This is a genomic window from Enterococcus sp. AMC1623 (assembly GCF_058216495.1).
The window spans coordinates 822,402-880,072 of sequence record NZ_CM177096.1 but is presented as its reverse complement, the minus strand read 5'-3'; the positions used below and the strand labels follow the sequence as shown (position 1 = coordinate 880,072).

59 protein-coding genes and 1 other annotated feature (2 of these 60 cut by a window edge) are annotated in these 57,671 nt (G+C 35.1%); of the genes, 49 read left to right on the top strand and 10 right to left on the bottom strand.

Annotated elements, in window-relative coordinates; all coding sequences use genetic code 11:
- The 13 genes from yfcC to AC4BC7_RS04360 form a co-directional block, all read left to right on the top strand.
- Positions 1–235, top strand: partial view of a putative basic amino acid antiporter YfcC gene (gene yfcC, locus AC4BC7_RS04420; RefSeq protein ID WP_490503961.1) — the 3' end only. It extends 1,487 nt beyond the left edge of the window; only the last 235 of its 1,722 coding nucleotides appear in the window; its start codon lies beyond the left edge, outside the window; it ends in the stop codon at positions 233–235.
- Between the two features lie 16 nt (positions 236–251).
- Positions 252–1,439 carry a beta-aspartyl-peptidase gene (gene iadA / locus AC4BC7_RS04415; protein WP_490504411.1) on the top strand — a complete coding sequence of 396 codons (1,188 nt, stop codon included), beginning with the start codon at positions 252–254 and terminating at the stop codon, positions 1,437–1,439.
- Positions 1,440–2,211: 772 nt separating this feature from the next.
- A complete protein-coding gene (locus AC4BC7_RS04410; RefSeq protein ID WP_490503960.1) occupies positions 2,212–3,642 on the top strand; it encodes a glycoside hydrolase family 1 protein in 1,431 nt (476 codons plus the stop codon).
- Between the two features lie 204 nt (positions 3,643–3,846).
- Positions 3,847–4,584 carry a MurR/RpiR family transcriptional regulator gene (locus AC4BC7_RS04405; protein ID WP_490503959.1) on the top strand — a complete coding sequence of 246 codons (738 nt, stop codon included), beginning with the start codon at positions 3,847–3,849 and terminating at the stop codon, positions 4,582–4,584.
- Positions 4,585–4,765: 181 nt separating this feature from the next.
- Positions 4,766–6,205 carry a 6-phospho-beta-glucosidase gene (locus AC4BC7_RS04400; RefSeq protein ID WP_490503958.1) on the top strand — a complete coding sequence of 480 codons (1,440 nt, stop codon included), beginning with the start codon at positions 4,766–4,768 and terminating at the stop codon, positions 6,203–6,205.
- A 3-nt stretch (positions 6,206–6,208) separates the two neighbouring features.
- Positions 6,209–8,383, top strand: coding sequence for a glycoside hydrolase family 3 N-terminal domain-containing protein (locus AC4BC7_RS04395; protein WP_490503957.1), 2,175 nt, complete (start codon positions 6,209–6,211; stop codon positions 8,381–8,383).
- Between the two features lie 192 nt (positions 8,384–8,575).
- The gene (locus AC4BC7_RS04390; protein ID WP_490503956.1) at positions 8,576–9,505 is read left to right on the top strand and encodes an ROK family protein; all 930 of its coding nucleotides are present in this window, start codon (positions 8,576–8,578) and stop codon (positions 9,503–9,505) included.
- A gap of 101 nt (positions 9,506–9,606) precedes the next feature.
- The gene (locus AC4BC7_RS04385) at positions 9,607–10,470 is read left to right on the top strand and encodes an ABC transporter permease (RefSeq protein ID WP_490504410.1); all 864 of its coding nucleotides are present in this window, start codon (positions 9,607–9,609) and stop codon (positions 10,468–10,470) included.
- Positions 10,471–10,485: 15 nt separating this feature from the next.
- A complete protein-coding gene (locus tag AC4BC7_RS04380; RefSeq protein WP_490503954.1) occupies positions 10,486–11,370 on the top strand; it encodes a carbohydrate ABC transporter permease in 885 nt (294 codons plus the stop codon).
- Positions 11,371–11,395: 25 nt separating this feature from the next.
- Positions 11,396–13,021 (top strand): type 2 periplasmic-binding domain-containing protein, encoded by a 1,626-nt coding sequence (locus AC4BC7_RS04375; RefSeq protein WP_490503953.1) that lies wholly within the window; start codon positions 11,396–11,398, stop codon positions 13,019–13,021.
- Between the two features lie 19 nt (positions 13,022–13,040).
- Positions 13,041–13,658 carry a DUF624 domain-containing protein gene (locus AC4BC7_RS04370; protein WP_490503952.1) on the top strand — a complete coding sequence of 206 codons (618 nt, stop codon included), beginning with the start codon at positions 13,041–13,043 and terminating at the stop codon, positions 13,656–13,658.
- Positions 13,658–14,980, top strand: coding sequence for a glycoside hydrolase family 30 protein (locus tag AC4BC7_RS04365; RefSeq protein WP_490503951.1), 1,323 nt, complete (start codon positions 13,658–13,660; stop codon positions 14,978–14,980). Before AC4BC7_RS04370 ends, AC4BC7_RS04365 begins: the two co-directional genes overlap by 1 nt.
- 295 nt (positions 14,981–15,275) lie before the next feature.
- A complete protein-coding gene (locus AC4BC7_RS04360) occupies positions 15,276–15,473 on the top strand; it encodes a hypothetical protein (RefSeq protein ID WP_490503950.1) in 198 nt (65 codons plus the stop codon).
- A gap of 45 nt (positions 15,474–15,518) precedes the next feature.
- Here AC4BC7_RS04360 and AC4BC7_RS04355 read toward each other — a convergent pair whose 3' ends face one another.
- Positions 15,519–16,352: an SDR family NAD(P)-dependent oxidoreductase gene (locus tag AC4BC7_RS04355; protein ID WP_490503949.1), complete on the bottom strand. Its 834-nt coding sequence runs from the start codon at positions 16,350–16,352 to the stop codon at positions 15,519–15,521.
- A 157-nt stretch (positions 16,353–16,509) separates the two neighbouring features.
- On the opposite strand from AC4BC7_RS04355, the gene AC4BC7_RS04350 reads away from it, so the two are divergent.
- The 12 genes from AC4BC7_RS04350 to tkt all read left to right on the top strand — a co-directional run bounded on the left by AC4BC7_RS04350 (position 16,510) and on the right by tkt (position 29,051).
- On the top strand, positions 16,510–17,322 hold the full coding sequence (locus AC4BC7_RS04350; RefSeq protein ID WP_490503948.1) for an SDR family oxidoreductase: 813 nt from the start codon (positions 16,510–16,512) through the stop codon (positions 17,320–17,322).
- A gap of 60 nt (positions 17,323–17,382) precedes the next feature.
- Positions 17,383–18,270 (top strand): MurR/RpiR family transcriptional regulator, encoded by an 888-nt coding sequence (locus AC4BC7_RS04345; protein WP_490503947.1) that lies wholly within the window; start codon positions 17,383–17,385, stop codon positions 18,268–18,270.
- Between the two features lie 207 nt (positions 18,271–18,477).
- Positions 18,478–20,346, top strand: a complete 1,869-nt coding sequence (locus AC4BC7_RS04340; RefSeq protein ID WP_490503945.1) for a beta-glucoside-specific PTS transporter subunit IIABC — start codon at positions 18,478–18,480, stop codon at positions 20,344–20,346.
- A 117-nt stretch (positions 20,347–20,463) separates the two neighbouring features.
- A complete protein-coding gene (locus AC4BC7_RS04335; protein ID WP_490503944.1) occupies positions 20,464–21,897 on the top strand; it encodes a 6-phospho-beta-glucosidase in 1,434 nt (477 codons plus the stop codon).
- Between the two features lie 220 nt (positions 21,898–22,117).
- A complete protein-coding gene (locus AC4BC7_RS04330; protein ID WP_207940669.1) occupies positions 22,118–23,608 on the top strand; it encodes a PRD domain-containing protein in 1,491 nt (496 codons plus the stop codon).
- The gene (locus AC4BC7_RS04325) at positions 23,598–24,029 is read left to right on the top strand and encodes a PTS sugar transporter subunit IIA (RefSeq protein ID WP_207940668.1); all 432 of its coding nucleotides are present in this window, start codon (positions 23,598–23,600) and stop codon (positions 24,027–24,029) included. Before AC4BC7_RS04330 ends, AC4BC7_RS04325 begins: the two co-directional genes overlap by 11 nt.
- An 11-nt stretch (positions 24,030–24,040) precedes the next feature.
- Positions 24,041–24,355 (top strand): PTS fructose transporter subunit IIB, encoded by a 315-nt coding sequence (locus AC4BC7_RS04320; RefSeq protein ID WP_207940667.1) that lies wholly within the window; start codon positions 24,041–24,043, stop codon positions 24,353–24,355.
- A 20-nt stretch (positions 24,356–24,375) separates the two neighbouring features.
- Positions 24,376–24,828 carry a PTS sugar transporter subunit IIA gene (locus tag AC4BC7_RS04315; protein ID WP_207940666.1) on the top strand — a complete coding sequence of 151 codons (453 nt, stop codon included), beginning with the start codon at positions 24,376–24,378 and terminating at the stop codon, positions 24,826–24,828.
- Positions 24,829–24,847: 19 nt separating this feature from the next.
- The gene (locus tag AC4BC7_RS04310; RefSeq protein WP_207940665.1) at positions 24,848–25,165 is read left to right on the top strand and encodes a PTS fructose transporter subunit IIB; all 318 of its coding nucleotides are present in this window, start codon (positions 24,848–24,850) and stop codon (positions 25,163–25,165) included.
- An 11-nt stretch (positions 25,166–25,176) separates the two neighbouring features.
- Positions 25,177–26,277 carry a PTS fructose transporter subunit IIC gene (locus AC4BC7_RS04305; RefSeq protein WP_490503943.1) on the top strand — a complete coding sequence of 367 codons (1,101 nt, stop codon included), beginning with the start codon at positions 25,177–25,179 and terminating at the stop codon, positions 26,275–26,277.
- A gap of 30 nt (positions 26,278–26,307) precedes the next feature.
- The gene (gene alsE / locus AC4BC7_RS04300; protein ID WP_207940663.1) at positions 26,308–26,997 is read left to right on the top strand and encodes a D-allulose 6-phosphate 3-epimerase; all 690 of its coding nucleotides are present in this window, start codon (positions 26,308–26,310) and stop codon (positions 26,995–26,997) included.
- Positions 26,998–27,056: 59 nt separating this feature from the next.
- Positions 27,057–29,051 carry a transketolase gene (gene tkt, locus AC4BC7_RS04295; RefSeq protein WP_490503942.1) on the top strand — a complete coding sequence of 665 codons (1,995 nt, stop codon included), beginning with the start codon at positions 27,057–27,059 and terminating at the stop codon, positions 29,049–29,051.
- Between the two features lie 47 nt (positions 29,052–29,098).
- Here tkt and AC4BC7_RS04290 read toward each other — a convergent pair whose 3' ends face one another.
- Positions 29,099–29,818 carry a ferredoxin reductase domain-containing protein gene (locus tag AC4BC7_RS04290; protein WP_207942606.1) on the bottom strand — a complete coding sequence of 240 codons (720 nt, stop codon included), beginning with the start codon at positions 29,816–29,818 and terminating at the stop codon, positions 29,099–29,101.
- Positions 29,818–30,609 (bottom strand): alpha/beta hydrolase, encoded by a 792-nt coding sequence (locus AC4BC7_RS04285; RefSeq protein WP_490503940.1) that lies wholly within the window; start codon positions 30,607–30,609, stop codon positions 29,818–29,820. Before AC4BC7_RS04285 ends, AC4BC7_RS04290 begins: the two co-directional genes overlap by 1 nt.
- 174 nt (positions 30,610–30,783) lie before the next feature.
- Between AC4BC7_RS04285 and AC4BC7_RS04280 the strand changes: the two genes are divergently transcribed.
- Genes AC4BC7_RS04280 through AC4BC7_RS04270 form a run of 3 tightly spaced genes read left to right on the top strand, consistent with a single transcriptional unit; the run spans position 30,784 to position 33,654 of the window.
- Positions 30,784–31,818 carry a FecCD family ABC transporter permease gene (locus AC4BC7_RS04280; protein WP_490503939.1) on the top strand — a complete coding sequence of 345 codons (1,035 nt, stop codon included), beginning with the start codon at positions 30,784–30,786 and terminating at the stop codon, positions 31,816–31,818.
- An 11-nt stretch (positions 31,819–31,829) separates the two neighbouring features.
- Positions 31,830–32,594, top strand: coding sequence for an ABC transporter ATP-binding protein (locus AC4BC7_RS04275; protein WP_207942603.1), 765 nt, complete (start codon positions 31,830–31,832; stop codon positions 32,592–32,594).
- A 16-nt stretch (positions 32,595–32,610) separates the two neighbouring features.
- Positions 32,611–33,654: an ABC transporter substrate-binding protein gene (locus tag AC4BC7_RS04270; protein ID WP_207942602.1), complete on the top strand. Its 1,044-nt coding sequence runs from the start codon at positions 32,611–32,613 to the stop codon at positions 33,652–33,654.
- A gap of 275 nt (positions 33,655–33,929) precedes the next feature.
- Here the strand turns inward: AC4BC7_RS04270 and AC4BC7_RS04265 are convergent, their stop codons facing one another.
- On the bottom strand, positions 33,930–34,190 hold the full coding sequence (locus tag AC4BC7_RS04265) for a metal-sensitive transcriptional regulator (protein WP_207942601.1): 261 nt from the start codon (positions 34,188–34,190) through the stop codon (positions 33,930–33,932).
- A gap of 150 nt (positions 34,191–34,340) precedes the next feature.
- Here AC4BC7_RS04265 and AC4BC7_RS04260 point away from each other — a divergent pair, with 150 nt between their 5' ends.
- Genes AC4BC7_RS04260 through AC4BC7_RS04250 form a run of 3 tightly spaced genes read left to right on the top strand, consistent with a single transcriptional unit; the run spans position 34,341 to position 36,610 of the window.
- Positions 34,341–34,655: a rhodanese-like domain-containing protein gene (locus AC4BC7_RS04260; protein ID WP_490503938.1), complete on the top strand. Its 315-nt coding sequence runs from the start codon at positions 34,341–34,343 to the stop codon at positions 34,653–34,655.
- Between the two features lies 1 nt (position 34,656).
- Complete coding sequence (locus tag AC4BC7_RS04255) at positions 34,657–36,312, top strand: FAD-dependent oxidoreductase (protein ID WP_490503937.1); 1,656 nt, start codon at positions 34,657–34,659, stop codon at positions 36,310–36,312.
- Positions 36,305–36,610 (top strand): rhodanese-like domain-containing protein, encoded by a 306-nt coding sequence (locus tag AC4BC7_RS04250; protein WP_207942598.1) that lies wholly within the window; start codon positions 36,305–36,307, stop codon positions 36,608–36,610. Before AC4BC7_RS04255 ends, AC4BC7_RS04250 begins: the two co-directional genes overlap by 8 nt.
- Positions 36,611–36,656: 46 nt before the next feature.
- Here AC4BC7_RS04250 and AC4BC7_RS04245 read toward each other — a convergent pair whose 3' ends face one another.
- The 3 genes from AC4BC7_RS04245 to AC4BC7_RS04235 form a co-directional block, all read right to left on the bottom strand.
- Positions 36,657–37,547: a zf-HC2 domain-containing protein gene (locus AC4BC7_RS04245; RefSeq protein WP_490503935.1), complete on the bottom strand. Its 891-nt coding sequence runs from the start codon at positions 37,545–37,547 to the stop codon at positions 36,657–36,659.
- Positions 37,547–38,029, bottom strand: a complete 483-nt coding sequence (locus AC4BC7_RS04240) for a sigma-70 family RNA polymerase sigma factor (protein ID WP_207942596.1) — start codon at positions 38,027–38,029, stop codon at positions 37,547–37,549. Before AC4BC7_RS04240 ends, AC4BC7_RS04245 begins: the two co-directional genes overlap by 1 nt.
- Positions 38,030–38,167: 138 nt before the next feature.
- Positions 38,168–38,611: a YbaK/EbsC family protein gene (locus AC4BC7_RS04235; protein ID WP_207942595.1), complete on the bottom strand. Its 444-nt coding sequence runs from the start codon at positions 38,609–38,611 to the stop codon at positions 38,168–38,170.
- 281 nt (positions 38,612–38,892) lie between these two features.
- On the opposite strand from AC4BC7_RS04235, the gene AC4BC7_RS04230 reads away from it, so the two are divergent.
- Positions 38,893–39,021 (top strand): hypothetical protein, encoded by a 129-nt coding sequence (locus AC4BC7_RS04230; protein ID WP_279381677.1) that lies wholly within the window; start codon positions 38,893–38,895, stop codon positions 39,019–39,021.
- A 170-nt stretch (positions 39,022–39,191) separates the two neighbouring features.
- On the top strand, positions 39,192–40,040 hold the full coding sequence (locus AC4BC7_RS04225) for an HAD family hydrolase (protein ID WP_490503934.1): 849 nt from the start codon (positions 39,192–39,194) through the stop codon (positions 40,038–40,040).
- A 54-nt stretch (positions 40,041–40,094) separates the two neighbouring features.
- Here the strand turns inward: AC4BC7_RS04225 and AC4BC7_RS04220 are convergent, their stop codons facing one another.
- Positions 40,095–40,673: a PTS sugar transporter subunit IIA gene (locus AC4BC7_RS04220; protein WP_490503933.1), complete on the bottom strand. Its 579-nt coding sequence runs from the start codon at positions 40,671–40,673 to the stop codon at positions 40,095–40,097.
- 214 nt (positions 40,674–40,887) lie between these two features.
- On the opposite strand from AC4BC7_RS04220, the gene AC4BC7_RS04215 reads away from it, so the two are divergent.
- The 16 genes from AC4BC7_RS04215 (at position 40,888) to AC4BC7_RS04140 (ending at position 56,554) form a co-directional block, all read left to right on the top strand.
- Complete coding sequence (locus AC4BC7_RS04215; protein WP_207942592.1) at positions 40,888–41,631, top strand: DeoR/GlpR family DNA-binding transcription regulator; 744 nt, start codon at positions 40,888–40,890, stop codon at positions 41,629–41,631.
- Between the two features lie 83 nt (positions 41,632–41,714).
- Entirely contained in the window at positions 41,715–42,671 is a 957-nt protein-coding gene (locus AC4BC7_RS04210) for a glutathione S-transferase family protein (RefSeq protein WP_490503932.1), read from the top strand.
- Between the two features lie 68 nt (positions 42,672–42,739).
- Positions 42,740–44,080, top strand: a complete 1,341-nt coding sequence (locus tag AC4BC7_RS04205; protein ID WP_490503931.1) for a right-handed parallel beta-helix repeat-containing protein — start codon at positions 42,740–42,742, stop codon at positions 44,078–44,080.
- 68 nt (positions 44,081–44,148) lie between these two features.
- Entirely contained in the window at positions 44,149–44,895 is a 747-nt protein-coding gene (locus tag AC4BC7_RS04200) for an NADPH-dependent oxidoreductase (RefSeq protein ID WP_490503930.1), read from the top strand.
- Positions 44,896–45,053: 158 nt separating this feature from the next.
- Positions 45,054–46,409, top strand: coding sequence for an MFS transporter (locus AC4BC7_RS04195; protein ID WP_207942589.1), 1,356 nt, complete (start codon positions 45,054–45,056; stop codon positions 46,407–46,409).
- Between the two features lie 147 nt (positions 46,410–46,556).
- Positions 46,557–47,333, top strand: coding sequence for a class I SAM-dependent methyltransferase (locus AC4BC7_RS04190; RefSeq protein ID WP_490503929.1), 777 nt, complete (start codon positions 46,557–46,559; stop codon positions 47,331–47,333).
- Entirely contained in the window at positions 47,326–47,610 is a 285-nt protein-coding gene (locus AC4BC7_RS04185; RefSeq protein ID WP_207942587.1) for a cupin domain-containing protein, read from the top strand. Before AC4BC7_RS04190 ends, AC4BC7_RS04185 begins: the two co-directional genes overlap by 8 nt.
- Before the next feature lie 147 nt (positions 47,611–47,757).
- A complete protein-coding gene (locus AC4BC7_RS04180) occupies positions 47,758–48,189 on the top strand; it encodes a GNAT family N-acetyltransferase (RefSeq protein WP_490503928.1) in 432 nt (143 codons plus the stop codon).
- A 241-nt stretch (positions 48,190–48,430) separates the two neighbouring features.
- Positions 48,431–48,673: a binding site (T-box leader), on the top strand.
- Positions 48,674–48,720: 47 nt separating this feature from the next.
- Positions 48,721–50,028 carry an MmgE/PrpD family protein gene (locus AC4BC7_RS04175; RefSeq protein ID WP_207942586.1) on the top strand — a complete coding sequence of 436 codons (1,308 nt, stop codon included), beginning with the start codon at positions 48,721–48,723 and terminating at the stop codon, positions 50,026–50,028.
- 18 nt (positions 50,029–50,046) lie between these two features.
- Positions 50,047–51,411: an adenylosuccinate lyase gene (gene purB / locus AC4BC7_RS04170; RefSeq protein WP_207942585.1), complete on the top strand. Its 1,365-nt coding sequence runs from the start codon at positions 50,047–50,049 to the stop codon at positions 51,409–51,411.
- Positions 51,411–51,890 (top strand): GNAT family N-acetyltransferase, encoded by a 480-nt coding sequence (locus AC4BC7_RS04165; RefSeq protein WP_207942584.1) that lies wholly within the window; start codon positions 51,411–51,413, stop codon positions 51,888–51,890. The genes purB and AC4BC7_RS04165 overlap by 1 nt, the downstream gene beginning before the upstream one ends.
- Positions 51,891–51,904: 14 nt before the next feature.
- The gene (locus tag AC4BC7_RS04160) at positions 51,905–52,714 is read left to right on the top strand and encodes an amino acid ABC transporter substrate-binding protein (RefSeq protein WP_490503927.1); all 810 of its coding nucleotides are present in this window, start codon (positions 51,905–51,907) and stop codon (positions 52,712–52,714) included.
- A gap of 11 nt (positions 52,715–52,725) precedes the next feature.
- Positions 52,726–53,397, top strand: coding sequence for an amino acid ABC transporter permease (locus tag AC4BC7_RS04155; RefSeq protein ID WP_207942582.1), 672 nt, complete (start codon positions 52,726–52,728; stop codon positions 53,395–53,397).
- A 5-nt stretch (positions 53,398–53,402) separates the two neighbouring features.
- Positions 53,403–54,134 carry an amino acid ABC transporter ATP-binding protein gene (locus tag AC4BC7_RS04150; RefSeq protein ID WP_207942581.1) on the top strand — a complete coding sequence of 244 codons (732 nt, stop codon included), beginning with the start codon at positions 53,403–53,405 and terminating at the stop codon, positions 54,132–54,134.
- Positions 54,135–54,146: 12 nt separating this feature from the next.
- The gene (locus tag AC4BC7_RS04145) at positions 54,147–55,280 is read left to right on the top strand and encodes an amidohydrolase (RefSeq protein WP_207942580.1); all 1,134 of its coding nucleotides are present in this window, start codon (positions 54,147–54,149) and stop codon (positions 55,278–55,280) included.
- A 152-nt stretch (positions 55,281–55,432) separates the two neighbouring features.
- Positions 55,433–56,554, top strand: coding sequence for an aspartate-alanine antiporter-like transporter (locus AC4BC7_RS04140; RefSeq protein ID WP_207942579.1), 1,122 nt, complete (start codon positions 55,433–55,435; stop codon positions 56,552–56,554).
- Positions 56,555–56,661: 107 nt separating this feature from the next.
- Here the strand turns inward: AC4BC7_RS04140 and AC4BC7_RS04135 are convergent, their stop codons facing one another.
- Positions 56,662–57,300: a L,D-transpeptidase gene (locus tag AC4BC7_RS04135; protein ID WP_207942578.1), complete on the bottom strand. Its 639-nt coding sequence runs from the start codon at positions 57,298–57,300 to the stop codon at positions 56,662–56,664.
- 41 nt (positions 57,301–57,341) lie between these two features.
- Positions 57,342–57,671, bottom strand: partial view of an NAD(P)/FAD-dependent oxidoreductase gene (locus AC4BC7_RS04130; protein WP_207942577.1) — the 3' portion only. Its footprint extends 576 nt past the window's final position; only the last 330 of its 906 coding nucleotides appear in the window; the start codon falls outside the window, past its right edge — the gene reads right to left on this strand; it ends in the stop codon at positions 57,342–57,344.

The window sequence follows — 57,671 nt, the reverse complement described above, 5'->3', positions numbered from 1 at the left end:
GGCACCTTTAGCGGATTTATTAGGAATTTCTCGACAAATTGCTGTATTAGCGTATCAATTAGGTTCAGGATTTATGGATGCTTTTACTCCTGTTTCTGCAAGTTTAATTGGTGTGTTAGGAGTTGCACGTATTGATTGGATTAAATGGGCAAAATTCCAAATCAAGATGCAAGGATTTTTATTTATCTTAGGTTCAATTTTCATTGTGATTGCTGTTATGATTGGTTTACAGTAAGGAGGATTTTTGTATGTTGAAAATTATACGTCAAGCGCACGTATATGCACCCGATGATTTAGGAATCAAAGACGTGCTTTATACAGAAAATAAAATTTTAGCAATAGATAATCAGATTGATTTGCAAGTCACTGGTTGCAAAGTAGAAGAAATCGATGGTCGTAACAAGATCTTGACTCCAGGTTTTATTGACGGACATTTTCACATTTTAGGTGGCGGTGGTGAAGGTGGGTTTCAAAACCGGACACCAGAAGTCACTTTAACACAATTGACGACAGCCGGAGTCACTTCAGTTGTTGGGTGTCTAGGAACCGATGGTGAAGGACGCGACATGACCGCTTTAATCAGCAAAGCACGCGGTTTGGAAGCAGAAGGGATTTCGACTTACGTTTATGTCGGTTCTTATCGTTTGCCTGTTAAAACCGTGACGGGCTCAATTATTAAAGACTTTTTAACAATTGACAAAATTATTGGGATTGGCGAAATTGCTATTTCTGATCATCGCTCTTCACAGCCTTCTTTTGAAGAATTTACTCGTGCCGCAGCCGACGCTCGTGTTGGTGGCATGCTTTCAGGAAAAGCAGGGATTATTAATGTTCATTTAGGTGATGGAAAAGATCGATTGAAGCTTATTGAAGAAACCGTGAATCATACAGAAATTCCAATGAGCCAGTTTTGGCCAACTCATGCCAATCGGACACCGGAAGTATTTGAGACTTGTGTAGCTTATGCCAAACGTGGAGGCTACATTGATTTTACTGGTAGTGAAGATCCTGATTTTTGGGAAGAAACCGATGGCGAAGTTCGCTTTAGTAAAGGCTTAAAACGTCTATTAGACGAAGGTGTTTCTCACGAATGTTTTACGATGACCTCGGATGGTCAAGGAAGCTTACCTTATTTTAATGAAAAACGTGAATTCATTGGTCTAGGAGTGGGTAGTTCCAAATCACTTCTAATTAATATTCAAGAAGCAGTTTTGAAAGAAAATATTCCATTAGAAATCGCAATTCGTGCCATTACAAAAAATCCAGCCGACATTTTAAAACTCGACAATAAAGGATACATTGCCGTTGGAAAAGACGCTGATTTTTGCTTGTTAAATCAAGACTCTTTAACTATTGATACCGTGATTGCGAAAGGACAAACAATGGTTAAAAATAACGAAGTAGTAGTTTATGGTACCTTTGAAAGAAGACTTAATTAAATAAAACCATCCTCGGCGTAGCTAATACTGCACCGAGGATGGTTTTATTTCAAATGACACATCACTTGGTTTACCATTTCTAATGGTAGTGAGTACCTACATACTTCAAATAAAAAAGTAGCTATATTAGCTGAATCATTAGAAAATACAACGAAATTATCAGAAGAAAAAGAGTTGATTTTCTATAAAAAAGGTCTTAAATTTTTAGACTATTTATTAGTAGACATATTAAAAGACTAAAGTCGCTATAAATTATCCAAAATAGTTGAAGAGAAGCATTGGATATATGCTCTTTTTCATCTGCTAGTGAGCGTGTTTTTTACTACGATTTTTTGAGAATTAGATAAAATTATTTGAAATAAATTTTTTGCATTGTTGAATGCAATTGGGGTAAAACTGTGTAATAAGTGTATTGACATCGCTTACTAAAAATAGTATCTTTCTTTTAGGATAGTTATTATTTAGTTAAGCTAAACCTAAACGACAATTTTTCATTGTGTTGTCGTTTAGGTTTTTTTGTCCCTTTAAGTGCAACTAAATAAAAAAGCAGGGAAAAAATGAATGATTTTGTTGAAGTGGTTACGAACAAAATCCAACTATTTCTGAAGTAAATACCCAGATTATTTTACTATCATTGTGTCTGGATATGTGTAAGTAATGAGAGCTAGACTTTTATAAAGAGAGGAGCATTGGAAATCTGCCTAATGGAAACGGCTAGGGTCGTTACATTTAAGAATAACTAAAATAAAAAAAAGTAAAGGAGCAAGAATTTATGAGTTTTCCAAAGAATTTTTTATGGGGTAGCGCAACAGCTGCCAACCAATGTGAAGGAGCATGGGATGTTGATGGAAAGGGTGATTCAATCAGTGATCATAGTCGTGCAGGTAGTCGTGAAACAGCCGCTGCCCGTCCATTTGACTTAGTCCTTGATACGGATAAATACTACTATCCAAGTCATACGGGAATTGACTCTTATCATCGCTACAAAGAAGACATTGCTTTATTTGCCGAAATGGGTTTTAAAGTGTACCGTCTATCAATCGCATGGACAAGAATTTTTCCAAATGGAGATGAAGAAACTCCGAATGAAGCAGGACTTCAATATTATGATGATTTATTTGATGAATTGCACAAATATGGCATTGAACCATTAGTAACAATCTCACACTTTGAGTTACCATTTCAGTTAGGAATCAATTATGATGGTTTCTTGGATAAACGACTAATTGATTTTTATGAACGTTATGCAACCACTTTGTTTGAACGTTATAAAGATAAAGTAAAATATTGGTTGACTTTCAATGAAATTAATTTTGGTGTAATGGAGCATGGAAAACGAATTAATGGCTTGTTCTCACGTGATTACACAGAAGCTGAACAATATCAAGCGTTGCATAATGTCTTTTTAGCTTCTGCTAAAGCAGTCATTGCTGGACATAAAATTAATCCAGATTTTAAAATTGGTTGTATGCTAGCGTATATTACAATGTATCCCAAAACTTGTCGTCCGGCAGATGTGTTAAAAACACAACAAATGAACGATCAGTTAAATTATTTTTGTGGCGATGTACAAGTTAAAGGTGCGTATCCATACTATATAAAAAACTATTTTGAAAAGAACAACATTCAAGTTGATATCACCAAAGAAGATGAAGCATTATTAAAAGAAGGAACAGTAGACTATTATACATTTAGTTACTATATGAGTATTTGTGTAGCAGAAGATATTGCTGAGCGTGATGATACATCAGGTGGGAATTTATTTGGTGGCGTTTCAAATGAATATCTGGAAACAAGTGACTGGGGCTGGCAAATTGACCCAGTAGGTTTGCGTTATACTTTAAATCAATTGTATTCGCGTTATGAAGTGCCTTTGATGGTTGTAGAAAACGGATTAGGTGCCTTTGATGAAGTAGAAGCTGATGGAACAATTAACGATGATTATCGAATTGAGTATTTCAGACAACATATTGTTGAAATGGGTAAAGCAATTGATGATGGTGTGGATTTAATTGGCTATACACCATGGGGCTGTATTGATTTAATTAGTGCAGGTACAGGTGAAATGAGTAAACGTTACGGATTCATTTACGTTGATCGTGATGATGAAGGGAACGGAACTTTAGATAGAAGTCGTAAAAAATCATTCTATTGGTATAAAAAAGTGATTGAGACAAACGGTGAAAATTTAGAGAATAACTAAATCATTTAGTTTAAAAAAATCAATCGAATCAAAACGGTTTGGGACAAACAAGTTTGTTTATCCCAAATTGTTTTTTGTTTATTCGTTCTCTTTAAGGTATTATAATGAATAAAGTGAAAGTTATTTAGCAAAAACTATCTGCTATAATAGTTTTTAGAATGAAACAAGCACGAAATAGAACAAATAGAGAAATGGAGAATGAACATGTCTTTTTTTGGAAAGATAGATTTTAATGAGTTGTCTGAAACCGACCGTGCTATTTACCATTACATGTCGAGTGAGATAGATAAAATTCCATATATGAGAGTGAGAGAAATTGCTAACGAATCACATACATCAGCTTCTTCTGTGATGCGTTTCATTCGAAAAATAGGTTATGAAAGCTTTAGTGAATTTCGAACACAATTTAAAGCGCCACAAGTAGAAAGCTCACAGCTGATGAGTGGTAGATCATCATTAAGTGAAGAAAATTTTCCTAAAAATATTGAAGCGAAGATTTGGCAAATAGCTGAAAAAATTACTGATTGTGAGAATATTATTTTTTTCGGTATTGGTGCATCCGGCTCTATTTGTGAATATGCGGCACGAAGATTTGCAACAATTGGTTTTAATAGTTATCCATTAACGGATTCAACCTACCCAATTTTTGCTAAGCTAAGAAATACATCAGATAATATGTTAATCGCATTATCTATCACAGGTACAACCGTGGAGATTGTCGAAGTTGTTAATGGATTTAGAAATCAACCGGATTGTACGACCGTTGCGATCACAAGTGATGTGAACAGTACCTTAGCAAAAATGACTGATTTTGTCTTGGACTACCATATAGACATTTACCGATTGAATAAGTATGAAGACTTAACCAGTCAAATTCCGTGTCTATTTTTGATTGAGACCTTAACCAAAGCAGTTACACATTTATTAGAAAGCAAGTCATAGACATTTGTTTTTCATACAAGTTGAAAAAATAATAAGCAAACATCATTTTGGTACGTTGTGTACCATCATGATGTTTTTTTCTATTTGATGAAACAGTCACCAAGAAGTGAAAGGTATATAGTTTTTGAAAACGATTTTAACTATACTGGACATATCTTAAATTGATAAAGGAGAAAAGTATATGACTAAAACTTTACCAAATAATTTTTTGTGGGGTGGAGCAGTTGCTGCCCATCAAATCGAAGGGGCATGGAATGTCGAAGGCAAAGGGGTTAGTATTGCTGATGTGATGACTGCGGGAGCAAATGGTGTTTCGCGTCGAATTACAGACGGTGTATTAGAAGGCGAAAATTATCCGAACCACGAAGCGATTGATTTTTACCATCATTATAAAGAAGATATTCAATTATTTAAAGAAATGGGTCTAAAAGTATTACGTACGTCAATTAACTGGACAAGAATTTTTCCAAATGGCGATGAAAAAGAACCAAATGAAGCCGGATTAGCTTTTTACGATGATTTGTTTGATGAATTGAAAAAAAATGGGATTGAACCAGTAATTACGTTGTCTCATTTTGAGATTCCGTTTCATTTATATAAAGAATATGGTGGTTTTCGTAATAAAAAATTGATTGACTTTTTTGTTCATTATGCAAAAACAGTCATGACAAGATATAAAGATAAAGTAAAATATTGGATGACATTCAATGAAATTAACAATCAAGCGGATGGTCAACATGAGTTACACACCTGGACTAATTCAGCCATTTTATTTAAAGAAGGCGAACCTAGAGAAGAGATTGTTTTTCAAGCAGCGATTAATGAATTGATTGCTAGTGCAAAGGTCGTTGCTTTGGGACATAGAATTAATCCTGAGTTTCAAATTGGTTGTATGATGGCATATGTGCCTATTTATCCAGCATCTAGCAAACCAGAAGATCAAATGGCAGCATTAAAAGTAATGGAACGTCGCTTCTTCTACAGTGATGTCCATGCTCGTGGAACGATTCCTACGTATACTAAAAAATATTGGGAAAATAAAGGTTACCAAATCGATATCAGTCCAGAAGAAGAAGAAGCGTTGAAAGCTGGTACAGTAGATTATATTGGGTTCAGTTATTATATGTCTGGTGCAGTGACAACCGTTGCCGAAAAAGAAGGTTATGAGATAGCTGATTTCGACCAAGCTAAAATGGTTACTAATAACTATGTGAAAGCAAGTGATTGGGGCTGGCAAATTGATCCAGTTGGCTTGCGTTATATCTTGAATGTTGTTTACGAACGCTATCAATTACCAATGTTCATTGTAGAAAATGGATTTGGTGCGTATGACCAACTGACAGAAGATGGTAAAATTCATGATCCTTATCGTGTTGCTTATATTAAAGCGCATGTCGAACAAATGAAACTTGCAGTGGTAGAAGATGGTGTTAATTTAATTGGTTATACACCATGGGGCATTATTGACATCGTTAGCTTTGGAACAGGAGAAATGGAAAAGCGTTATGGCTTTATCTATGTTGATAAAGATAATCAAGGAAAAGGCACACTTGAGCGTAAGAAAAAAGATTCTTTTGATTGGTACCAACAAGTGATTGCTACAAATGGAGAGGTATTATAAAAAATGGAACAAACAGCCTTAGTAGAGCTATTACAGAAAATGACAGTAAGTGAGAAGATTAGCCAATTAGTGCAACTGACATCTGATTTCTTTTCGGTAGAAGGAGAAGGCGAAATTACTGGACCTATGCAAGAATGGAATCTACCAGCTGAAAAACTTTTTCAAATTGGTTCGGTTTTAGGAACACATACTGCGGAACAAGTCAAAAAACTTCAAATGACTTATTTAGAGAAGAGTCGTCTAAAAATTCCATTACTCTTTATGGCGGATGTCATTCATGGTTATGAAACCATTTATCCTATTCCGCTAGCGCTAGCTGCTTCTTTCGATGAGGTTCTCATCGAAGAAGTAGCTCGTTTATCTGCAAAAGAAGCGACAGCAGCAGGAATTCAAGTAACCTTTTCGCCAATGGCAGACCATGTGAAGGATGCTCGTTGGGGAAGAGTAATGGAAAGCAATGGCGAAGATCCGACATTATCAGCAGTTTTGACCAAAGCGTATGTTAAAGGGTATCAAGGAAATGATTTAGCAAACGACAAGCAACGCTTAGCAGCATGTGTCAAGCACTTTATTGGATATGGCGCAGCAGAAGGCGGTCGTGACTATCACACAGTAGATTTTTCTGATATTGAAATGTATCAAAATTATCTTCCGTCATTCAAGGCTGCTATTAAAGCAGGTGCCGAATTAGTCATGACTGCTTTTAACACCGTTCATGGAATTCCAGCTAGTGGAAATCAGCAATTATTACAAGATGTTTTGCGAAAAGAGTTAGACTTTGATGGCGTCGTAATTTCTGACTGGGCAGCTGTTGCTGAATTAATGGCACATCGCGTAGCTGCTGACAAAGCAGAAGCTGCTCGTTTCGCCTTTGAAGCAGGTGTTGAGATGGATATGATGAGTGACTGTTATTTGTTAAACTTGGAAGATTCTATTCAAACACCGACACAACATCAACAATTAGACGAAGCTGTGTTGCGTATCTTAACTCTGAAAAACAAATTGGGGTTATTTGAAGATCCGTATCGTGGATTAATGGACTCAACGATGGAAACAAAAGAAACAACTAACCAATTCCGAGATTTGGCACGAAAAAGTGTACATCAAACAACTGTGTTATTAAAAAACGAGCAACTATTACCCATAAAACAACAACAGAAAGTCGCTTTAATTGGTCCTAAAGCAACCTCTCAAGATATTTTAGGGGCATGGTCTTGGATGGGCAAAACAGAACAAGCTATTTCATTGGCAGAGGGATTAGCAGCAAAAAATCTTAATTTGTCGACTTTATCAATGCCAGATGGTGCTGTTGTATCAGAAGAGATGATTCAAGAAGCTATTGCTTTAGCAAAACAAAATGAAATCGTTGTATTAGCTTTAGGTGAAACGAGTGAAGAATCTGGTGAAGCAGCAAGCCTAGCTTATCTTGAACTTTCTCGCAATCAAGAACGCCTCATTCATGAAGTCGCTAAGGTGAATACCAATATTATACTTGTTCTATTTAATGGTCGTCCGTTAGTCTTAAAAAATGTTGTCAATCAAGCCAAAGCAATCGTGGAAGCTTGGTTTCCTGGTTCAGAAGGCGGTCATGGATTAGCAGATATTTTGATGGGAGAAGTCGATCCGCAAGGCAGGTTACCAATGAGTTTTCCGGCAGCTGTGGGGCAAGTCCCAATCACCTATGCTCAATTATCAACAGGACGTCCAATGAATGAACAAAACAAAAATCAAAAATATATTTCGCGTTATATGGATGAAACCAATGAAGCACTATTTCCATTTGGCCATGGTCTATCTTATAGTCAATTTGAATTAAAGCAAGTATCGAACACAGATGTTTTCAATGGAGAGGGAACAGTTGAAATCACTTGTAAGCTTAAAAATAACAGTGCACAGGCAGGGAACACAATTGTTCAATTATATCTTCAAGATTGTGTTGCGCAAGTGGCACGTCCAATGAAAGAATTAAAAAAATGGCAAGCACTTTCGTTGGAAGCTTATGAAGAAAAGACTGTGCGCTTTCAGTTGACGATGGACGATTTCGCGTATATTGGTCCGAAGTTAGTATCGCAAGTAGACGAAGGTGAATTTAAAGTATATATTGGGTTAGATAGTCATGATTGCCCAATTGAACAGACAATATTTTATCAAAAATTGGTACGTAGTGTACCAACATGATTCTAGTATCAAAGTAACGGTACACGAACCGAAACACCAGAAATCTATTGAATGAGAAAGCGCTTTTAATTATGATGGATTTGTTATAACAGTAGTAAATAACGAACTGTTTAAAAATTGAAACATTTAGTAAAGCGACAAGCTTTACTAAAAAGTTTCAGTCACAGAATTTGGTAGAAATGAGTGAAGAAGATGTATATTGGTATCGATATAGGTGGTACAACAATTAAGTATGGTTTGGTTGATGAATCTGGGAAGGTATCGAATCGAGATTCGATTTCTACAAGTAGTGATAAAAAAACTATTATTCAAGAAATAATTCAAATTATTCGAAATTTTCAATCAGAAATCCCATCTATTAAAGGTGTAGGTATCAGTGCTCCTGGAATTGTCAAAAAAAATGGGTTGATGACTACAGCAGGTGCCATTAAATCACTATATGGAACGAATTTAAAAACAGAGATTGAGGCAGTTGTTCAATTACCAGTCACTGTAGAAAATGATGCCAATGCTGCTGCTATTGCAGAAAAGTGGATTGGCAATGCACAAGGTGTTGAAAATTACTTATGCTTGGTATTAGGAACCGGAATCGGTGGCGGAATCGTGATTAATGGTGATGTTTATCGTGGTGGACATGGTATGGCAGGCGAATTTGGCTGGATGTTAATTGATGAATTACCTCAAGAAAATCTTGAGACAGTTTCCTTAAACCAAAGAGCAGCTGTTGTTGGAGGTTTATGTCTGCAATATAATCATCAAATGAAAAAAGAATTTCTGGGCTTTGAAGAGATATATGATGCAAAACAAATTTTTGCAGAAGAGAAAACAAATCCAATTGCTAAAAAAGTCATTAGTCATTTTTTTAAAGATTTATCGGTAGGATTAATGAACTTACTTAGTTGTTTTGATCCAGAGGTTATTTTGATTGGAGGTGCTATAAGCGCAAATGAGGGATTTTTTAGCCGTTTGCAAGAGGAATTAAATCGTTTGGAAGAACAACATTATAGCATTGCTTATTTAAAAGATTCAATTATTGCACCAATTAAGCAGGCAAAATTAAAAAATGATGCAGGGCTGATTGGGGCTGTTTACCAAGTACATCAAATAATTGAAAGAACATAGCATTATACGGGGGGATTACTTTGGAAGTAAAAACTAGCAAAAAAAAGAACAAATTAACTAAATGGATACAAAGCTTCTTCGATCAATGGGAGCTGCAAACAATGGTTTGGCCAGGCGTTATTTTTATGATTATCTTTAACTTTATACCTATTTATGGATTGACGATGGCATTCAAACGTTACACAGTGATTGATACGATGGATACTGCTCCTTGGGTCGGTTGGGAAAATTTTCAGATTATCATGAAAGACCAATTCTTTTGGGAATCAGTGGTTAATACGTTAGGGATTAGCTTCTTAAAATTAGCAATAGGCTTTGTGTTACCAATTATATTAGCAATCTTAATTTTTGAATTACGACAAGGTCCATTTAAAAAGATTGTCCAAACTATTTCTTATATGCCTTATTTTTTATCTTGGATTGTATTAGGTGGGATGATTATTAACTGGTTGTCTACTACAGGATTATTAAATTCGATTTTAGCTGGTTTAGGATTTGCAGTTAAAAATGAAAATTATCTATTATCAGCGAATAAATACTGGTGGATTGCCGTATTATCTGATATTTGGAAGAATACTGGTTGGGGAACAATTCTTTACCTAGCAACTTTAGCTAAGATTGACCCATCATATTATGAAGCTGCTAAAATTGATGGTGCTTCTCGCATGCAACAAATGATGAAAATCACGCTACCAATGTTAAAAGGAATTATTAGCTTGAACTTAATTCTAACAATTAGTGGATTGCTAGGGTCAAACCTAGATCAAACGATGGTCTTAATGAATAATCAGAACCAAGCGAAAGCAGAAGTTATCAATTCTTATGTGTTCAGAATGGGGATTGCTCAAGGAGATTTCTCTTACGCTACAGCAGTAGGGTTAGGTGTTTCAGTTGTTTCAGTTATTTTACTCGTTCTTTCAAATCAATTTACCAAAAGAATGAACGATAACCAATCTGTGTTATAGAAAAGAGGATAAAAAATGGAAAGAAAAATTATGAAAAAAGACGTAGATAGTCGATTGTTTGACATCTTTAATGTTGTCATCTTATCTATCTTCACTTTATTGATTGTTATTCCTCTTTGGAACGTAATCGTCTCTTCTTTTGCATCTGGTCAAGTATTAGCTAAAGGAGATTTTGTCTTTTGGCCATCTGAATTGTCATTAGAAAATTATCGAGCTGTTTTTCGTGATAGTAGTATTTGGCGTGCTTTTGTCATCTCTATCTTAAAAACGGTCATTGGTGTGGTAACACATGTTTTTTTCTGTGCAATGATGGCATATGCAATGAGTAAGGCTAATTTGAAAGGTCGTAAGTTATATTCAGCAATGGGTATTACCACGATGTTCTTTTCAGGTGGGATGATTCCTACATACCTATTATTACGTGAATTAGGTATGTTGAATAGTTTTTGGGTTTATATTATTCCTGCATTGTTAAGCTACTATGATGTTATTATTTTAATGAACTTCTTTCGTAGCGTACCAGATTCATTGGAAGAATCTGCAATGATTGATGGTGCTGGTCACTGGCGAATTTTCTTACAGATTTTCCTACCATTATCAAAACCAGCATTAGCAACAATTGCTTTGTTTAATGGTGTCAATCAGTGGAATGACTTTATGACAGCCCGCCTATATATTACCGATAAAACATTGTATCCTTTACAAATGAAGCTATACGAGATTATCGTACAGTCACAAACACAAGGGATGCAAAACATCGGAACAGCAGTAGCCGAAAGTACGACAAAAGGAGTGCAACTTGCAACAATTGTTGTCACTACAATTCCAATTTTGGTTATCTACCCTCTACTTCAAAAGCATTTTATTGCAGGTATGATGGTTGGAGCGGTAAAAGAATAAATTATTTATGAAAAGGGGAAAAATAATGAACAAAAAATTACTAGGTAGTTTAACAATTGCTAGTTCAGTCTTATTGTTAGCAGCATGTGGCGGTGGTGACAAAAATGGGCAAAAGGAAGCAGCTGATGTAGATATTTCTGATCGTTACGAATTGGATGCAGAAACACCTGCTTGGAAATTAGACTCAAAAGAAGAGCCAACAGAATTAACTTGGTATGTTAATGCCGATTGGTGGAATGATGAGTGGGGCAATGACCTTGTTACAAAACAAATGGAAAAAGATTTAAACGTTAAAATTAAATTTATTAAAGGTGACGATACCAACTTAAATACGATGTTTTCTAGTAATGATATGGCGGATATCGTAACAATTTTCGACTCAAATTCGCAAGTAGCGCAAAAAGCTGATACTTGGGCATATTCATTAAACGATTTATCTGAAAAATATGACCCTTATTGGAATGAAGTAGCTGCTGAAGATACGATGAATTGGTTCCAATTAAATGATGGAAAAACATATGGTTATCCAGATTACTCAAATACTGCGGCAGATTATGAAAGCAACTTAATTCCTGCCAATACAAACTTCTTGATTCGCAAGGACGTCTATGAAGCAATTGGCTCACCTAGCCTTAGCACACCAGAAGAATTCCAAGAAGGAATGAAAGAAATCAAGGAAAAATATCCTGAGTTAATTCCATTTGGCTTCAACGCGTTTGGTGATGGGGCAGGTTCATTGGGGGATGTTTTCCAAGACTATTTAGGTGTTGATTTAGAAACAGAAGACGGCGAATTTTATAACCGTAACTTAGATGATGAATATGTTAGTTGGTTACGTACATTACGCGGCGTGCATGCAGATGGTAATATTTCCGATGATAGTTTTTCTGATGATGGTACCGCTTTTGAAGAAAAAGTGAAATCTGGACAATATGCAACAATTATGGCAAGTGGTACTGCGCAAATGAGTGGCTTTTTACAAGGCTGGTTAACTGAAAACCCAGACGGTCAATATATTGCAATTGATGGTCCGAAAAGCAGTGAAGGGAAAGAACCTAAGTTAAATCAAAGTGGAATTACTGGTTGGATGATTAACTACATCAGCAAATCAGCAAAAGATCCTGCGAAAGCTATGCAAATCTTTACTTACTTACAAAGTGAAGAAGGAAATATTTTAACAACGTTTGGTATTGAAGGAGAAACATTTGAATACGATGCAGATGGAAAAATTGCGTTATTACCTGAAGTTCAAGAAATGAAAGACAATGATGCCGATCGTTACAAAAAAGAATATCGTTTGAGTGAATTTATCTTCTTTGGTCATGATAAATATCAAACATTAGCAAGTGATAGCACCCAAACGCCAGCATTGATTCAACCACGTGAATGGGGTGAAGGCAAGCTTTACCCACACTTTATTTTAGAAAATATTAACCCTGATTCAGGATCACCAGAAGCACGTAGTTTATCAGGAATTGATACAAACTGGTATACAACATTAGTAAGTTTAATTAGAGCATCATCAGATGAAGAATTTGATAAAATATTAGAAGACCATAAAGCATTCTTAGACCAAAATGGCTGGGAAGATATTGTAAAAATCCGTAACGAAAAAATACAAAAAAATAAAGAAAAATTGAATTTAAACTAATAGAAATGAGGCAATACTAATGAAAAAAATATTTCACATAGATGGAGAGGTCTACTACTTTTTAACAAAAATATACAATCTATTAGTGATTAATCTATTAGTGATTATTTTTAGTTTGCCGATTGTCACGATAGGGAGTGCTATGAGTGCTGCCTATCGTGTATTAATAGATGATGAAGAGCAAAAAAGTGGCGTTGTCATTAAAAAATATGTAACTTACTTTAAATCATATGTCTATCAAGGTTCATTGCTGATTTTAGGTAGTGCCATTGTGTTAGTACTTGTTGTTTTTAGCATATCGCAGACCATAAATACACCCTTTCAATTTTTGTGTTTAGTCATAGGGGCGTTTGTCAGTATTGTAATCATGAATCTGTTCATAACAGTTGCTTATCGTTCCATGAGCTTCAAAGAAATTTTAGCAATGGCTCTAGGAATAAGTATGAAATATACAGGTTATTTTTGTTTAACAATTAGCAGCTTTGCGGTGAGTTTATTGATTCCTATTTTTTTACCAAAATTAGCATTTATTTGGTTTTTTTATGGCATTAGTCTACCTATGTTTTTTCAAACGAAAATCTACTTATATTGCGTTGAACGCTTTAAAGCACGAATCGTAACCAACGGAGGGAAATAATGACCATTCGATTTTTTAGAACGACAAATGAAAAGCATTTATTTGAAGAAATACCAATTGTTTCTTCAGAAGAAATATCTGAAACAATAGCAATCTCTCAACGTGTTTATAGTCAAACAATTGATGGATTTGGTGCATCTTTTACCGATTCGTCAGCCTTTTTAGTTGATAAAATTTTAGATGATCAACAAAAAGAGGAAGCGATGACACAACTGTTTGATCCAGAAAAAGGCATTGGTTTATCTTTAATTAGAAATCCAATGGGGGCTTCAGATTATGCTCGTTCAATTTACAGCTATGATGATCAATTCGAACGACATCAAGATTTGACTCTAAATGATTTTTCCATAGACCATGATAAAGAGAGTATTCTTCCTTTAACAAAATGGGCTAAAAAATTAAATCCTGAACTAAAATTATTCGCTAGTCCATGGAGTGCACCAGGTTGGATGAAGGACACTGACAAAATGGTAACAGGCAAGTTATTAAAAGAAAATTACAGTGTTTATGCGGATTATTTTGTACGTTTTCTAGAAGCATATCGTGAAGAAGACATGGAAGTTTATGCTGTCACACCACAAAATGAACCATTGTATGAGCCAGTGAACTATCCAGGGATGTTTTTCCCAGCAGATGAACAAGCAGTATTTGTGCGTGATTATTTGAAACCAGCATTGGAAGAAGCTAATTTAACGACAAAAATTTTTGGTTATGACCATAATTGGGATCGTATAGATTATGCTTTTGATTTATTGGATAACGCAGAAGAAGCTTTTGATGGCATTGCTTGGCATTGGTATGGAGGAAATCCCATCAGTCAATCACGAGTAGTTCAAGCCTTTGGAGAAAAAGAAGTTCACTTTACAGAAGGTTCAGGTGGAGAGTGGATTCCAGCTTTTGAACCAGCTTTCAGTAATTTAATGCGCACAGGAATAGAAGTATTACGGAATTACTCAAAATCATTTATTTTATGGAATATTGCGTTAGATGAGTACAATGGGCCAACCGTACCTGGTTTTGGTCGTAGCACATGTCGGGGGTTATTACGTATTAATCAAGAAACCCAAGCAATGGAATATACACTTGATTATTATGGATTAGCACACTTCAGTAAGTATATTCGTCCTAACGCGAAACGAATTGTTACTACTCAAACAGAAGCTGTATATAATGTTGCCTTTGAAAATTCAGATGGTACAGTTGTTTGGGTACTATTTAATGATTCAGAAGAAGAGAAGACAATTCGCTTAGTTGAAGGAAAGCAAGTTGTTGCAACGGTTCAATTGCCTAGTAAAGCAGCAGGTACAGTTATCCAAAAATAGAGAGCAGCAACTTTAGAAAAAATAGGATAATCAAATGAACCATCAGAAAAATTTCATTCTTTTGATGGTTCATTTTTTATTAAAAAATTGTATGGAATGTAGAGGATATAATTTATCTTATCCTTTTCTTTTTTATGAGGCGTAGAGTGTCCAAATAATACAGTGAATCATCACTACAAAAATCATTACAGCAAAAGTTACTGTTCCAGAAGCTGTTTATACTGAAACAACCGAGGAAATTTGAAGAGATATTAGTAGCTGTGGAAACTGTAATAGAAAATGAACAAGGCTTGAAATGAAGGCTTTAGATGATTTAATAACTGCTCAAGCTGCATTGGAAACAGTTGAATTTCTTGAAGAAATTACAGAAACAGCAAAAATAGAAGCAGATAAAATACAATTAGCACAACGTATCTCTGAAACAAGCAATAAAAAAGCAGCTGTAGAACAACTACAACTTGCTTCAGAAAGTCTACATGAAATAACTGATTAATAAAAAACAGATGTTTTTTATAGACTATCTGTTTTTTGCAATAAATTATGCTGTTGGCGAAATAGTATGCAGAAAATCAGTAAATAGAGCCAAATCTGCTGGATGATAATATTTTTTTATCTGACGAATCTGTGGCGGCCCATATAATTCCATCATATATTTAGGTCCAATGTAAGTGCCTGATGGAAAATCTTGGGTGCTAGCTAAAATAGCAGATTGTGCACCTTGTGCGGGTGATTGGGCAAGTATATCAGTGACACGCCGGATGACTTGCTTTTGCCAGCCAGCTATTCGTCCATTAAAGATATCTGTATTTGTATATCCCGGATGAGTTGCAAGTACTTGCCAATTTGCATATTCTCTGGCAAATAATTCAGTAAGTAATAAATCTGCATATTTACTCTGTCCATAAGCTTCTGAGGAGAGTTCTCCTGTGAGAGTTTGTATGTTTAATCGCTTATGATGTCCAACGACACTACTGGTAAAGACACATTTAGGATGATTGGCTTTTTCTAATAAAGGCGCTAATTTTTTTGTTAGCAGGTAGGGTCCTAGTGTATTAGTTACCCACACATTGCTAAAAGATTGTTTGAGAAAAGGAATTTGATGCCCAACATTATCAAATATTCCAGCATTATTCATCAAGACGTCAATTTGTTGATGGTCCTGTTTGACTGTTTCTACAAATAAATCAATCGATTGTTCTGAGCATAAATCTAGAGCAAGCACCTCGTAGCTACCTGAAAGTTTTTTGGCTACCTGTTTCCCTTGAGTGACATCTCGACAAGTAATAATCAGATGTGTGTTACGTGTAGATAAAGCTTGAGCAATTTCGTAGCCCAATCCACGATTGCCACCAGTCACAATAATCGTTTGCATAATTTCCCTCTTTTCATTTTCAAGCGACGACCTTTCGTATATCTCTATCATAAACAAGTCTATTCGTGAATTCAATGAAACAAAAAAATTAATCAAAATGCTTGACTTCAAGTCCACTCTAACGATTATAGTAAAATAAAAAAGGTGTGGATGATTGATGTGTGAGGTAGTGATTTTAACAGGAGCTGGTCAAATTGGGATGGCGATTGCTAGAAGAATTGGTTATGGAAAGAAAATTCTAGTGGCAGATAAACATCTATCTAATGCTAATGTAATTGTCAAGACAATGTATGAAGCAGGGTTTGACGTTGAAGCTTGGGAAACCGATATTTCGTCAAGAAAATCTATTCAAGAATTAATAAAAAAAGCGCAAAGCTACGGCGAAATTTCTACATTGATTAATGCTGCAGGCGTTTCGCCTAGTCAAGCGTCGATTGAAACTATTTTGACTGTTGATTTATATGGAACAGCTATTTTATTAGAAGAAATAGGTAAAGTCATCAAAAAAAATGGTGTTGGTGTGACCATCTCAAGTCAATCCGGTCATCGACTGCCAGAATTAGGTGAAGTAAAAAATCACCAATTAGCAGTCACACCTACTGAAGAACTCTTACAATTAGAGTTTCTACAACCAACGATGATTCGTGATTCACTGCATGCTTATCAGTTAGCGAAACGTTGCAATGTCAAACGGGTGATGGCTGAAGCAATCAAATGGGGAGCAAAAGGCGCACGAATTAATTCAATCTCACCAGGAATTATTATAACTCCTTTGGCAATGGATGAACTGAACGGTGAAAGAGGAGACTTTTACAAAGAAATGTTTGCCAATAGCCCTGCACGTAGACCTGGGACAGCTGATGAAGTAGCGAATGTAGCGGAATTGTTAATGAGTGACAAAGGTGTATTTATTACAGGAGCTGACTTTTTAATTGACGGTGGAGCAACAGCAACGTATTTTTATGGATAGCTTTTTATGAACAAAGGGTGATAATAAAAAGAAATTTACGATTAATTAAAGGGGAACATAATGTATTTATTTCAACAAATTGAAGAAACTATTTTTAATTATAATGATAGTCGAAAAATAATTGGTGAATTTATCTTGGAAAGTGCGGAAAAAATCAGTGAGATACCTATGGAAAAAATTGCGCAAGAAACGTATACGTCTAAAGCTAGTCTGGTTCGCTTTGCCAAGAAATTAGGTTATTCGGGTTGGAGAGAATTTGTTTTAGCTTTTAGAGAAGAAGTTATTTATGAACAAAAATATACTGGTGAAATCAATCCGAATATTCCATTTAACAAAGAAGACGACTATATGCAAATTGCGCGTAATATTAAAACCTTACAAACCGAAGCATTAGAAGACACCTTTAATCAATTAGATAAGAGTACACTTTTTAAAGCAACACAAATTCTTCTTCAAGCGGATACAATCATGTTTTTTTGTATTAGTCCGTATATTTATTTAGCAGATATTTTTAGAAGGAAGATGCTGACAATTGGCAAACACATTATTGTTACCAATCCGTTAGAAGCATCGATTGCTACTCAATCATTAACAGAAAAAGATTGCGCTATTATTATCTCTTATTCAGGAACGAATGACACAATTGATCCATTATCACATATTAAAGATTTGAAAGAAAATAATGTTTCTCTGATTGGACTAACGAGTGGAGGAGAAAATACGTTAAGAAAGAATGCTAATGTGACATTTACGATTTCCTCAAGAGAAAAGCTATATAGTAAAATTGCTAATTTTTCTACAGAAGAATCGATTAATTATATTCTGAATACATTGTTTTCTTGCTATTTTAATCAAAATTATGAAGAGAACTTAAAAAATAAAATTGCTACAACCATTAAGATTGAATCAAAAAAACGATTTACTCATTTAAAAAATATTCAAGAATAAAACAATGATTATTTCACATTGTTTTATTTTTTTTGCCAAATTTCAGTGTTTTGATGAAATAGTGTTTCGTCTTTACTTTTTTACTTTAAAATAAATTGAATGCGCTTTATTTTTTTGGTATTTTCTGTTTGTTGATATCAATGTTTTACTGATTTTTTTAGAACAAGTAGTTGTTAGTTGAATGAACTTATAGAGAGGAAAAAGCACATGAGTAAAAAATATGAAAATTTGGCAAAAGAAATTGTCGAATTAGTCGGTGGAAAAGACAATGTTAGCAATGCTGTTCATTGCCAAACCAGATTGCGTTTTACATTAAGAGAGGACACTAAAGCAAAGCGTCAAGCGCTGAAAAATACAGATGGCGTATTAGATATTGTCGAAAAAGGAGGACAATTTCAAGTCGTTATTGGGATGCATGTTGCAGAAGTGTATGAAGAAGTAGAAAAAATTGTTGGTATTCCTACAGAGTCTGCAGGTGGAGAAACTGGAAAGAAGCCCAATCCTTTAAATCTATTTGTTGAATTTATTACATCTATTTTTCAACCTATTTTACCAGTAATTGCTGGTTCAGGAATGATCAAAGCTGTATTGGCTATTTTAAGCGTGACGAAATTAGTAGCAGCTGATTCGCAAACGTATGTCATTATCAATATGATGGCTGATGCCATGTTTTATTTCTTACCATTCCTACTAGCCAGTACCACTGCTAGAAGATTAAAAGCTAATCCAGCCATCGCGATGGGCTTAGCTGGCGTATTGTTGCATCCAACATTAATTGCTTTAGTGACAGCAGGCGAACCAGTTCATATTTTTGGTGCACCCATGACCTTAGTTAGTTACGGAACATCGATGTTTCCAATTGTATTAATTGTTTTGTGTCAATCTTATATTGAACGATTTATGAACAAGATTACTCCAAATTCAATTAAATTAATCATCGTTCCCATGGTCACAATATTAGTGACAGGTTTCTTAGGTTTAACTGTACTTGGTCCAGTGGGTTCATTTATTGGACAAATTTTCTTAACCTTCTTTAATTTTATCAGTCAATATGGTCCATGGGTCTTACCATTTATTTTAGCAACATTTTGGCCGATTTTTGTGATGTTTGGCATTCATCCAACGATTGCAACGATTTCACCCATTCAATTTGCATCGGTTGGCTATGAAACCAATATTGGACCAGGTGCAATGGTAAGTAATATTTCTCAAGGAACTGCTGCATTAGTTGCTGGTTTCCGAATGAATAAAGGGAAAGATAGACAACTAGCTTTATCAACGGGTTTTACAGCACTAATGGGAATCACAGAACCAGTTATTTATGGTGTGAACTTACCTAAAAAATATCCATTGATTGGAGGAATGATTGGTTCAGCTGCGGGTGGTTTATATGCTGGACTCAATCATGTTGCTCGTTATGGTGTAGGTCACTCAGGAATCCCTGCAATTCCATTATATTTGGGAGAAGATATTCGTAATCTCTACAATATTTTAATTGCAATTGTGATTACTATGATTGTTTCAGCTACGGCAACATTCATTTTAAGTACACGCTTTGAGAAAAAAGGTGCAAATCTAGAAGAAAAAGTGCTGGTTGTTGAAGAAAAAGAAGTTGTTTTGGAAGATACATTTGTAGGTAGTCCACTTAATGGAGAGATTTTGCCTTTAAGCGCTGTGAAAGATGAAGCTTTCTCGTCTGAAGCGTTAGGTAAAGGATTTGCAATTCAACCAAGTAATGGACGCGTAGTTGCCCCTTTTGATGGTGAAGTAGTAACAATATTCCCTTCAAAACATGCGATTGGTTTAGTTTCAAATGCAGGTGTTGAAGTCTTAATTCATGTTGGTTTAGATACCGTGCAATTAAATGGTGAACACTTTGAAGCTTATGTTCAGACAGGCGATAAAGTGAAAAAAGGCCAATTATTAGTTGATTTTGAATTAGATAAATTAGAAGAAAAAGGATTTGTCACACAAGTTCCCGTTGTTGTGACGAATACACATCAATACGCATCAGTTGAAGTCATTAAACAAGGGAAAGTAACAGAAGATACAGATGTCTTAAGAGTTCAAGTATAACGTATAGAGTGATTGAGAATAGGACGTATTCTTTATTTCTCAATCATTCTATTTAGAACACAAAAAGTTTTTGACTATAAATGTTGCAACAAACTATATAAATTTGGAGTGAATGAAATGACTGGATTAAGCAAAGATTTCCTTTGGGGAGGAGCCACAGCTGCGAATCAAGCGGAAGGTGGTGCTCTCGAAGATGGCAGAAAATTAGCAAATATTGACATGCTGCCAACGGGACCAGATCGTAAAAAAATTGCGGCTGGTGATATGGAAATGTTGGAATGGAAAGAGGGCTATTTCTATCCGGCCAAAGAAGCCATTGATATGTACCATCGTTATATGGAAGATATCAAATTATTTGCAGAAATGGGCTTCAAAGTTTATCGTATGTCACTATCGTGGTCAAGGATTTTTCCAGATGGAGATAATGATGAACCAAATGAGGAAGGGCTACAATTTTACGAAGATATTTTTAAAGAGTTAAAGAAATATGATATTGAACCGTTAGTAACGATTGCTCATTTTGATGTGCCATTAAATTTAATTAAAACATATGGCTCATGGCGTAATCGAAAAATGATTGATTTTTACACGCGTTATGCAGAAACAGTCTTGAAACGTTATAAAGGATTAGTAAACTATTGGTTAACTATTAATGAAATTAATATTTTGCTACACTCGCCATTTGTTGGTGGAGGGATTATTTTTCAAGAAGATGAGAATCGTGAACAAGTAAAGTATCAAGCAGCACATCATCAGCTCGTTGCTAGTGCGTTAGCAACTAAAATTGCCCATGAAGTTGATCCAAAAAATCAAGTCGGTTGTATGCTAGCTGGAGGGAATCATTATCCATATACCTGTCGTCCAGAAGATTATTTTGAAGCAATTACTCGTGATCGTGAAGGCTATTTCTTTATTGATGTGCAAGCACGCGGGAAATACCCTAACTATGCGTTGAAACGATTTGAACGCGAAGGAATGGTGATTGAAATGCAATCAGAGGACAAAGACATCTTAGCTGCAGCACCAGTCGATTTTGTTTCGTTCTCATATTATTCCTCACGTACTGTTAGTGCTTATGCAGAAGATTATGAGCAAACAACAGGGAATATATTTGCAACAATTAAAAATCCTAACTTAAAATCATCTGAATGGGGCTGGCAAATTGATCCTCTAGGACTAAGAAATGCCTTGAATCAAATGTATGATCGTTATCAAAAGCCATTATTTATCGTAGAAAACGGCTTAGGAGCGGTAGACATTCCAGATGAAAATGGGTATGTTGATGATGAATATCGAATTGATTATTTACGTCAACATATTGAAGCCTTTAAAGATGCTGTAGAAATTGATGGTGTTGAACTATTAGGATATACCACTTGGGGCTGTGTCGATTTAGTCGCTGCAAGCACCGGTCAAATGAGTAAACGTTACGGATTTATTTACGTTGATCGAGATGACGAAGGAAAAGGTACTTTAAATCGTACCAAGAAAAAATCCTTTGAATGGTATAAAAAGGTAATTGCTACGAATGGTGAAGATTTAACTAGTTAATAAAAAAGGTTGTCACTAATCAATTAAAATGATTGGAGCAACCTTTTTTGTGTCTGATAAAAATGTAATAATGATTCAAGATAACAAAAGGTTTGTTGCAGTTATAATGTATAGTAAATTTTTAACACCTCAGCAAAAATTTGACCGTTGCAACGGTCAATAAATGGTGAAGCGTTTTCTAAAAAATAAGTTATGATGATTATAACAAGGAGGGGTGGCTGTGAGTTCAAAAAATAATCGTGAACAACAACTGTTGCTGTTTCTTTCAAAAAAACAAGAGTATGTTACAGCTGATAGTCTTGCAAGAGTTCTTGATCTTTCACAAAAAACGATTTATCGCTTGATAAAAAAGATTAATGAAACCTATCAAGAAGGACCATTAATTGTATCTGAAAAAGGAAAGGGGTATAGGCTAGACTACGAAAAATATATCAATTACCAAAGAAGAAGCAGAAATACACTAGACAACTTTTCACCGAATGAACGACGGAAACATGTGATGGAACAATTGTTACTTTCATCACCAACACCAATTAATATTCGCCAACTATTCGAAAAATACTTTGTAGGAGATTCCGTTATTTTTAGAGATGAACAAATAATGAGCGAAGAACTTAAAAAGTATGATTTGATTTTAGAAAGAAAAAATAGAACATTAACTATTTTAGGAAAAGAAGTAAATATTCGTAAGGCAATTAAAGATAGCATTGAAATTCTTAATATTATTGATTTAGATGATTTAAAACATAATCAAGAGTTGAATTTTAACAAATATGACGTTTTGTTTGTTTTAGATCAAATACGAGGCATTGAGAAAAAATTGGATATTACAATTCCCTATCCATACAACATCAATATTTTTTCACATCTCTATATTTTGTTAAATCGGGCAAGAAAAGGCTCTTCTCAACTAGCTAATGATGAGATTTCCCAAGAAGAACTTAGAAGAATGGAAGAAAATGAAATTTTGTATAGTGTTGCAAAAAGTAGCGTCAATAATATCGAAAAGTACTTAAATATCATTTTACCAGATATTGAAAGCTACTTTATTTATCAGTATTTAGTTTCTTCTAGGATGCAAGGGAATTTTACAAGATCAACCACATTTTCTATAGAAGTTATTCAAGTAACTAAACTTTATATTGAAGAAATGAGCAGTAGATTAGGGATTGAAATTGAAAATGAAACTATTTTTGTCGATCTTGCGAATCATATTAAACCAATGCTAAATCGATTGGAACACAAAATTAGAATAAAAAATAGTCTTTTGGGACAAATTAAGGCAACTTATGAGCAAATATTCGCTTATGTTCAAGAAGTTTCTTATCTAGTAAGTCAAACGTTTGATTTACCTATCATAAATGATGATGAAAATGGCTTCATTACATTGTATTTTGCAAAATTTATCGAATTAAGTCAAAATCAGCAACCAATAAAAACATTAATTATGTGTACAACAGGTATCGGCACCTCTGAATTATTGCGCGCCAAGGTTGCTAAAAAATTTCCAGAGCTAGAAATTATTGATGTTATTGCATCTCGAAATGCTAAAAATTTCAAAGATAAATATGCAGATATTGAATTAATTTTAAGCACGATTGCCATTTCTGAAGAAATAGCTATTGATTATTTATTGGTAAGCGCCATGTTTACGATGGATGATCAAAAGCGAGTGCAAGGAAAGATTGAGGAGATATATTATGGACACTAATTTATATCGTCAAGTTTTTTTTAATAGTCCGTTACAAAATAAAGAAGAAGTGTATCACTTTATTTCAAAGGAAATATGTCCTGCCGATAGTTCAGTGCAATACGAAATAATGAAACAATTAAAAGAACGAGAAGCTGTAGGGAGTATGCAAATTTCTGAACACGTCCTTTTGCCACATATCGAAAGTGAATTTGTTGAGACGAGTAAAATAGTATTCATTCGTTTAGCTGAACCTATTTTATTTTGGGACCTAAAAACCACAGATATCCAACTATTAATCGTTATTCTATTGAAAAAAAATGAAGTAAATGAAGTAAAGAAACAATTAGCTTCATTTACTAGAACACTAGCAGATGAGGAATATCTTGATAATTTATTGGTAAGCGATGAAAACGAATTTAAAAGGAAAGTAAAATTATAGGAGGAAATCATATGAAAATAGTAGGGGTTGCTGCATGTACCGTTGGAATTGCCCATACGTATATTGCACAAGAAAAATTAGAAAATGCAGCGAAAAAAGCGGGACATGAAATGGCTGTAGAAACACAAGGAACGATTGGTGTTGAGAATGAACTAACACCTGAACAAATTGCCGCTGCAGACATCGTCATTCTAGCTGTGGATGTAAAAATTTCAGGACGTGAACGTTTTGATGGAAAACGAATTATTCAAGTACCAACAGAAGTGGCTGTCAAATCGCCTAGTAAATTAATTGAAAAAGCTGTCGAAGTTGTGAATCAAAAATAAACAAAGGTGGAGTGAGTTTCATGGAAGTAAAAGAAATTATTGATTTAAAAACCGTAAAAACACATATGCAGGCTAAAAGTAAGGATGAAGCGTTAACGGAATTAGCTAATCTTTTATTAGAGAGTGGATATATTACTGATATTCCTAGTTTTATTAAAGATATTTATGCACGCGAAGCAGAAGGACAAACAGGTATTGGAAATTACATTGCGATTCCTCATGGTAAAAGCGCGGCTGTTAAAAAGATTGGCGTTGCGATTGGTATTAATGACACAGAAATCCCATGGGAAACTTTGGATGGCAAAGGTGTTAAAGGAATTATTTTATTTGCTGTAGGAAATGACAACGATGGGGCTCAAAATCATTTGAAATTGTTATCTTTATTTGCACGAAAATTAGGTAATGATGAAGTGGTCGAAAATCTGTTGCAGGCAAAAACAGCAGCAGAAGTAAAAGCAGCTTTTGGTAATTAAATAAAGAGGAGGAAATCATATGAAAATAGTAGGGGTTGCTGCATGTACCGTTGGAATTGCCCATACGTATATTGCACAAGAAAAATTAGAAAATGCAGCGAAAAAAGCGGGACATGAAATGGCTGTAGAAACACAAGGAACGATTGGTGTTGAGAATGAACTAACACCTGAACAAATTGCCGCTGCAGACATCGTCATTCTAGCTGTGGATGTAAAAATTTCAGGACGTGAACGTTTTGATGGTAAACGGATTATTCAAGTACCAACAGAAGTGGCTGTCAAATCACCTAGTAAATTAATTGAAAAAGCTGTCGAAGTTGTTGAACAAAGTGTATAGGAGGAAGGATAATGGAAAAAATCAAAGCATTAAATCTTAAAGGGCATTTGTTAACAGCAATCTCTTATTTGATTCCAATTGTGTGTGGAGCAGGTTTTCTAATTGCTATTGGAATGGGATTCGGTGGTACTAGCCAAGGGCAATTGGTACTAGGAGAATTTACGATTTGGGATGCATTAGCAACGATGGGTGGTGCAGGTTTAGGGCTGTTACCAGTTGTTATTGCAACAGGAATTTCTTATTCAATTGCCGCTAAACCGGGAATTGCGCCAGGTTTCATTGTCGGATTAACAGCCAATGCTATTGGTGCAGGATTTATTGGTGGGATCATTGGTGGTTTCATCGCAGGTTATCTAGTTGGATTTATTTTAAAATATTTCAAAGTTCCTAAATGGGCGAAAGGGTTAATGCCTACTTTAATTATTCCATTCTTTGCTTCGATTATTGGCGGATTAATTATGGTTTATATTATTGGTGCACCGATTACTGCCTTTACAGATATGTTAACAGGATTTCTTAATGGCTTAGGCTCATCTTCATTACTAGTATTTGGTGCAGTTATTGGTTTATTAAGTGGTGTCGATTATGGTGGTCCTATCAATAAAACAGTTTTTGCGTTTGTTTTAACGATGCAAGCAGAAGGGTTGAATGGTCCGATTACGGCTTTGCAATTAGTGAATACAGCTACGCCAATCGGTTTTGGTCTAGCGTTTTTCATTGCGAAGTTATTTAGAAAAAATATCTATACAACATTAGAAGTTGAGACATTGAAATCAGCCGTACCAATGGGCGTTATCAATATTGTGGAAGGTGTTATTCCTATTGTAATGAATGACATTGTTCGTTGCTTAATTGCTACAGCCATTGGTGGTGCAGCAGGTGGTGCCACAACTATGATTTTAGGCGCAGATGCAACAGTTCCATTTGGTGGTGTCTTAATGCTGCCAACGATGTCGCGTCCTTGGACAGGTGCTGTTGCAATATTGGTGAATGTAGTAGTAACAGCAGTTGTGTTAGCAGTAATAAAAAAAGACGTGCCAGCAGAAGCAGCAGATGTACAAATGGAGCTTGAAGAAGAAGAAATTGATTTAGATGATATTCAAATTTTTTAAGAGTAACAGAAGTAGAAGGGAAGAATTATTTTGAATAAAGTAGAATTTTCACCGTCATTAATGACAATGGATTTAGACAAATTTAAAGAACAAATTACTTTTTTAAACAATCATGTAGATTCGTATCATATTGATATTATGGATGGACACTATGTTCCCAATATTACTTTATCTCCTTGGTTTATTGAAGAAGTTCGTAAAATTAGTGATTTACCAATGTCGGCTCATCTAATGGTTAAAGATCAAAGCTTTTGGGTGCAACAATTAATTGATATGAAGTGCGAATGGATTTGTATGCATGCTGAATTATTAGATGGTTTAGCTTTTCGTCTAATTGATCAAATTCATGATGCTGGTTTAAAAGCAGGAGTTGTTTTAAATCCAGAAACACCGATTGAAGCTATTTTCCCGTATATTGAATTAGTTGATAAAATCACTATCATGACGATTGACCCAGGATTTGCTGGACAACGTTTTATTGAAAGTACGTTAGATAAAATTGTTGATTTAAGAAAATTACGTGAAGAAAAAGGTTATCAGTATCTAATTGAAATGGATGGTTCTTCAAATAGAAAATCATTTAAGCGTATTGATGCTGCAGGGCCAGATGTTTATATTGTGGGACGAAGCGGGTTATTTGGATTAGATGAAAGTATTGAAAAATCTTGGGAAATCATGAGCAAAGATTATAAAGATATGACTGGAAAAGTGATTTCATAAATAAAAAATAAAAGAGGCTGAGATAGTAAATTCAAGCCTCTTTTCTGGAGGTAAATGCAATGTTTGATAAAATTGATCAACTTGGTGTTGATACGCTACGTACATTAAGTATTGATGCGGTACAAAAAGCAAATTCGGGACATCCAGGACTACCAATGGGGGCTGCTCCAATGGCCTACGCATTATGGACAAAACATTTGAAAGTAAATCCAAAAACTTCTCGCAATTGGGTCGATCGTGATCTTTTTGTGCTTTCGGCAGGACATGGTTCAGCGTTGTTATATAGCTTATTGCATTGCGCAGGTTATGATGTAACGACCGATGATTTGAAAAACTTCCGTCAATGGGATAGCCGTACACCAGGGCATCCAGAAGTTGGCCATACAGATGGCGTCGAAGCAACGACTGGACCACTGGGACAAGGGATTGCCATGGCAGTCGGAATGGCAATGGCTGAAGCTCATTTAGCTGCAACTTATAATCGTGACCAATTCAACGTGGTGGATCATTATACTTATGCTCTTTGTGGTGACGGTGATTTGATGGAGGGTGTTTCTCAAGAAGCGGCATCAATGGCTGGTCACATGAAATTAGATAAATTAATTGTATTATATGATTCAAATGATATTTCCTTAGACGGACCAACTTCTAAAGCCTTCACTGAAAACGTCGGACAACGTTTTGAAGCTTACGGTTGGCAACATATTTTAGTAGAAGAAGGAACAGATTTAGAAGTGATTTCTAAAGCGATTGAAGAAGCGCAAGCAGAAACAGACAAACCAACACTGATTGAAGTGAAAACAGTTATCGGTTTTGGTGCACCAAATGCTGGTACCTCTTCTGTACACGGTGCACCGTTAGGAGTAGAAGGCATTCAAGCAGCGAAAAAAGCGTACGGCTGGGACTATCCTGAATTTTCTGTACCTGAAGAAGTTGCAGCACGTTTTAAAGAAACAATGGTCGACAAAGGTGCTGAGTATGAAGCCGCTTGGAATGAATTATTTGCAGCATACGAAACCGCTTATCCAGAATTAGCCAACCAATTCAACCAAGCTTTTGCCGGAGAATTGCCAGAAAATTGGGAAGCAGGATTACCAACTTATGAAGTGGGATCAAGTCAAGCTAGCCGTGTGTCAAGTAAAGACATGATTCAAGCGTTATCAAAAGCTGTCCCTAGTTTATGGGGTGGTTCAGCCGATCTATCTGCCTCAAACAATACGATGGTCGCTGCTGAAAAAGATTTCGAACCCGGACAATACGAAGGGCGTAATATTTGGTTTGGTGTTCGTGAATTCGCGATGGCAGCTGCGATGAACGGGATTCAATTACATGGTGGCACACGTGTTTATGGCGGAACATTCTTCGTTTTCGTTGATTACTTACGTCCAGCGGTACGTTTGTCAGCGATTCAAAATATTCCCGTTACTTACGTGTTAACACACGACTCTGTAGCAGTTGGGGAAGATGGACCAACCCATGAACCAGTAGAACAATTATCTAGCTTACGTAGTATGCCAAATGTGCAAGTGATTCGTCCAGCGGATGGGAATGAAACACGTGCCGCTTGGAAATTAGCCATGACATCAGCGGATAAACCAACTGTTTTAGTATTAAGTCGCCAAAACTTACCAGTCATTGAAGGAACAAAAGAAAATACCGATGAAAATGTAGCCAAAGGTGGGTATGTGATTTCGGCTCAAAAAGGTGACAAACCGGAAGGAATCTTAATTGCGACTGGTTCAGAAGTGAACTTAGCTGTGGAAGCACAAAAAGTGCTAGCTGACGAAGGCATTGATGTTTCTGTGGTATCTCTACCAAGTTTCGATTTGTTTGACGCACAATCAGATGAGTACAAAGCTTCTGTTTTAGTTCCAGGCGTGAAAAAACGTGTAGCAATTGAAGCAGGTTCCTCATTTGGTTGGGCAAAATATGTGAAATGCCATGGAAAAACCATTACGATTGATCATTTTGGTGCATCTGCCCCTGGTGATAAAGTCTTAGCTGAATTTGGCTTCACTGTTGAAAATGTTGTAAATACATTTAAATCAATTTAAAATAAAAAAACAGGTGTATTCAAAATTTTGAATACACCTGTTTAAATTTATTTAGCATTTTCACCAACTGGCAAAAAATCAGGCAACTGATGTGCATGTTTATCTAACATAATTTGTTCAGATGTAATTCCTTGTTCCTGTAATACAGCAATTGTTTGTACAAGAAATTCATCACTACCTACTACATAATACAGTCCAGTTTTATCTGTGGCTAATTCTTTTACTTGCTCATAATAGGCTGGACGGTTGTTTACGAATTCTGCATGGAAATTTTTATCTGGATTTGTATGGAAGATATCTGTAAATAAATAATCACCAGAAGAATCAATATTTAAAGAATGGATTTGGGCTACTTGATCTGTATCTGCAAGATAATCTAAAACAAGAGGACGAAAAGTAGCGATACCAACGCCCGCTGAAAGAAGATAAATATTTTTATTTTCTCTTTTTAAGGGGACGTGTGTATGCGTTTTAAAAAGAGCAACTTCTTCGCCAACAGTAATATGTTTCAAAATAGTTTTAAATTCTGAAGCTTGTTCTTTAATACGAGTGGTAATACCAACGCCTTGTTCATTTGGTAATGTAGAGATTGACATATGACGTACGAGACTACGATTTGGTTTTTCTCCAATATTAAATCCTTTTAATGCTAGATGTAGATGTGATCCTTCCTGCCAAGTATAATCTTTCGGGCAATCTAATAGGAATGTTTTTACTTCGGGCGTTTCTTCAATAATTTGATTAATTTTTGTCCAATAAATTTGCATTAGTTCGTCTCCTTTGCTTGTTCAGTTTTTCCATAAAGCCAGTGTAAGGCGCTGATAAAATGTGGGCTAAAGAAATAGACATCGTGTGTGCCTTCTGGATGAGTTTCTAATAATAATTGAGAAGGTGGAAAGCCTTCTTTTTTTAACGCATTATACGCTTGGTTAGTGTAAGCAACCATGTGTTTTTGCGCACTGTCACGATAGATTCCTTCCAATGCGCCTACATAAAGATACATTTGATGTTTTTCACGAGAGATTGCTGGTTTTTGATAGTTATTTTCTAAGCGAGTTATTGTTTCACCTTGCAGATATCGTAAAACATCTTCATACCAAAATGATGCAGATAAAATAATATATTTATGAAATGTTTCAGGATAATAATAAGAAGCAAAAACAGAAACTAAACCTCCAAATGAACAGCCAGCAATCGCTGTGTATTCAGGGATTGGGTTTGTTGCATAGGTTGTATCGATAAATGGTTTGATTTTATGCACTAACGTATGTAGATACTCTTTTGCTTTACCACCAGGTGTTGGTTGATTAGGGAAAAGAGGAGCCATTGTCCATGGTGTATAGTCATCATTTCGGTCAATTGGATCAATTCCTACAATAATTATTGGTTCTATTTTTTCAGTAATAATTAAATGGTCAATATAATTTAATGCCTGTTTTGCAGCATTGCCACCATCGTGCATATAAATTGTGGGATATTTTTTTGTTTCATCATAATCCGTCGGTAAGACAATAGTCACATGATACTCATGGATTTTTTCAGTTTTAATTTGTATCAATCGAATACCTCCTATGCTATTCGTTTTCAATTTACCCTTGATAAAAATAATTTCTTTCAGGTATAATTGATAATGAGAATCGTTCTTGATTAAAATTGTAATACAAAAAAATAAAAAAAGAAAGGGCCAAATAAATCATTAATCATTGAACAATCATGATTTTGAGGAAAGAGCATGAAAAAATTAAGTATTTATTTTGTATTAATTGGATTAGTTGTTTTATTATTTTTTACAATTGTAATTGGTGTGAGTGTAGGAACATTACGAATACCTTTTGAGCAAACCTATACGATTTTTGTTGAAAAACTATTGAATCTAGAACCAACTAATGTAACTTATTCTGGTGTTGTCTGGAAAATCCGCATGCCACGTGTTTTGATGGGAGTTGTTGTGGGCGCAGGATTATCTCTTTGCGGTATTATCATGCAAGCGGTGGTTCAAAATCCTTTAGCAGAGCCGTTTTTATTAGGAATTTCGGCTGGTGGTTATTTAGGGGCAACTATGTTTATTATTTTAGGTAGTGGAATTTTGGGAATAGTCAGTGGCTTTGGCTTAGCTTTTACAGCATTTATCGGCGCATTGAGTGCAGCGATTTGTGTATTGTTTCTGTCTTCCTTTAGAAGCAGTATGACGACTACAAAATTGATTTTATCGGGAACGATTGTCAATGCGTTGTTTACAGCGATTGCGAACTTCATTATCGTTTTTTCAGGAACAGATAATACCATTGCTCGTGTAACGTACTGGACGATGGGTTCGTTATCTTCGGCGAAATGGGACAATCTATTGCTGCCAGCAACTGCAGTTTGCCTAGTGACTATTTATTTTTCAACACAATATCGTACCCTCAATGCGATGTTGCAAGGAGAAGAAATTGCCATAACGTTAGGAATTCGTTTGAATTTTTATCGGAAAGTATATACGATTTTAGTCGCACTCTTAACAGGTATTTTAGTGGCTACTTGTGGAATTATTGGTTTTGTTGGTTTAGTCATCCCTCACATTTCCAGAGCTTTAGTAGGGCCGGACCATCGAAAATTAATTCCAGTCGCGGTTTTAATCGGGAGTACCTTTTTAGTTGCAGTGGATATTTTAGCTAGAACATTGATTGAAAACAATGAATTGCCAATTGGAATTTTTACAGCGATTGTTGGAGCGCCTTTTTTTGCGTTTATTATCATTCGTAAAGATTACCAATTCAAAGAATGAGGGATAAATGAATGGATTTAACAGTTGAAAATATAGAAGTTTTTCTAGGCACTAAAAAAATTATCAACGGTATTGATTTACAAGTGGCAAATCATTCTTTTACCGCTTTGCTTGGTCCAAATGGGAGTGGCAAATCTACGTTATTAAAGTCAGTGTACCGTGTTTTAGAACCTAAAAGTGGAACGATTTATTTAGATGATTTAAAACTGAAACAAATACCTACCAAAGAAATTGCCCAGCGGATGTCTGTAGTTTCTCAATTTCAAAGTAATAGTTTTGATTTCACTGTGAAGGAAATTGTGTTGATGGGACGGACGCCACATCTACGAGCATTAGAAAAAGAAAGTTCTTTGGATTACCAACTGGTGGATGAAGCTTTAGAAAAAACTGGATTATATGACTTAAAGGATCGAACCATTTCAAAACTATCTGGAGGAGAAAAGCAACGAGTCTCACTGGCGCGAGCGATTGTTCAAAATCCGACATTGATGATTTTAGATGAACCTAGTAATCATTTAGATATCAAATATCAACTAGAAATTCTTCGAGTAATTAAGAAACTTGGAGTGAATGCACTAGCAGCGTTACATGATATTTCATTAGCTGCTCAATTTTGTGATTATATTTATTTTATTAAGGAAGGAGAAATTAAATATCATGGGAGCCCTAAGGAAGTGATAACCAAAGAAATTATTAAAGATATTTATGAAGTTGATTGTGAGGTTTATGAAGACTCAAAAACGCACAATATATTGATAAGTTATTACACATCATAAAAAAGGAGAGAATACAATGAACAAACGAATATTAGGTATTACGACAGCTACATTCGCCACCTTATTTTTATTAACAGCTTGCAGTCCAAAAGAGGAAGGAAGCACTGAAACAACTACATCTACAACTGCGGTACAGACTGAATCAAACGAAACTGTTTATCCATTAGAGATTGAAGTGACTGATTCAGAAGGAAACACACATATCCAAACATTTGAACAAGCACCAGAGCGTATTGTGACAAATAATTTGTCTTCGATTGAAATTTTATTAGAATTAGGTTTGAAAGATAAAATTGTGGGTATTACCCAACCAGATAATGAAGTCACGGGTGAATTTGCAGATGATGTGAAAGATTTAGATGTTATCGGGGATAAAATGACTGTTTCAAAAGAAACGATTGCAGGTTATACACCGGATATTGTTGTCGGACGAGAAATGGCTTTTAATGATGAATCGATTGGTTCTGTAGCAACGTTAAATGATTTAGGTATTCAAACCTATATTCAAACAGCAAGTAGCATGACCTCTAATCCACCATTAACCAATGTAATTGACGATGTTTTAGCATTAGGAAAAATCTTTAATGTGAATGAGCGTGCAGAAGAATACGCGAAAGAACTTGAAACACGTTATCAAACCGTAGTGGAGAAGGTACAAGCTCAAGAAGGCGATGAAACACTAACCCTATTGCCGATTGTTGCATATGATGCTTCAAAATCTTCGTTTGCAGTTTTTAATATTTCTGGGGGACTACAAAGTGATTTATTGAAACAATTAAATGTTAAACCTGCAGTTGAAGGCAGTGTTGCTGATCCATCCTTAGAAACTATCATTAATACAAATCCAGATATTATTTTATATGTAACGGCTGATCGTAATGCAGATTTGGATGCCAATGCAGTAGAAAGCATCAAAAACGAACCGCTGCTTAAAGAAGTCAATGCAGTGAAAGAAAATCGTATCTATACAACAACTTATGATGATTTTATGGATTATGGTGTGCGTATTTTTGATACTCTTGAAATGCTAGGCGATCATTTATATGGAGAAAATAAATAACAACTATCAAAAAACAACAATCTTGATTAACTATGAAGGGATCTCTCAAAGTTAGATTTTTTAGTCTAACTTTGGAGGATTTCTTCAATAAGATTGTTGTTTTTTTGTCATGTATTTTCGTTTATACTAGATGAAATAATTTAATTTATACTGTTTTCTATAAAGTGTATGATTCGTCTTTATTAAAGAAAGAACAAAAAGTAAATAGTTAACTCCATATTAATTGTTGGGTTCGTATCTCATTTATTTCTAGATACGAATCTAACGATTTTTTGTTATTTTTTTATAATCATATTGATTGCTTGTTCCAATTTTTTTGCTTGTTCTTCAGGGTCGTTTTCGGGAGAGACAAAACAATTTTTAAGATTTTCTGCAACGATCATGCCCATTACACGGTCAATACTAGAACGTACGGCACTTAATTGAGTCATAACATCGATACATTCTTTGTCTTCTTCAATCATTTTTTGAATTCCTCGTATTTGTCCTTCCGTTCTCCTTAAGCGATGAATGACTTTCTTTTTATCTTCTTCCATAAATATCTCCACCTTTAAAAAGTATATTTTCTTTAATATACCTCTTATGGGTATTATGGTCAAATGTGAAATGTTAGAAAAAATAGTTGACAATCAGTTATAACCGTAGTTTAATATACCCCATAAGGTATAAAAGAGAGGTGATAATCTATGTTTAAACATATTTTCAGGAAAATTCCATCTGTTAGTATTTTTGAATTAACACAAGATATAGCAAGAAATAACTTGGTTTTAGATGTCAGAACACCAAGTGAATACCGCGCAGGGCATATTCCGTTTTCTAAAAATATTCCTTTAAAAAAGATAGATACCTATCAGGGTAGTAATCAAACAATCTATGTTATTTGTCAATCAGGTGTGAGAAGTCGTCAAGCAACTAAAAAATTACGAAAAAAAGGGTATGATGCAATCAATGTTCGTGGTGGAATGAATCAATGGTCAGGAAAAGTAAAGGAAGGAAAATAAAATGAAAATTATTATTATTGGAGGCGTTGCTGGTGGAATGTCAGCAGCAACCCGTTTACGTCGTTTGATGGAAGATGCTGAAATTATTGTATTAGAGAAAGGTCCGTTTGTTTCTTTTGCAAACTGCGGTTTACCTTATTATGTATCTGGTGAGATTGCTGAAAGAGAGCAGCTTGTCGTACAAATGCCTGAAGCATTGAAAGATCGATTTAATCTTGATGTGCGTCCGTTTCATGAAGTAACGGCTATCTCGCCAGAAAATCATACGGTAACAATCCGTACAAAGAACCAGGAAATAGTTGAAACTTATGATAAATTAATTTTATCTCCGGGAGCAAGACCTTTTATTCCACCCATTGAAGGTTTAAAAGAGGCGCAAAATGTATACAGTTTAAGAAATATTCCAGATTTAGATAAAATCATGGAGAATCTAACCGGACAAACCAAACATGCTGTCATTATTGGTGCTGGATTTATTGGTTTAGAAATGGCAGAAAACCTACAAAGACGTGGATTACATGTAACAATTGTTGAGAAAGCATCGCAAGTTTTACCAACACTGGATGAAGAAATGGCCGCTTTCGTTGAAAAAGAATTACGTCGTCAAGGGATAACGGTCATCACTTCTCAAGCAGCTACTCTCTTTGAGGAAGCTGGCAAAAGCATCACTTTAGAAAATGGACAAAAGCTAATATCAGATTTAACGTTATTGTCAGTTGGTGTGCAACCAGAGAATCATTTAGCACTTGAGGCTGGTTTGGCAACAGGTTTGCGTGGTGGTATTCTGGTGAATGAAGCGTATCAAACAAGTGCCCCGGACATTTATGCAGTTGGCGATGCAATTATCGTTCGTCAACAAATTACAGGAGAAGAAGCTTTAATTTCACTGGCTTCTCCAGCAAATCGTCAAGGTAGACAAGTAGCAGATGTCATTGCAGGAATGGCGCGCCAGAATCAAGGCAGTATTGGAACTGCAATTGTTCGTGTGTTTGATTTAGTTGCTGCTTCAACAGGCTTAAGTGAACGTGTTGCTAAATTGGCTCAATTACCGCTAGCAGTGGTACATGTTAGTGGAAAAGACCATGCTGGATATTTTCCAGGAGCTACTGAACTTACATTGAAACTAATTTTTAATCCTCAGACCGGAGAAATTTATGGTGCTCAAGGAATTGGTGAAAAAGGTGTAGATAAACGAATAGATATTTTAGCAACAGCAATTAAAGCCAAGATGACTATTTTTGATTTACCTGAGTTAGAATTGACCTATGCACCACCTTTTGGTTCTGCGAAAGATCCGGTTAATATGTTGGGATATGCAGCTATGAATCTTGCGGAAGGCTTAAGTGAATCTGTTCAATGGTATGAATTAGCAGACGAATTAGCTAAGGGAAAAATCTTGTTGGATGTGCGCACTGCTGATGAGTTGAGTCGAGGAAAATTTAACATAGGTTTAGGCTTGCATATACCTCTCAATGAGTTACGTCATCAATTAGCGCAACTAGATATAAATAAAGAATATATTGTTAGTTGTCAAAGTGGCTTACGCAGCTATCTGGCAGAGCGGATTTTAAAACAGCATGGGTTTAAAGCGAAAAATCTAGATGGTGCCTTTGCTCTTTATCAAGTAGTCAAGCCGGAGGAAGTAAGTTATGTATAATTCAATTGGGATAAATGAATTCGAACAATTAACTAAACGAAAACAGCTCTCAATTCTTGATGTTCGTGAAGTAGATGAATTTCAAAGAGGTCATATTCCTACTGCAGAAAATCTTCCATTAAGTCAATTAGGAAGTGGAAAACTTTCATTAAAAAAAGAAGAAACGTATTATGTAATCTGTCAAGCAGGTGCCCGTTCGGAAAGAGCTTGTCAATTGTTAGGAGAAACATATCATGTGACGAATGTCATGGGCGGCATGTCTGCATGGCGTGGAGACACAGTGATAAAAGATTATTAAATTGTAAAAATAGTGGTTGTTAAAGGTGAAAAACAAAGGGCACGATTTACTTTGCCCTTTGTTTTGTCGTATAAAATAAGTGGTTTCCAAGCAAAAAACCACTATACAATAAAAGTGTCAGTAAACAAATAATAGAAAAATCACGTATGACGTTGTATGAAACAGTAGTCATTCCTTTAATAAATACATGACTTAATATATAGAAAAAGCTGATTAAGGAAAGTTGTTTAAAAATGCCCCCTAATTGTTTGCGATGGAAAATAAGCCAGCCAATTCCACCAATAATCATTAATAAGCATGAAAAAATTAAATAATAAGCTAGTACTAATCGAGGTAAAGTCATCATACCGCCATCTGGAAAAATATTTTCTCCGTAGATTAATTGATCTGTTTGGTTGCTTCCTGGATAATAATAAACAGCTGTCACTTTTTCACCATTAGGATTAACAATCGTATTTTTTCTTTCTTTTGACTTCCAAAAATGATGCCAACTATTGTTCCAAGTGGTTAGATGATAGATATAACCTGAGCCATCGGGAGCTCTCTGACGATTCAGATGATAATCTGCTAGTGAATCATCAAATTGAACAACGACTAAGTCATTTTCTGTGGTTGAAACGAGTATTTTCTCTTGATTATAGGGTAAATACTGAGGAGAAGTTAAAAAGCTTATAGAAATAGTCGCAATTATCAATGTAAGTATGGTAGAAAAAATGCCAATCTGCCACTTATTCTTTTGAATCTTTTTTTGCGCATGAAGCAGGGGTGCAGTATTTGTTTCTATGGGAACTGTAATTGCGCTCTTTAATAATTCCAGTTCTTTTTGGCATTCAGGACATGTTTTAAGATGTGATTCAACAAGTAATTGAGAATCTTTACTTAACATATTTTCTACATATAAAGGTAATAAATCTTTTATCATATCACAAGTAACCATCAATATTCTTCCCTCATTTCTTCAATAATTTTTTTTCTAGCACGATGAAAAGTGACACAAGCCCAATTGCTTGTTTTACCAAACAACTTACCAATCTGCTGAAAATTTAATTCCGCAAATATCCGTAAATAAAATACTTCTTTGTATGGTTCTGGAAGTTGTTGAATTGCATAGATAATCATCTCGGATTTCTCTTGTAATAATAAGTTTTGTTCAATGTTTATACTGGATTTTGTAGTGATTTCATCAATATCGATAAAGATTTTATGTTTTCTAGCGTAAGAAAAATAAGTGTTTTTGGCAATTTGAAACAACCAAGTTTTGACATCACTCTCTCCTTTAAAAGAATCTAGAGATTGCATGACTTTGAAGAAAGTTTCAGATGTTAAATCTTCTGCAAGATGTTCTTCTCCACAAAGACGATATAAAAAGCGATAAATATCGTTAAAATACACTGCATAGATTTCTTCAAGCTCTTTCACTTTTTCACCTCCTACTTATTAGACGCAAAAATATTTGAATTCTTACCAATATATTAAAGGTTTAAAGATTCTTAATAAATAAAAAGAGACAAAATAATTATTATATCTTGTCTCTTAATAGCTTAATAGTATTCAATTTTATTGCAATAAGTCTGCCATAGTCGGGGTGATTAAGTCAACTAGTCTATCGACAGAAATGATTATTCCTTTATGAAGTTCTCCAGCAGAAATGGCGATTTCTTTAAAACGATAGATACTTTCATCGAATAAAAATACATAATCGGGTGAATGCAAAAAAATACCGATTGGCGTATTGGCACCGTGAGGATAACCCGTCAATTCAAAAGCGATTTCAACGGGTGGCAAACCTATTTTACGATTTCCAGTAAGTTTTGCTGTTTTTTTGTAATCTAAGCGCTGATTTAAGGGGATGAGGGCAATTACAGGACCGGTTTTGTTTCCTTTTAAGACTAATGTTTTAAAAATGGGTGTTTTTGCTGGGTCAAGTTCTTCAGAAAAGAAATAAGGTTCAAAAGGAATATTTTTTGAGAGTAAATAGGTTTCTACTTCGGTTTTTGTCATTTTTTTTACCTTCTTATTGTTATATTTGATTTTTTATAAATGAATAACTAGTTTTCTTCACTAAACAGTGACTATGCCTTATAGTTTACACGACTATTTTGAATTTTCACACTGCTAGACTTTGAATGATGAATGAACTAATTGCAGGAATTAAAAAAATATTGCTATAATAGCGAAGATTTATCAAATTAAGTAAAGAATTCTTGAAAAAGTTATCGTAGGCAGTTATGATGGGAAGCGTACTATTTTATGTAGTCGTGCAAATAAAGGCGGTGGAAACAATGAATTCAAAAGAAAAAATGCTAGAATTAATTAAAAAGAAACAAGGTGGCGGCAAAGCAAAACAAATGGAAACGCCCAAAAATGATCGTAAAAATATGCGTAAAGGCCCTAAGATTTTTAATAAATAATTCAAAGTAAAAATATCCGATTTATATAGAATAAAGTGATTAATTTTAGTAGTTTTGTGTCACGAAACTACTAGAATGTAGGAACCGACTCTATCTGATTCGGATATTTTATTGTTCATTCAATCTACACTATAGGTGATATGATATACTTGTCATAAAGGAGAGAAACTATGACAAAAAATTTAATTGCCATTGATATGGATGGTACGTTATTAAATGAAAAACAACAAATTTCTCCAGAAAATAGAGAAGCAATCAAACAGCGATCGAAGGAAGATTTAGTTTATATTTGTTCAGGAAGAGATTTCTTTGATATTTGTACTATTTTAGAAAGAAGTAATCTGCAAATTCCTGTGGCTTCATTAAACGGTTCATTTATTCTGGATGGAGAAACTAAAATCTTTTCAAATCCCTTTACCAAAGCTGAAGTATTCGCAATATTTCAATATATTGAGGAACTACCTTTTAAATTATTTACCAATAAAGGGACATATAATGCGCCATCTTACATGGATCGAATGCGTAAATTTTTCAAAAAATATGGTGAATCAGTCAATAAAGAAAAAGAAACCAACAATTTAAACTATTTAATTGCTTATGAAAAAAGTACGGATTCCAAAGAATATACAGAAAAACTATTTGATGATGAGGAATTAGAAGTTTATAAGATTGCGATTTATCTGCCTGAAAGTACATTTAGTCAAAATTTTTATCAGAAAATCAAAAAGGAATTTCAATTACCTATTACATCATCGGGTCTGAATGATTATGAATTATTGCCTTTAGGAGTAGATAAAGGGAAAACATATGATATAATGATGGCTTATTTTGGAGTGCCTGCTGCAAAGAAAGTTGCGATTGGGGATAGTCCGAATGATTTACCGATGATGACTGTTGCCGATTTATCTTTTGCTGTAGAAAATGCTAGTGAAGAAGTCAAAGCTGTATGTTCTCACGTAGTACCATCCAATGATGATCATGGAGTAGCATACGTTTTAAATAATATCAATTTATTTTAAAAATAAAAGGTTGTTAACCAGTTTGGTTAGCAACCTTTTTAGCTATTATATGAACTACTTTATGATTATTTTTGCAATTTCGTCATTTATTGCTACAGGTGCGGATTCTTTTAATTCAATCGAATCGATATTCTCTTTGGATAAAGCAACAAAGACGATATCGGTAATTTTATTGTGCTGCAAAATATAAGGTAAATCCATAATTGCAAGGACATCACCTACACGGATTTTTTGGTGTTGTTTTATAAATGATTTAAAACCATGTCCGTTCAAATCTACCGTACCAATACCCATATGCAATAGGTAGTCATTTTCATGTTCATCTCTGATACCAATTGCATGTTTAGTTGGAAAGACACTAACAATTTCTCCATTGATAGGTGCGCAAACCTTACCATTAGTTGGCGTAATAGCAAAACCATCACCTAAAGTTTTAGTAGAGTACACCTTATCAATAACGTCATTTAAACATTTTAATTTACCTGTTGCGGGAGCGAATAGTGAGATATGTGTTTTTGTATGATCAAAAGTAATATCCACTTGCTGGGGAAGCTGTGCACTTGGAAAAAACGATAACGACGAAATAAATTCTTTTGCGATAAACTTCAAATGCAAGAAAATTGTACGTTTCATTATTTTCACTAACCTCTCTTTTATAGTGCTTTAATCAGTTTACATCTTTTAATCTAGTTAACCATAATTATTTTCGAACGTCAACAATTTTAGTTTCATATGAAACTTAAAATAGTTATTTAAGAAAATTTAAAATTGAATCAAGAAAGAAAAAAGTAGAAAATTGTATAGGAATAATAAGTATGATAAGCTAAATTAAAAGCGAGGGATCGTAATGGCAAGAGAAGAAGAAATTATTTCTATCGTAAGTAAAAATAAAAAAATAGAAGTGAATCAACTAGCGGAACTGTTGAACGTATCACGAGTAACTATTCGTAAAGATTTAGATAAGCTCGAAAATCGAGGAATTCTTCATCGACAACATGGCTTTGCGGTCTTAAATAATCAAGATGATTTGAATTATCGTTTGGCGTATAATTATGATTTAAAACGAAAAATTGCTAGAGAAGCTGCAAAATTAATTAACAATGGTGAAACAGTGATGATTGAATCGGGTTCTACTTGTGCCTTATTGGCAGAAGAACTAGCCTTTAACAAAAACGATGTCACGATTATCACTAATTCTTGCTTTATTGCTTCCTATATTAGAAAAGCTGAATCGGTTAAAGTGATATTGCTTGGAGGCGAATATCAAAAAGATTCGCAAGTCAATGTTGGACCGTTAGTGAAGAAGGTCATTACTGAATTTCGCATTGATAAATTATTTGTAGGAATTGATGGGTTTGATGCACAAAGAGGTTTTACAGGTAGTAATATTAATCGTTGTGATACTGCCAATGCGATGATGACTGTAGCGAATCAGACCATTGTTTTGACTGATTCAAGCAAGTTTAATCAAATGGGTGTAGTCTCGGGATTTTCTTTTGAAGATATTTCGAAAATTTACACAGATAATGGAATTTCTGAAGCTCATGCAAAATTTCTAGTGGAAAAAAAGATTGAATTAGTGACTGTTTAAGAAAAAGAGACAAGAGAAACTCTCTCAGTGTTTAAACAAGTAACTAAAAATTAGTTTGAATAACTTAAAAAGGACGTGGAATTATGGGAATGTTAGTCAATGGAAAATGGACGCAAGACAATCGTTATGCTAATGAAAAAGGGGAATTCATTCGCAAAGATTCACAATTTCGCAATTGGATTACATCAGATGGTAGTGCTGGACCAACTGGAGAAGGAGGTTTTCAAGCAGAACCGAATCGTTATCATCTATACGTTTCGTATGCTTGTCCTTGGGCATCTCGCACTTTAATGTTTCGCAACTTAAAAGGCTTAGAAGATATGATTTCATTATCAGTTGTTAATCCATTAATGCTTAAAAATGGCTGGACGTTTGAGGAAGCAGAGGGCGTCATCTCTGATCCAATTTTTGATGCAAAATTTCTCTATGAAATTTATGCTCAGGTTGACCCAGAGTATAGTGGTCGTGTGACTGTTCCAGTATTATATGACAAAAAACAAAATAAGATTGTTAGTAACGAATCTGCGGAGATTATTCGTATGTTCAATAGTGCGTTTGATAATGTTGGTGCAACCCCAGGAAATTATCTGCCTGAAGCTAAACTAGCACAAATTGATGCGTGGAATGAGAAGATTTACCATGACATTAATAATGGTGTTTATAAAGCAGGTTTTGCTACAAAACAAGAAGTTTACGAACAAACAGTAATAAAATTATTTAAACGCTTGGATGAAATTGAGGAAGTTTTAGAAAATCAACGCTTTTTGATTAGTGATGAACCTACTGAAGCAGATTGGCGTTTATTTCCAACTTTAGTACGTTTTGATTCAGTCTATGTTGGACATTTTAAATGTAATTTACGACAAATTAGAGAGTACAAAAACTTGTGGCGTTATACAAGAGAATTATATAATTGGCCGAAAATTGCTCAAACTGTTAATATGTCGCATATTAAACAGCATTATTATATTAGCCACGACTTTATCAATCCGACACAAATTGTACCAAAAGGACCAGAAATAGATTTTCGATTAGATTAATGAATAAACACGCATGTCATTTTTGTCATGTGTGTTTTTAGTTCAGTCGATACAAAGGAGTCTCACTAATGAAAACAATAATAAGTTGTTTGTTTTTTATTTTATTAACTGGCTGTGCTAGTTTCCTTAATCAACCTGAATCACAAGAAATTTATGTTGCTACTAACGGTTATCATGGGAACGGTTCTTTTGAACATCCCTATCGTACGATTCAAGAAGCGGTAGATGTAGCTCAAGCTGGCGATACGATTTATATTCGTGGTGGAAGTTATCATGAAAAAATTATTATCAAAAATTCTGGTAAAAAGAATCAACCAATAACATTAGGAAACTATCAACAAGAAACTGTAGTAATTGATGGCAGTCAGCAAAAAACGACCAAAGAGTTAGACGGCTTATTGATTATTAAAAACCAACAATATATAACTCTTGATGGTCTATCATTTGTAAATTTTTCTTCGGATAATGAAAATGTTCCAACCGGTGTGCTTCTTACAGGGACTAGTCATCACATAATCGTCAATCAGTGTCGAATTTCGAATATTACGACGAAAAATCCTAATCCTGAACAAGCGAATGCGCATGCTTTGGCTGTTTATGGGACAGATAGCGTACAAGCTATACACCATATAGAAATTACTAATTGTGAAATTTCCCAAAATATTTTAGGATTAAGCGAAACAGTCGTGCTAAATGGAAATGTAGAAAACTTTAACATCGCTCGCAATAAAATTCATGACAATGATAACATCGGCATTGATATGATTGGTTTTGAAGGAACGGCTAGTCAAAATGATTTTGCTAGAGATGGTTTTTGTGAAGAGAATGAACTTTGGAACAATTCGACCACCAACAATCCTTCTTACAATGAAGCTTCTGCGGCAAGTATTTATGTAGATGGTGGGCGGAATATTGTGATTCAACGTAATGTGATTTGGGCCTCAGATATTGGAGTCGAAGCAGCGAGTGAACACCAAAATAAAACAACCAAGCAGATTGTGATTCGAAATAATCTGATTTATGATTGCTTAGAAATAGCCGGTATTGCCTTTGGAGGTTATGACGAACAAAAAGGGAGTGCCACCGAAATTAAAATTTACAATAATACGTTAGTCAATAACGCAGCTCATATTTTCGTGCAAGAGCATGCGCAAGTTACGTCCAATGAAATTATCAATAATATCTTCTATTTAGGGGAAGCTTATGAAGGTGATTTAACTCAGATTAAACATACACCAAACTTTTATCAACAGCCTAAATTTGTGGATGAAAAGAAGCATAATTTTCATTTGCGTAAAGATTCATCCGCTCGTAATACAGGTATCATTAGTCAATGGGTAGGAGACGATGATTTAGATGGAAATTCACGCATAAACGACAAAAAAATAAATTTTGGTGCGTATCAGTAATGCTTGCTATTTGAAAAAGAAGAACATTGACGTTAAAATAACTCCTAACATTTATAAGGAGGAAAAGCATGGATATTTTAGAACGGTTCACCAGTCATACATCAGTGCGTTCATTTCAAGAAAAACAATTATCTGAACAATTAAAAAAACAATTAATACAAGCCGCTCAAAGTGGCTCATCGTCTAATTTCGTACAGGCATATTCGATTATTGAAGTTAGAAATCAAGAGAAACTAACAGAAGTAGAAGCTATCGCTAATTTTAAAGGTTATGGTGCAGAACATGGCGTGTTTTATCTTTTTGTTGCTGACTTAAATCGTAACTATCAAATTGCTAGCCACACTAATAACAATTTAGAAGCATTTTCTTCAATGGAATCTTTGTTGGTTTCAGTCGTTGATACAACAATTGCTGCCCAAAATATGGCTTTATTTGCAGAGTCACAAGACTTGGGAATTTGCTATATTGGTGGTATTCGTAATGATCTATTTCGAATAGCTGAATTATTCGCGTTACCTAAGCTTACAATTCCGTTATTTGGTTTAATTATCGGGTATCCAAACATAAAAAATGAAGTAAAACCGCGTCTTTTCCAAGAAGAAATTGTTAAAATTGATGAGTATCAGGAAATGGACCCATTAACTTTACAAAGATACGATGACGTGATGAACAGTTATTATCAAGAACGGACCAATCATGCACAACAAGCAAATTGGAGTGAGAAAGTTCAAGAACACTTCAAGATTAATCGTCGTCCAGAAGTGATTCATTTTTTAAAACACCAAGGATTTGATTTTTTTGAAAAAAATAATTAGAGAGACTTGACGATAGACGTAATCTATTTTATGATTAAGTTCAATAAATCGTACAGATAACACATCTACTTATCATAGATGTGTCGAAAGAGAGGCGGTTTCTATTCATTTAGAAACTGACTCTCTTTTTTTGTTTGAAATTGGAGGAGAAAGCGTATATGCAAGAAAAAAATATCAAACTATTACCAGCAATTATTGCCACGGGAATGCTGTCATTTGCAGGTGTTTTAATTGAAACGGCAATGAATGTTACATTCCCAACACTAATTAACGAATTTGGAATAACGACTGGACAAGTTCAGTGGGTGACAACTATTTATTTACTTGTTATTTCAATATTTGTTCCTTTTTCTAATTATTTGTTAAAGACTATGTCGATTCGTAAATTATTTGTGATTGCCAATCTCTTATTTATTGCGGGCCTTTTAATTGATTTCTTAGCGATGAACTTCCCAATATTATTAGTTGGGCGTTTTTTACAAGGGATGAGTACGGGGATTGCGTTACCATTAATGTTCTATATTATATTAACGTTTAGTTCACCCGAAAAGCGTGGCACAATGATGGGAATTGGAACCATGACAACTTCCATTGCACCTGCATTAGGTCCAACCTATGGGGGGATTTTAACTGCTCATTTATCTTGGCATTATATCTTTTTATTATTAGTTCCAATTTTGGCAATTTCCCTTGTTATGGGAATAATCGCTATTCCTGAATCCAAACCACAAGGAAATAGTCGCTTAGATGTTTTAGGATTATTGGGAGTAACGTTATTGTTCACCGGATTTTTAATGTTTCTTAATCAGATTCATCAATGGCAAGCCTTCATTTGGTTACTGATGGGTATCATTGGTTTAGCTTTATTTTATTATCAATCAAAACACGCGAAAGAACCTCTTGTGGAGTTAGGTATCTTAAAGCAACAACAATTTCGAGTATTTTTAATGGGCTTTTTGGTTTGTCAGGCATTGTTATTAGGTGTTTCTTTTGTTTTACCGAATTTTGTACAGATTGTATTAGGTGAAGATGCTTTTGTGGCGGGGTTATTAATGTTACCAGGAGCGTCAGTCGGAGCGATTTTGGCACCCATCTCTGGTAATTTATTGGATCGTTTTGGTAGTAAAAAACCAATACTGATTGGTTTAGTCTTTGCGATAATTGGTTGGACTGGTTTAACTATATTATTGAAGCAACCACTGTTACTCTCGCTTGTCGTGGGGCATGTCGTTTATATGATTGGTATTGGTTTATGCTATAGTAATATGATGACAACTGGTATGAATCAATTAAAACGTAGTGAATACGGCGATGGCAATACTATTTTTAATACGCTGCAACAATTTTCTGGTGCGGTTTCGACAGCCGTTGTGGCCACCATTATCGGGATTTTCCAACAAAACGGAACGAATATAGTTGATTCAACGATCAAAGGTTCACAAATAGCAATGTTTGTATTGTTAGTGTTATTAGTGGGAGCATTTATCCGTTGTGTCACTTATTTCACAAAATAAGTTAAGTTTTTAAGCATAATTTCTTTCGAGAAATTATGCTTTTTTTTATTTATGCGCTTGACATTGTGTGTTTATGCGCTTATTTTATAAATGAGAATCATTCTCATTGTCTTTTTGCTATTGATTAGATTTGAAGAAAGGAGTCTTATGAAAAATAAAGAGGTAGGTCACAATTTTTTAGCACGCTTAGGAAAAACCAAATTACGTCCTGGTGGAATAGAAGCAACAAATTGGTTAATCGAGCAGGCACAACTTAATGCGGATTCACAAATATTGGAAGTTGCTTGTAATATGGGAACCACCATGATTTATTTGGCTAAAACATATCAGTGTCAGGTAATTGGCTTAGATCAAAGTCAACAAGCATTAGAAAAAGCACGCCACAATATTGCTAAAGAACACCTAGAAAAAAAGTTATCAGTGGTTCAAGGAAATGCGTTAAAATTGCCCTTTGAAGATCAAAGTTTTGATGTGGTAATTAACGAAGCAATGTTAACGATGCTTGTTGGCAAAGCAAAAGATAAAGCCATCAAAGAATATTTCCGTGTTTTAAAACCCAATGGCGTATTATTAACGCATGATGTCTGTTTGTTAAATACAGATAAGCGGATAGAAATTTTAACTGGCTTACGGGATACGATTCATGTGAAGGTAGAACCATTAACTGTTGAAGAGTGGGATAAAAAATTTGTAGACAATGGATTTCATGTTACACAAAAATATGGAAAAATGTCATTAATGGATCCAATAGGTATGATACGAGATGAAGGTTTTTCTGGCGCGTTTAAAATCATAAGAAATGGTTTGAAGAAAGAAAATAAGGAGCAATTCAAAAAAATGTTTGTCTTTTTTAGAAATCATAAGAAAGAAATTGGTTATATTGCAACCGTTAGTCAAAAGAAGGGGGAAAATAACGATGTTTAAATACGAAGGGAATGGAACAATTCGTCATATTTTTGAGTCAGAGCAACAAGTGGTGACGAATTTAGTATTAGAAAAAGGCAAAGAGATTCCAACGCATGATTCACCTTATACAGTAGTTGTAGTTCCTGTTAAAGGAAAGATTATTTTTTCCGGTATCAATTTTAGAGAAGAGATTTATCCTGGAGCGATCATACGTATGTCACCTAAAGAACCACATAGTTTGTATGCTTTAGAAGATAGCGAATTAATGGTGATTAAATCTCAATTAGTAGAATAAGCACGAGAGAAATAATCTGTCAGTTGATAGATTATTTTTTTAGGTAAAATAAGTAACTATTATCGCAAATGTAATATTTTTTTGAAAATTATCAGACAACTAACAAGCCAAGTTGACTATGATACAATGGTTCTATGAGGTGAGAAAATGATTATTATTAGAGAAGCAGAAATAGTTGATGTTCCACAATTGTTAGCATTATATCAAGAATTGATTCCAATTAAATTGTCACCAAAAGAAGCCGAACAGACGACATTAAAATTAATCAACGATAAAAATTATTTTTTAGTAGTGGCTAAAGAGGAGGACGAAGTATTAGGTACCGCATTAGGAATTTGCTGTCAAGCTGTCACGGTTCCTTTTTTAGTTATTGAAGATGTGATTGTCAAAGAAGACACAAGAGGCAAAGGCATTGGTCGTAAGTTGATGGCAGCATTGGATGAATTTGCGATAGGGAGTAATTGTGCGTATGCTATTTTGGTTTCTTCAGGACATCGAACCGTTGCTCATCAATTTTATGAGAATGTAGGATTTGCAGAAGATGTTAGTGGGTTTCGAAAATCATATATAGACATGTAAAAGCTGATGAGTAAATCATCGGCTTTTTTCTGTAAAACTTTCTCTTTGTTTCATCCTAGTTAGATGTGTGAATGTTTTTATCTATGAGGTTAAAATTAGAAAATAATGTGTTTTTATTGTGTTTATTGTCATTTTTGTTAACTTATTTTTTGAAAGTAAGTATAAGTGATTAGAAATTTCTATCGCTTGGCTCGTTGACTTTACGAATAAGGAAAGCTATTCTTTTGCTAATTAAGTAATAGAAGTTGCGTAGATAAGATAAGTACATGCAGGCATCATTAGGTAGAGAACTCTGGTTGGTGAAAAAGAGGAATGATAAATCATGGAAAATGGTCTTTGAGCTTTTGATTGCGAGTCTAAACGATAAACAGTCAACGGAGGATGTTCGTTATCACATCCATTCATGTTTGCATGCATGGTCAAGTGATTCTTTGAATAATCAAAGGATAAATGAAGGTGGTACCGCGATTATTTCGTCCTTCCAGAAAGTGATTTCTGGAAGGACTTTTTCATTCGAACGGAGGGAGAAAAGTGACTTCGCAACAATTTGTGCATAATTTTTTAACAGTAGAAATTTCTACAGAAGCGATTCAATTAGCGAAACAAGCTTTCGTTGATTATATGTCTTCTTCTTTATTGGCAAAACATTCACCTGAACTTATTCAGTTGAAAACAGCCTATCAGGAACAGCTGTCAGGCAATTGTTTATTGCTTGGAGACACTACTGCTGCCACTGCTTCTTTTTCAGCATTATATAATGGCTTTCAAGCACATTTATTAGATATTGATGATACTCATGGAAGCGTTCGAGGTCATCCCAGTGCGGTCATTTTTTCTGCTCTACTGACAGAGTTAGAAAACTATACTGGGAAAGAAATAGTAGAAGCTTATGTGATTGGACTTGAAATTATGGCTCGTCTAGGACTAGCTATTAACCCACATCACTATTTGCATGGTTGGCATAATACTGGGACATTAGGAGGGCTTGCGGCAACAGGAGCATTAGCCCGTTTAAAAAAACTATCAGAAGAACAGACATTAACGGCAATGAGTATTGCCACAAGTCAAGCAGCAGGGCTACAAATGCAATTTGGAACGCCAATTAAACCACTACATGCTGGTTTGGCGGCAAAACAAGCAGTAGAATCAATTCGACTAGCCAGTGCTGGTCTTTCAGCTAAGCAAGATTTTTTATTTGCCAAGCGTGGTTTTTTCTCTGTTTATGCAGAGGAAATTAAGCAAGGAGCCTTATTCGAAAACTGGGGAAAGACATGGCAAATTGTATCTCCTGGTTTGTGGTTTAAGCAATATCCTTTTTGTTCAGCAGCTATGGCGGGAGCAGATGCGGCACAAGCGTTGTATCAAAAATATCAGTTAACAGCTGAACAAATTAAACAAGTTGAAGTTAGTTTCTTTTATGGTAAAGATCAAGCCTTAGTCAATCGAGATCCTTTGACTGGAGAAGAAGGACGTTTTTCGATTGAATACATTGTTTGGTTAGGAATAACTGGACAGGAGTATTCTCTAGAAAAATTTTCTACCAAAACACTAACAGAAATAACACGACAAGAACTTCGTAAAGTTAGACGATACTATATTGATGAGCCAACTGCTCCATATACGAGAGTAGTGGTTACTTTAAAAAATGGGCAACAAGTATCCCAAAACATCACCACACCCAAAGGTTCACCTGACAATCCGTTGACTTTCACTGAACAACAGCGGAAATTTTATCAGACAGTGACGGGAACTCGGGCAAATTTAATAGAACAAACACTTATGAACTTTGAAACGAAACATGGCAAGGAATTAAAAGCTCTTTTACAAGAAAAAGATTAAACGGAGGCGAAGCAACGCATGGGGTCACATGTTATTGATTTAGTCATGTTGCGAAATAATTTCGGGACAGAAGAAATGCGGAAAGTATGGGACGATAAAAATCGTTTGCAACAACACTTAAAAATTGAAGCAGCGTTAGCACAAGCAGAAGGTGAATTGGGCATTATTCCTATAGAAGCTGCTGAAAAAATACGTGCAGTTGTAACGGTAGAAAAATATACAGTTGAAGAAATTGCTGCCGAAGCTGCTAAAATTAAACATTCATTTATGGCAACCATTAATGCCATTCAAAATCAAGCAGGGGAAGCAGGGGAATTTGTTCACTATGGCGCAACTACTCAAGATATCGTTGATACAGGGGCAATGCTACAGCTGAAAGAATCCTATGAAATTATTTTACGTGATATACAAGCAATTACGGAAAAATTAGCAGAACTAGCTAAAAAGTATCAATACACAACAATGGTAGGTCGGACTCATGGCATGCAGGCATTGCCAACCACATTTGGTTATAAATTAGCTGTCTGGTTAGATGAGTTTGGACGTCATCAAGAACGATTGCAAGAAATAAAAGAGCGCGTTTTTGTAGGAAACATAAATGGAGCGATTGGTTCGTATGCTTCTTTTGGACCAAAAGGAACAGAAATTGAGCGTCGTACTTTAGACATTTTAGGTTTAGGTACACCTGTCATTAGTTGGCAATCTGCTCGTGATCGTTTTTCTGAATATGCTTCAGTGATTGCTTTAATTAGTGGCACGTTAGGGAAAATTGGCAATGAGTTTTATAACTTAATGCGTACAGAAATTAACGAATTAGAAGAGGGTTTTTCTAAAGGGAAAATTGGTTCGTCTACGATGCCGCATAAAAGAAATCCTGCAGCTTTTGAAGGTCTTGCTAGCTTAACTCCAGCAGTCTTAAAAAGTGTTGCGCTGATCCATGAATCCATGCACGTTGAGCATGAAAGAGATGCGATGAGTTGGCGACTAGAATGGATTGCATTACCAGAAATCAATAGTTATATTGCGGCTCAATTGGCTAACTTTAAAGTTATTTTAAATGATCTTCGTGTCAATGAACAAGGCATGAAAGACAATCTTGAACGACAACAAGGCCTATTGCTTTCGGAAAAAGTTATGTTTGAAGTTGGCAAAAAACTAGGAAAACAAACAGCGCATCATGTTGTTTATGAATGTTCAATGAAAGCTTTTGAAGAACAAAAATCATTTTTGGATGTATTGTTGGAGCAACCAGAAATCACTGCAACGTATAGTAAAGAAGAAATTTCAGAATGGTTAGTAGCTGAAAATTATATTGGTTTAGCTGCAGAAAAAGTGGATGAAGTCATTAATCATCTAAAAGAAAAAAGGTTGTTGGAACAGTAATGAGTTTACGTCTATTAACGAAAGCAGATTTAGAAAGTTATCATTTTGTACTTCATCATGGTTACCAACAGACCAAAGAATTTCCTATTTCATTTGAAGCTGCTGATTATAGCAAAGAAGATAGTTTGAAGTGGCTAGAAGCTCATCCGACATATGGTTGGTTTGATGAAGAGTTGACCAGTGTTCTTTCTCTAAGAATGCCTTGGGGAGCTGAACCAGGCCCCTATGGTGTGCCACATATCGGTCATTTTACAACCCATCCTAATTACAGTGGCAAAGGGTATGGGAGACAGCTTTATCAGCAAGTTGAACAAGAAATCTTAAAAAAGCAGTTACGAACACCCTTTGTTACATTAGGAACCGCTGCATCGCATCCTTGGTTAAATGAGATGTATCAGCGTTTTGGCTTTCATGAAATTGCACGAAAGCAATTAACAGGTAAACAACATATTACAATCTATTATCAAAAAGACTTATAAAGGAGTGGCATAAAATGAAAAAATTAAACATTACATTAGTTGCATTAGCGGGGTTAGGGATTTTAAGTGCATGTGGGGATCAAGAAACGAATTCATCGGCTTCAAGTGATTCCGCAGTATCAGAAAAAGTGCTTAAAGTTGGTTCAACTGGACAAAGTTTTCCAAATGGCTATAAAGAAGGCGATAAATTAGTCGGCTTTGATGTGGAATTAGCGGAAAAAATTGCCGAAAATCTAGGTTACAAAATCGAATGGGTGACTACTGATTTTAGTGGTTTAATGGCCCAATTAGAATCAGGTCGTATTGATACGGTAGCCAATGCAGTAGCAATCACTGAAGAACGTTCAGAGCAATATAACTTTGCAGTTCCATATAGCTTCTATGGTGTGCAATTAGTGACTAACACAGAGAACGAAGACATTAATACACCTGAAGATTTAAAAGGCAAAACGGTTTCTGGTGTTTTAGGATCAAATAATGTTAAAAACTTAGAAAAATTTGATACGAATAAAGAAATCACGATTCGTACGTATGAAACTCGTGATGGCGCTCAACAAGATGCTGTGAATAATCGTGTAGATGGGTATGTAAATTCTCGTCCGATTTTAGCTGCAGAAATCAAAAAGAGTGATTTGCCTTTAAAATTTGTCGGTGATCCAATTGTGTATGAGGATATCAGCTTCCCATTTTCAAAAACTGAAGAAGGCGAAAAATTAGCGGACGAATTTTCAAAAGAGATTGAAGCCTTGAAAGAATCCGGTGAATTAAAAAAATTATCAGAAAAATACTTTGATGAAGATATTACTGTAAAAACCAACGAATAAGGAGTTGCTTTATGAATTTTGATATCGCGTATATGTTTGAGATAGTTCCGTCTATCTTGAAATTTGTACCAACGACGCTTTTTCTATCGGTTGTCTCAATGTTTTTTGCGATAATTATCGGATTAATCGTTGCTTTAATTAAGCGTAGTCAATTACCGATATTACCCCAACTAGCTTCTTTATATATTTCCTTATTCCGCGGAATGCCTACCTTGGTTCAATTGTTCATCATTTATTATGGTTTACCACAATTGTTCCCTTCAATGACTAATTTGGAAGCTAGTCAAGCGGCAATCATTGGTCTTAGTTTAAAAGAAAGTTCTTATTTAGCTGAAATTTTCCGAGCAGGCTTGGCTTCAGTGGATAAAGGACAATTGGAAGCTGGTTTATCTGTGGGCATGAAAAAAGTGGCAATTTATCGTCGAATTATTTTGCCACAAGCAACGATTAATGCTTTACCAGCAACAGGTAATACCTTTATTTCCTTGATTAAAGAAAGTTCGTTGGCATTTACGTTAGGAATTACTGAATTATTTGCTGAAGGAAAAATGATTGCTGCATCTACTTTACGCTTTTTCGAAACCTATTTAGTCGTCGGATTAATTTATTGGTTATTGATTTTAATTTACGCGTATATCCAAAAATTAATTGAAGCGAAATTAAATGTGCCCTATAGGAGGTAAGATATATGATTAAAGTAGAAGCCTTAGAAAAAAGCTTTGGTTCAAAAAAAGTTTTGAAAAATATTGCTTTAGACATTCAAAAAGGTGAAGTTGTTGCTATTATCGGCCCTTCTGGATCAGGAAAATCAACCCTTTTAAGATGTCTGAATTTATTAGAGCAACCAGATTCAGGTACGATTACGATTGGTGAGGTAACATTAGATACGAACAACTTTACTAAGAAAGAAGAGTACCAACTACGCCAACAAACGGCGATGGTTTTTCAAAATTATAATTTATTTCGGAATAAAACAGCATTAGAAAATGTCACAGAATCACTGATCGCCAACAAGAAAATGTCTAAGAAGGAAGCTGAAACGTATGGACTCTCCTTATTAAACCGAGTGGGCTTATCGGCGCAGGCCAAACAATACCCAGTCACCTTATCAGGTGGACAACAACAACGTGTGAGTATTGCACGTGCCTTAGCAGTTAAACCACATGCGTTATTATTTGATGAACCAACCTCCGCTTTAGATCCAGAGTTAGTTGGTGAAGTATTACAAGTTATTCGTGAATTGGCCACACAAGAAACGACTATGGTGATTGTTACACACGAGATGCAATTTGCAAAAGAAGTCGCTAATCGAGTAGTGTTTATGGAAGATGGCGAGATTTTACATGAAGGAACAGCCGAAGAAGTACTTTCTTCAACCAATAATGTACGAATGAATCAATTCTTAAATAGTATTAATTAAAGGAGCGATAACGTGGTAGACTTACAAGAACTAGAAACTTTTTTAATTGAATATCGACGCAATATGCATCGTCATCCTGAATTGTCGCATCAAGAATATCAAACGACAGAAAATATCCGTCAATTATTATTGTCTCATGGAGTGACAATTATTGATACACCGTTAGAAACAGGTTTAATTGCTCAAATAGAAGGAGCCGAAGCTGGACCAACAATTGCTTTACGAGCAGATATCGATGCATTGCCGATTGTTGAACAGTCCGGTGTGCCTTTTGTTTCTGAAAATAATGGCGTCATGCACGCTTGTGGGCATGATTTCCATACATCCGTTATTTTAGGAGCGACCATTTTATTAAATCAACAAAAAGAACAACTAAAAGGAAATGTGTTAGTCATTTTCCAAGCAGCAGAAGAAGTTGCCCAAGGAGCTGCTAAAGTGTTAGCAACGGGTGTACTTGATGAAGTGGAAGCAGTTTTTGGCTTTCATAATGACCCATCCTTACCTGTTGGAACATTAGGAACTAAGGTAGGCGAATTAACGGCAGCAGTTGATCGTTTCGAAATTATAGTTAAAGCAGAAGGAGCCCACGGTGCGAAACCTCATGAAGGGGTGGATCCTTTAATCGTTTTGGCACAAGTCATTCAAGCTTTTCAACCGATTATTAGTCGCAATTTAGCACCAGACTCACATGCTGTTTTGAGTATTACGCAAGTGCACAGTGGTGAAACTTGGAATGTAATTCCTGAAAGTGCCTATTTAGAAGGAACTGTTCGTAATTTTAGCGCAGAAAACCGTGAAAAAGTTGAACAACGGATTCGTAAAATTTTAGAAGGAATTGCTTTAGCTAATGAAATTGAGATTGAATTAGTTTGGCATGCTAGTTGTCCTTCTGTAACCAACGATGAAAAATGGACGGCTGTTTCTTTGGAAGTAGCAGAATCAGTAGGTTATGACACGCGTATTGTTAAAGAATCAGCAATTGGTGAAGATTTTGCCTATTATCAAGAAAAAATTCCTGGTTCTTTTGTAATGATTGGATCAGGTGGTCCTTATGAATTGCATCATCCGAAATTTAAAGTGGACGATACAGCATTATTCCCAGCAGTAAAATATTTTGAAGCACTTGTTTTGAATGTTTTAAAATAAACGATTGACTCATTCTTCAATTGAGTTAAACTAAATCATAGTGTGGTATAAGTAATGGAATCTTCTTGTCTTTCGATAGATGAGAAGATTCATCTTGCTTTAGTATAAACAACTGAGCCAGTTTATATGACTCAATGAGTGGGAGAGTGAAAATGGAAGAATTATTTACGATTTTTAGTATTTTAGTATTAGGTTATGCATTTGGTAGTATTAGTTTTTGGGGAATTCGTTTAGGTAGTTCAGGTGTGTTATTAATCGCCTTGGTTTTCGGTCATTTTGGTCATGAGATTTCAGAAATTATTCGTAATATTGGTTTGATTTTTTTTGTTACGTCTGTAGGTTATACAGCAGGACCAGTATTTTTTAGAAACTTTAAGCAAAAAGCTTGGGTGTATATTTTATTAGGCCTATTGACCGTTTTAGCAGGGGTATTAAGCTGTCTATTATTTTTACAATTATTTCACTTGCCAACAGCATTAGCTTTGGGATTATATACTGGAGCAATCACCAGTACACCAGGGCTAGCGGCAGCATTAGAAGCAACCAAAGATCATCTAGCATCGATTGGTTATGGAATTGCTTACCCGTTTGCAGTTATTGGAAAAGTAATTGCCATTCAAATGATTCCTAAAATTTTAAGAACAGATATGAAGGCTGAAAGAGAAAAACTAGCCGAAAATCTAAAACCTCCGAAAGAAACCAAACGAGAAAATCGAAAGTTTATTCAAATAGATCAAATTGGGTTCTTTTCCTTTTCGTTAGCTGTTTTATTAGGTTTAGTAATTGGAGCAATTGCTATTCCATTGCCTGGAGGTGCAACGTTCTCACTGGGTATCTCAGGAGGTCCATTGTTGGCTGGGTTAATTTTAGGCCATTTTCGTTTTGTTGGACGTGTATCGATTACTGTTCCTCAAAACACATTGAATGTGATGCGTGAATTTGGTTTGATGTTCTTTTTAATGGGAGCAGGAACGAGTGCGGGTGTCGGATTTGTCGAAACCTTGCAAAAATATGGAGTCATCTTATTCTTATTAGGTGCGATTATGACCTTAGTACCAATTATTGTTGGTTATTTTATTGCACGTAAAGTCTTTAAATTAGATTTGTTACTGGCTTTGGGTGCAGTTTGTGGCGGGTTAACAAGCACACCAGCACTAGGAGTTTTAATTTCTTCTTCTGGAACCGATGAAGTGGCAGTTCCGTATGCTTCAACGTATCCAATTGCCTTAATTACTATTGTATTAGCTACACAAATGATTGGTGTTTTCTTATGATAAACAAAAAGCCTGTGATATAAGATAAAATAAAACGATTCGACCGATAGAGTAGTATATCGGTCGAATCGTTTACTGTTTAAAAGACTTATATCATAGGCCCTTTTTTATACAATTTTTACTTTCATTCCCACAAGTGAGTTTTCATAGAACCATTGTGCATCAGGCACAGAAAGACGTACGCAACCGTGTGAGTTCGCTTTATGACCTAATTCTTCAGCTTCTTCTATAATATATTCACCAGATTTATCGATAGGAACGCTATGGAATAAATAGATTCCGTGATCTTTGAAAGAAACATAATAATTTGCACCTTCGCCAGAATCGGCGTTAAAAAACGTTTCACCTTTTTCTGGTTCGATAACAAATTCACCTTTGGGAGTAGGTGTTTCCTCAGCACCAGTTGAGCAATACATTGTATATATCGTTTGGCCATCTCGTTGAATAAAGACCCGTTGTTTTTGTGTATTAACTAATAAGACATCGCTATTTTTTAAGGTAGGATAGGGTTTATCTTCAGAAGAGCGTTGCCAATCAATTTTTTCGACTTGTTCTTGTTTTTGAGTCGTTGTCTCAGAGGTGGTTGTTTCTGTTGTCTCGATGGAAGTCGTTGCCACCGCAACTTTTTCTACTTCTTTTGCATAGATAATTTGCTCAGGTACTACCTTGTGTTTATTAAATAAAACAAAGACATTACATGCAATTAATACTAATAAGATAGAAAAAACGCCAATTAATTTTTTCATTATCTACGCTCCTTTCATTATGAGATAAATACAATTCTATTTTACTCGAAGGAGCCGAAGTTCGCAAAGGCAATTTCTTTAACAATTTCAGAAGCAACTCGGCTACCTGAACTTGCGGCGTGAACTAATTGTTCAGCAAATGCAACATGGCTATCACCAGCTGCGTAGATATTAGGATAGGAAGTTTTACCCGTTTCATCGGTAGCAATTCGGCCAAATTCATTTAAGGCTAATGGAATTTCCCGAAGAAAAGAAATATTTAAGTTGAATTTAGGTATGACAAAACCACCAGCAACTTGCTTTTCTTCCCCATTCTCTAAAGACAGGTGACACGTGTTGTTTTTTTTCTCGATAGTGATTATTTTTTGTTC

What these genes read in the sequence shown, in the direction of transcription:
- AC4BC7_RS04410 (WP_490503960.1), top strand. Translation starts at nt 2,212, where the DNA reads ATGAGTTTTCCAAAGAATTTTTTATGGGGTAGCGCAACAGCTGCCAAC.
- AC4BC7_RS04405 (WP_490503959.1), top strand. Translation starts at nt 3,847, where the DNA reads ATGTCTTTTTTTGGAAAGATAGATTTTAATGAGTTGTCTGAAACCGAC.
- AC4BC7_RS04400 (WP_490503958.1), top strand. Translation starts at nt 4,766, where the DNA reads ATGACTAAAACTTTACCAAATAATTTTTTGTGGGGTGGAGCAGTTGCT.
- AC4BC7_RS04395 (WP_490503957.1), top strand. Translation starts at nt 6,209, where the DNA reads ATGGAACAAACAGCCTTAGTAGAGCTATTACAGAAAATGACAGTAAGT.
- AC4BC7_RS04390 (WP_490503956.1), top strand. Translation starts at nt 8,576, where the DNA reads ATGTATATTGGTATCGATATAGGTGGTACAACAATTAAGTATGGTTTG.
- AC4BC7_RS04385 (WP_490504410.1), top strand. Translation starts at nt 9,607, where the DNA reads ATGGTTTGGCCAGGCGTTATTTTTATGATTATCTTTAACTTTATACCT.
- AC4BC7_RS04380 (WP_490503954.1), top strand. Translation starts at nt 10,486, where the DNA reads ATGGAAAGAAAAATTATGAAAAAAGACGTAGATAGTCGATTGTTTGAC.
- AC4BC7_RS04375 (WP_490503953.1), top strand. Translation starts at nt 11,396, where the DNA reads ATGAACAAAAAATTACTAGGTAGTTTAACAATTGCTAGTTCAGTCTTA.
- AC4BC7_RS04370 (WP_490503952.1), top strand. Translation starts at nt 13,041, where the DNA reads ATGAAAAAAATATTTCACATAGATGGAGAGGTCTACTACTTTTTAACA.
- AC4BC7_RS04365 (WP_490503951.1), top strand. Translation starts at nt 13,658, where the DNA reads ATGACCATTCGATTTTTTAGAACGACAAATGAAAAGCATTTATTTGAA.
- AC4BC7_RS04360 (WP_490503950.1), top strand. Translation starts at nt 15,276, where the DNA reads ATGAAGGCTTTAGATGATTTAATAACTGCTCAAGCTGCATTGGAAACA.
- AC4BC7_RS04355 (WP_490503949.1), bottom strand. Translation starts at nt 16,352, where the DNA reads ATGCAAACGATTATTGTGACTGGTGGCAATCGTGGATTGGGCTACGAA.
- AC4BC7_RS04350 (WP_490503948.1), top strand. Translation starts at nt 16,510, where the DNA reads ATGTGTGAGGTAGTGATTTTAACAGGAGCTGGTCAAATTGGGATGGCG.
- AC4BC7_RS04345 (WP_490503947.1), top strand. Translation starts at nt 17,383, where the DNA reads ATGTATTTATTTCAACAAATTGAAGAAACTATTTTTAATTATAATGAT.
- AC4BC7_RS04340 (WP_490503945.1), top strand. Translation starts at nt 18,478, where the DNA reads ATGAGTAAAAAATATGAAAATTTGGCAAAAGAAATTGTCGAATTAGTC.
- AC4BC7_RS04335 (WP_490503944.1), top strand. Translation starts at nt 20,464, where the DNA reads ATGACTGGATTAAGCAAAGATTTCCTTTGGGGAGGAGCCACAGCTGCG.
- AC4BC7_RS04325 (WP_207940668.1), top strand. Translation starts at nt 23,598, where the DNA reads ATGGACACTAATTTATATCGTCAAGTTTTTTTTAATAGTCCGTTACAA.
- AC4BC7_RS04320 (WP_207940667.1), top strand. Translation starts at nt 24,041, where the DNA reads ATGAAAATAGTAGGGGTTGCTGCATGTACCGTTGGAATTGCCCATACG.
- AC4BC7_RS04315 (WP_207940666.1), top strand. Translation starts at nt 24,376, where the DNA reads ATGGAAGTAAAAGAAATTATTGATTTAAAAACCGTAAAAACACATATG.
- AC4BC7_RS04310 (WP_207940665.1), top strand. Translation starts at nt 24,848, where the DNA reads ATGAAAATAGTAGGGGTTGCTGCATGTACCGTTGGAATTGCCCATACG.
- AC4BC7_RS04305 (WP_490503943.1), top strand. Translation starts at nt 25,177, where the DNA reads ATGGAAAAAATCAAAGCATTAAATCTTAAAGGGCATTTGTTAACAGCA.
- tkt (WP_490503942.1), top strand. Translation starts at nt 27,057, where the DNA reads ATGTTTGATAAAATTGATCAACTTGGTGTTGATACGCTACGTACATTA.
- AC4BC7_RS04290 (WP_207942606.1), bottom strand. Translation starts at nt 29,818, where the DNA reads ATGCAAATTTATTGGACAAAAATTAATCAAATTATTGAAGAAACGCCC.
- AC4BC7_RS04280 (WP_490503939.1), top strand. Translation starts at nt 30,784, where the DNA reads ATGAAAAAATTAAGTATTTATTTTGTATTAATTGGATTAGTTGTTTTA.
- AC4BC7_RS04275 (WP_207942603.1), top strand. Translation starts at nt 31,830, where the DNA reads ATGGATTTAACAGTTGAAAATATAGAAGTTTTTCTAGGCACTAAAAAA.
- AC4BC7_RS04270 (WP_207942602.1), top strand. Translation starts at nt 32,611, where the DNA reads ATGAACAAACGAATATTAGGTATTACGACAGCTACATTCGCCACCTTA.
- AC4BC7_RS04265 (WP_207942601.1), bottom strand. Translation starts at nt 34,190, where the DNA reads ATGGAAGAAGATAAAAAGAAAGTCATTCATCGCTTAAGGAGAACGGAA.
- AC4BC7_RS04260 (WP_490503938.1), top strand. Translation starts at nt 34,341, where the DNA reads ATGTTTAAACATATTTTCAGGAAAATTCCATCTGTTAGTATTTTTGAA.
- AC4BC7_RS04255 (WP_490503937.1), top strand. Translation starts at nt 34,657, where the DNA reads ATGAAAATTATTATTATTGGAGGCGTTGCTGGTGGAATGTCAGCAGCA.
- AC4BC7_RS04250 (WP_207942598.1), top strand. Translation starts at nt 36,305, where the DNA reads ATGTATAATTCAATTGGGATAAATGAATTCGAACAATTAACTAAACGA.
- AC4BC7_RS04245 (WP_490503935.1), bottom strand. Translation starts at nt 37,547, where the DNA reads ATGGTTACTTGTGATATGATAAAAGATTTATTACCTTTATATGTAGAA.
- AC4BC7_RS04235 (WP_207942595.1), bottom strand. Translation starts at nt 38,611, where the DNA reads ATGACAAAAACCGAAGTAGAAACCTATTTACTCTCAAAAAATATTCCT.
- AC4BC7_RS04230 (WP_279381677.1), top strand. Translation starts at nt 38,893, where the DNA reads ATGAATTCAAAAGAAAAAATGCTAGAATTAATTAAAAAGAAACAAGGT.
- AC4BC7_RS04225 (WP_490503934.1), top strand. Translation starts at nt 39,192, where the DNA reads ATGACAAAAAATTTAATTGCCATTGATATGGATGGTACGTTATTAAAT.
- AC4BC7_RS04220 (WP_490503933.1), bottom strand. Translation starts at nt 40,673, where the DNA reads ATGAAACGTACAATTTTCTTGCATTTGAAGTTTATCGCAAAAGAATTT.
- AC4BC7_RS04215 (WP_207942592.1), top strand. Translation starts at nt 40,888, where the DNA reads ATGGCAAGAGAAGAAGAAATTATTTCTATCGTAAGTAAAAATAAAAAA.
- AC4BC7_RS04210 (WP_490503932.1), top strand. Translation starts at nt 41,715, where the DNA reads ATGGGAATGTTAGTCAATGGAAAATGGACGCAAGACAATCGTTATGCT.
- AC4BC7_RS04205 (WP_490503931.1), top strand. Translation starts at nt 42,740, where the DNA reads ATGAAAACAATAATAAGTTGTTTGTTTTTTATTTTATTAACTGGCTGT.
- AC4BC7_RS04200 (WP_490503930.1), top strand. Translation starts at nt 44,149, where the DNA reads ATGGATATTTTAGAACGGTTCACCAGTCATACATCAGTGCGTTCATTT.
- AC4BC7_RS04195 (WP_207942589.1), top strand. Translation starts at nt 45,054, where the DNA reads ATGCAAGAAAAAAATATCAAACTATTACCAGCAATTATTGCCACGGGA.
- AC4BC7_RS04190 (WP_490503929.1), top strand. Translation starts at nt 46,557, where the DNA reads ATGAAAAATAAAGAGGTAGGTCACAATTTTTTAGCACGCTTAGGAAAA.
- AC4BC7_RS04185 (WP_207942587.1), top strand. Translation starts at nt 47,326, where the DNA reads ATGTTTAAATACGAAGGGAATGGAACAATTCGTCATATTTTTGAGTCA.
- AC4BC7_RS04180 (WP_490503928.1), top strand. Translation starts at nt 47,758, where the DNA reads ATGATTATTATTAGAGAAGCAGAAATAGTTGATGTTCCACAATTGTTA.
- purB (WP_207942585.1), top strand. Translation starts at nt 50,047, where the DNA reads ATGGGGTCACATGTTATTGATTTAGTCATGTTGCGAAATAATTTCGGG.
- AC4BC7_RS04165 (WP_207942584.1), top strand. Translation starts at nt 51,411, where the DNA reads ATGAGTTTACGTCTATTAACGAAAGCAGATTTAGAAAGTTATCATTTT.
- AC4BC7_RS04160 (WP_490503927.1), top strand. Translation starts at nt 51,905, where the DNA reads ATGAAAAAATTAAACATTACATTAGTTGCATTAGCGGGGTTAGGGATT.
- AC4BC7_RS04155 (WP_207942582.1), top strand. Translation starts at nt 52,726, where the DNA reads ATGAATTTTGATATCGCGTATATGTTTGAGATAGTTCCGTCTATCTTG.
- AC4BC7_RS04150 (WP_207942581.1), top strand. Translation starts at nt 53,403, where the DNA reads ATGATTAAAGTAGAAGCCTTAGAAAAAAGCTTTGGTTCAAAAAAAGTT.
- AC4BC7_RS04140 (WP_207942579.1), top strand. Translation starts at nt 55,433, where the DNA reads ATGGAAGAATTATTTACGATTTTTAGTATTTTAGTATTAGGTTATGCA.
- AC4BC7_RS04135 (WP_207942578.1), bottom strand. Translation starts at nt 57,300, where the DNA reads ATGAAAAAATTAATTGGCGTTTTTTCTATCTTATTAGTATTAATTGCA.